Below are 42,400 nucleotides of genomic sequence, written 5' to 3' on the forward strand. Positions count from 1 at the left end.
AAAGCCCGCACTGAAGCGAGCAGAGTTGTACCCATGCCATACACAGCGAAAGATTAAGTATTGATGAAGAGGCTTCTATAAATCTCAATTCTATTTGTGAAAAAGTATCCAAATACCGGATGAACCAAAAACATAAAGGAACAACGAAAGCAGATATGAGAAATATCCAGTTCAATTGTGTATTGTATTTCGCGTTATTGATCTCCGCAGCAATCGCGGGTTATAACGTCCAGGCTCAACCCAGCGAAGCCACTGCGGTTGTCTCATCCACTCAAGTTTCAAGCGCAACCGTCGCCACAGAAATTGACCCGAAAGTAAAAATTGAACAACTTCAGGGCAAGCGCAAATCCCTGCAAGAACAGATCGCCGCGAAACAAGCCGCCGCGAAAGAGGTTGGCGACGCCACCGCCGCCGCGCCCATCGTCCGCCAGGTTGAAATGCTTCAAACCATCGACCTGATCCAAGGCCAGAGAATCTCAGCCTATGAACAATGGATATCCTTAAATGACCAGTTAAAGCAAGCAAAAGAAGAATTAGAAAAACTGAAAGAAACTCCCCAAGAAGGAGAATCTTCTTTTTTAGAATATAACCGCCTGCGAGAACAATTAACGGTTGAAGAAGGCCGTAAAGACACCATCACCAATCGTATCGAGTTAGCGCAAAACTCTTTAAAGCAAGCGCAAAGCCAGTTGGAACAACGCACAACGCAACTCGCGCAAATTCGGGCGAAATCAGAAAGCGCCGAAGAGGAAGCCGTCCGTATGCAACTGGCGTCGGACATGCTCGCATCCCAATACCAGATTCGCGCCGCCTCAGAAACGATCCAACTGCGAAAGATCGACCAGCACAATGAAGAATCCGGGCGCGAGGTCTATCAAGCCAAGTTGACGCTGCTGCAAGAGCGCGTGAAGCGCATTGAACAGAATGTCGTCTTTTCTCAGGAAGACCTACAAGACCAAAAAAACCGCTTGGCCAAAGAAGAATTCACTCTCGGCCAGGAACTCGACAAAGCACAAAAAGCCAAAACGAAAATCCAGGCGAAACTCGATAGCGCCAATCTGAGGCGAACCGCAGCGGCCGCTTCTACGCCCGCGCTGGATGAAGAAGTCAACGCCAAGCAATTCGAGATAGATACGGTCAATATCCGAATTGAGAGCATCAACTCAAACCTGAAATGGATCCCGGTTCGGACATCGCTTTGGCAAAAGCGTTTTGACGTGTTTAACGAGACGGTGGAAGAAACCACCATGCTCGAATGGAAGCAGGAAATCAGCACCAACATCGAGACCCTGAACCAAAGCAGCCGCAGCATTGGATTTTCGCTGGAAGAAAAACAGTCGCGCATCACCACCATTCGAAATAGCCTCAGCAATTTGTCCACCGAAGCCAGCGACGCCAAAAAATGGCTCGAAGAACAAATTACCTTTCTCGATCAGTCGATTTCGCTCTATCGCGAGCGCCAAAGCCAGTTAGAGTCGGTGCGTCGGCTGCATAATAAATTACTCGATGAAATCAACGAAAAAATTTCTCAGCAAACCTGGGATGAATACATCCACACGCTTCTTGAGAAGGAGTACTACCTAAATTCGGCCCGCGCATGGTTCTATGCGCTGACGGTTGGCTTCATCATTTTCATTATTTGCTACCTTATCCGTTGGGTCGTAACATGGCGGTTACGGCGATTGGCCAAAGACAGCAAAAGCGCGGTCACGCCCGTCGCCAGCGAAACCGTCAAGCGCATCAAACCGCTGTTCTTCCTAGTGCTCGCGGTGTATATCGCCTCCAAAATGCTGATCTTGTATGAGGGCTACCCCACCTACATGAACAGGCTGTTTATCATCGCGCTGATTATGCAATGCGCGATCATCACCAGTTATTACTTAAAGCAATGGATTCTCAAATATCTTCTGACGAAATCCAAACGCGACGAAACCAGCATGAGCGCTATGGCCATTTTCAATTTTATCGGCCAGCTATCGCTCTGGGCCATTACCCTCATTCTCGTTATACAAAACATGGGCTACGACGCCACCGGCCTGGTCACGGGTCTCGGCATTGGAGGTATTGCCATTGCGTTGGCGGTGCAGAAGGTGCTCGGAGATTTGTTCGCCTCGCTTTCCATCGTACTCGATAAGCCCTTCGTCCACGGCGACTTCGTTATCTTTGACACCTTTCTCGGAAACATTGAACATATCGGCATCAAATCGACCCGCATCCGCAGCCTGACCGGCGAGCAGATCGTCTGCTCCAACAGCGACCTGCTCAATGCCCGCATCCGTAACTTCAAACGCATGCACGAACGCCGAATCGTGTTTGCGCTGGGCGTGACTTATCAAACATCAGCGGAGCAACTGGAAAAGATTCCCGGGTACATCCGCGAGATTGTTGAGTCAAAAGACACAGTCCGCTTCGACCGCGCTCATTTTAAGGCGTACGGCGATTTTTCATTGAATTTTGAAACGGTCTATTATGTCCTTTCGCCCGACTACCCCGTTTATATGGATATTCAACAAGACATCAACCTGAGGTTGTATCGTAAATTTGAGCAGGAAGGCATTGAGTTCGCCTATCCGACCCAAACCGTTTTTGTCGAAAAAGGCGACGGCGGCCCTGACGCCAATTGGCAGCCCCCGTCAGAACCAAGCCAATAATTAAGGTTCATCCGGTAAGTGAGTACTTGCATTGATGGATGGCCATAATTTTGTTTAAGAAAACGTATTCGGGCATATTAAAAATTGACGAACCAATCAGGCATGGGTGCAACTCTGGGAGCGCCTGTGCATAAGGGCCTGAAAGCCCGCACTGAAGCGAGCAGAGTTGTACCCATGCCACACACAGCGAAAGATCAAGTATTGATGAAGAGGCTTCTATAAATCTCAATTCTATTTGTGAAAAAGCATCCAAATACCGGAAGGACCATAATTAACGCTTTACGCCAGGCAGTCGAACAGCCTGCCTGGCGTATTTGATAATAAATGCACTTCACGTCTTTTTCATTTTCAAACACCAAGTACAATTTACAAAGATTCGTGCCTTGTTTGGAATCGACTTTGACAGCGTTGAAAGAACAATGCGTTGCAAACGAAGACGGAAATTGCCTTCGAAATCCAACCGCAGCCCAATGACGTCACCTGCGGCCCGACCTGCCTCCAGGCGGTGTATCAATATTACGGCGACGACATACACCTCGACCAAGTGATTCGGGAAACGCCCAAGTGCGACGACGGCGGTACGCTAGCCGTCTTGCTGGCGCAACACGCCTTGATGCGCGGCTACAAAGCCACCATCTATTCATACAACCTGCAAGCCTTCGACCCCACATGGTTCAATTTGCCCGCCGAAGCAATCCAGCGGCAACTGGCCCGCCAATTAGCGTTCAAAACAGACCCAAAACTCCAATTTGTGATTTCGAGTTACATTGAATTTATTGAACGCGGCGGCGTGCTTCGCTTCGATGAGATCAAAGGCAGGCTGTTGCAAAAATACTTGACCCGCGAGCGGCCCATCCTCACCGGGTTGAGCGCAACCTACCTCTATCAGTGCGCGCGCGAACGCCAGTCGGAAACCGACCCTCACGCTTCGGAATACGATGACCTGCGCGGCGAGCCGACCGGGCATTTCGTCATCTTGCGGGGGTACGACAAAGAAAGCCGCAAAGTGTTGGTCGCCGATCCGCTCTATCCCAACCCAATTCAGCCCAGCCAGAATTACGAAGTCGGCTTCGACCGGCTTATTTGTTCGATTCTCTTAGGGACGATCACGTATGATTCGAACCTGTTAATCATCGAACCGCGAGGCGATAAACACTAACCCACATGGACACGATCCTAGTTGTAAACAATCCCAAAAAATGGCGCCTACCCATACAAAACATCGAAACCGTTTCCGCCCGCGACTATTTGACGGCGGCGCACTATTTTGAACGGCGCGGCCTACACGTCATCAACCTATGCCGTTCTTACCGCTATCAGAGCCTGGGCTATTACGTCTCGCTGCTGGCGATTGCGCGGGGGCATAAGCCGTTCCCCAGCATCGAAACCATCCAGGACATGAAATCGCTTTCTATCTTGCGGGTTATCTCCGACGACATCGCTGAGTTGATCCAGAAGAGCCTCAAACCGCTGGCGTCCGACCGCTTTCAACTCAGCATTTATTTTGGCAAGAACCTGGCCAAGCGCTACGACCAATTGAGCAAACAGTTGTTTCGCTTGTTCCCGGCGCCGATGCTGCGGGCCGAATTCAGAAAAATTGACGATGAATGGACGCTGCACAACATCCGCCCAGTATCGAGCAAAGACGTTCCAGAAGAGCATTACAGTTTCGTAACGGAACAAGCGCAACGGTATTTTTCGACGCGGCGCCGCATATCAAAAACCGCCCAACCGCGTTTTGATTTAGCCATTCTTCATGATCCCGAAGAAATCGATCCGCCTTCGAACGACAAAGCGCTGGAGATGTTTACGCGCGCGGCCCGAAAAGTTGGCTTTCGCGTGGAATATATCGAAAAAGACGACTACGAATTCATTCCCCAATTCGACGCGCTATTCATTCGCGAGACCACCAACGTCAACCACCACACCTACCGGTTTTCGCGACGCGCAGCGGCGGAAGGCCTGGTGGTGATGGACGACCCCGCGTCGATCCAAAAATGTTCAAACAAAGTGTTCCTCGCGGAACTGCTGACCCGCAACCGCATCCCCCACCCCAAGACGCTGATTCTACATAGCGACAATCGCGACTTGCTGGCGGAGACCATTGGCTTCCCGTGCATCATCAAAAAGCCGGACAGTTCGTTTTCGCAGGGCGTTTATAAAGCGAATTCGCAAGAAGAGCTCGACGCGCTTCTCGATACGCTGTTCGCTTCGTCCGATCTGCTCATCGCCCAGGAATTTCTGCCGACGCCTTTCGATTGGCGGGTGGGCGTTCTTGACCGCAAGGCGCTCTACGTCTGCAAGTATTACATGGCGGGCGGACATTGGCAGATTCAAAATAACAACCTGACCGGTGAAATGAAATACGGCGAAGTGGGCGCCTGTCCATTCGACTCTGTACCGCCAGCGGTCATCAAGTGCGCCTTACGCGCCGCTAACGCCATCGGCGACGGGCTATACGGCGTCGATCTGAAACAGATCGGCTCCAAAGTGCGCGTGATCGAAATCAACGACAACCCCAGCATCGAACACGGCTTTGAAGACCAGGTGCTCAAAGACCACATTTACTCCACCATCATGGCGTCGTTCTTACGCCGGGTGGAAGAACGAAAGTCACTTACATGACATGGCATTTATTTGAAGGCTACGGCGTCGAGTTGGAATACATGATAGTGGAGCAGACGAACGGACGCGTTGCGCCGATTTCCGACTGGCTGCTGCATTCATTTTCTGGAACCTACGAATCGGAAATCGAAGGCGACGGCTTAAACTGGTCGAACGAGTTGGTCTTGCATGTCATCGAACTCAAAACCCAAGGCCCCGAACCATCGCTGCAACCGCTCGCGCAAGCCTTTCAGAAAAACGTCGGCGCCATCAACCAACGGCTGCAAGAAAAAAGCGCGCGCCTGATGCCTACAGCGATGCACCCCGGCATGGTCCCCGAACGCGAAACCAAACTATGGCCGCACGAATACAACCAGGTCTATGAAGCCTACAACCGCATTTTCGATTGCCGGGGCCACGGCTGGTCGAACCTGCAAAGCGTCCACATCAACCTCCCGTTCGCCAACGATGACGAGTTTGGACGCCTGCACGCCGCCATCCGTTTGATTCTGCCCATCTTGCCCGCATTGGCCGCCAGCAGCCCATTGGTTGAATATCAAGCCAACGGCGTTCTCGACAATCGCATGAAGTATTACGCCGTCAATTCAGCGAAGGTGCCGTCCGTCACCGGCAAAGTGGTTCCTGAAGCGGTGTTTTCTAAAGCCGATTACGAAGCCCAAATTTTGCAGAAAATTTATCGGGACATCGCGCCGTTTGATCCAGAAGAAACCTTGCAGGATGAATGGTGTAACGCGCGCGGCGCCATTGCGCGCTTCGACCGCAACGCCATCGAAATTCGCGTACTCGACATTCAGGAATGCCCTTTGGCGGACATAGCAATCGCGTGGTTGATCGTTTCAAGTTTAAAAGCGCTATGCAATGAGATTGCTTGCTCATATCAAACGCAGCAATCATTTCACGAAGACGGGCTGGCTGCCATTCTCCAACATTGCGTAACGCGTGGCTTGAACGCCGACATTGAAGACGCCGCCTATTTGCAAGTATTCGGTTTAAACAATCAAAACAGCGCATCCGTTCGCGAATTGTGGCAACGCCTGTTTGACGCCGCCAAACAAAACGCCGCACCGGGAGACGAACCATTCTTCGCGCCCATTGAGATCATCTTAAAACAAGGCAACTTATCGACGCGCATTCTCAACGCCGTCGGCGACGCGCCACCGCCCTCTTCAATTGACGCCGTCTACGCGCAATTATGCGATTGCCTGTCAGAGGGGCGCCTGTTTGTTGGATAACCTTATCATCACCTGCGAACATGCGGGCAATCACATCCCCAAGCGCTATCAGCCTCTTTTCGCCGAATACGGCGAATTGTTAGGTTCGCATCGCGGCTATGATCCGGGAGCATTGATGGCGGCGAAAAAAATGGCGGAGCATTTCGAAGCGCCTTTATTCTCAACCTCCATTTCGCGCCTGCTCATTGACTGCAACCGCAGCCTGCGCCACCACCATTTGTTCAGCGATATTTCCAAAGCGCTGCCGGACAGCGAGCGCGAACAGATTATCAATGACGTCTATCTCCCCTATCGCAATCAAGTCATCCAGACAATACGCGCATTCAAAAACCAACGCCGCAAGGTCATCCACATCAGCGTCCATTCATTTACGCCGTCGCTAAATGGGGCCAACCGCAATGCCGATATTGGATTGCTGTACGACCCAAGCCGCGCGCCGGAGCACAAGTTCTGCACCCACTGGCGCAATGAACTTCGCAAACAGGCGCCGCGTTGGGCCGTGCGGATGAATTACCCCTATCGGGGCATCGCAGACGGCTTCGCCACCGCGCTGCGCAAGCAATTCACCAAAAACCAATACATCGGCGTCGAGTTAGAACTCAACCACGGCCTGTGGTTCGAAGACAAGCCGCAATGGAACGCGATGGTGAATGATTGCATCAACGCCCTCAGCGCCGACCTGCCTCAAGCCACCCCTTAGCCTCTCATCCGTTACCACGCCATTAGACGCGAACGCATAAAATGCGATACCCTATCGTAGGAATGTAAAAAAATAGGGGACGGATACGATGCGTTATCTAACCAGAAATTTTCGCAAAATTATCATCGCGAGCCTGCTGGTGAATTCACTCTTCGTCAGTTCGGATGAAGAACCATTTATCCTTCCGCCTTCGCAGCCAGAAGAATCCTACGTCTACAAACAAACCCCACAGGGCGAACTGAAAATCCATTTCAATTTTCCGTCAGACTGGAAACTCGAAGACAAACGCCCCGCTATTGTATTCTTTTTTGGCGGCGGTTGGGTTGGAGGTTCCATTGATCAATTCGCCTACCAAGCCGCCTATTTTGCACAACGCGGCCTAGTCGTAGCGCGGGCTGACTACCGGGTGCACTCTCGCCACGCGACCTCCGCCACCGAATGTGTTGAAGACGCCAAGAGCGCCGTCCGCTGGCTGCGCGAAAAAGCCTTCACCCTCGGCATCGACGAGAACCGCATCGTTGCGGCGGGCGGTTCAGCGGGAGCGCACATCGCCGCTTGCGCATACACCGTCGATGGTTATGACGCGCCGACAGAAAACGCCGCCGTCTCATCCAAGCCAAATTTGCTTGTATTGTTCAACCCTGTTTTGGATGTACTCGCCCCACGTTGGAGCAAGCGCGTCGATTCGCCCGAAACCGCCAAAGCGATCTCGCCTCTACATACATGGAGCGAAGAGACCCCGCCTGCGATTCTATTTTTCGGCAAAGACGATTCGCTGTTTGCGCCCGCCGTCGAATTAATGAAAACCGCCCGCGACTTGAAAGCGCCCGTCACGCTTTACACCGCCGATGGCGAACGCCACGGCTTCTTCAACAAACAGCCCTGGCTCGATAAAACATTATTTCTCGCCGACCAGTTTTTGATCGACAATGGCTACCTCGACGGTGAACCGCTGAATGCCCCCAGTCCATTAGCGGCAATGACAAAATATGACTCCGACGAATCCAACGCCGACGAATCAATCAAGACGGGGGTTTATCAAGCGCATTACAATGACCATCACCCTCTAGCCAACGTAGTAGAACTCAACAAACGCTTTCGACTGGGGATCAAACTACGCGCCATCGGCCCCAAGCCGCAACTCTACGCCTATGATATTGGAGATGAATCATTTGAGGTTTATGTCCCTGAAGATTACGATGCGAAAACGCCCTACGGCCTGCTAGTCAATATCTCGCCCAGCGAAAGCGGCAAGCCTCCGTGGGAAGAACTTCCCGAAGAATTAAAAGATCGCAAGATGATCTTCATCGGCGCTAACAACTCCGGCAACCGCCATGACGTATTCGTCCGGCGCGTCCCCCTCGCGCTCGACGCCGCCCACAACATTCAGAAGCGCTATAACATTGATGAAGACCGCGTTTTTGTATTTGGAATCTCCGGCGGCGGCCGTACATCCAGCATGACGGCGTTTCATCACCCCGACGTGTGGAAAGGCGCCGCGTTCATCATCGGCGTGAACTACTGGGACGACATGCGCAACCCCGAAGAGACCCGGGTAAAATGGAAGTCGAGTTTCAATAAGCCGGAACCGCAATACCTTCGTATGGCGGCGGAAAACGGGCGCTATGTATTTCTCACTGGCGACCATGACGGCAACCGCGCTCAGACTCGATACTATTACGAACGCGGCTATAGCAAATTACTCAACAACGCCATTTATCTTCAAGTTCCCGACATGGGCCACCAACGCCCGCCGTTTGAATGGATGCTCAAGACGCTTGATTACATCGACCCGCAAAAATAAATACTAAACCCCTTCGACAGTGTCATTGACTTTAGACTTTTAGCCCCCCTTTTTAAGGGGGGGGACGGCGCTGAAAGCGCCAGGGGGGATTTCAAAACAGCACAATTAAAGCGATACGTTCAAACTTAGTTTCAAGGGCTGGCTTCATTTTATTCAGCCTTGGCTCGCCACCCCTTACGTCAATGACATTGGAATTAGAGGGGGGGGGCGTCTCTGTGAGCGCCTGTGCAAAAGGGCTTGAAAGCCCGCACCGAAGCAAGCAGAGTTGTACCCATGCCAGCAATATTTTTGGTATTAAAGTGCAATGAATAATCCCGCCGCAAGCAGCAGGGTATCAAATCAAGTATTTAGAGTAGTTACCAGAAAACTATGCGGATTGAGTTTTCATAACTGTATCTATCGCTGAGCCCCTGCCTGCGCGCTTACCGCACAGTAAGGCATGGGTGCAACTCTGAGAGCGCCTGTGCATAAGGGCCTGAAAGCCCGCACCGAAGCAAGCAGAGTTGTACCCATGCCTTTCGCAACGAAAGTGCAAATTATTCTGAGATGGCTTCAAGTATTTAATGTGATGTGTTGAATAAACAAAAACGCCCGGAGAGTTGAATCCTCCGGGCGCGATATCCGCTATTGTTACATTTAACTTACGCCGAGGCGTAGGGGCATTGGAAGATGCCGTCCAGTTCAGGGTTCGCGACGGAGTATTGCTTCTGACGTTCTTCAAAGACCGAGAGGCTGCTCGAAGCGATTTCTTTCAGCGCCGTCAGTTCATCATCACTAACTGGCTGGTACGTTTTCGCCGCAATCAGCGCTTTCTCAAAGAGATCAAGAAACCCCGGCGGGAACCCGATCACGACGCCCGGCTGCGACAAGGTATAGCGAACCGCCATGTTGACCTTGTCCTGGTCCTCAATCGGGCGATACCACCACTTGCGCGTACGCTCGACGCCTTCAGGCCAGTTGCCGCCGCACATCGGCTTGATCGCCAACACCGCCGCGCCGATTTCATCCGCTTTGTCCATCACTTCGTCGCCAAAGCCGAACGCATAGTTTTCGATAAAGTTAATCGGGAACATCACCGTATCGAAATTATAATTTTCCATCGCGAGCAACGCGCTTTTGGTCGTGTGAGCCGAGAAGCCCAAGAAACGCACCTTGCCCTCTTCTTTGGCTTTGAAAAACGTCTCCATCGCGCCGTTGGGGCCAAACGCCTCTTTGACTTCATCGGTGGTACGCAAATGGTGCATCTGATATACGTCGAAGTGGTCGGTTTTGAGGCGCTCGAGCGAACGCTCGAGTTCTTCGCGGGCGCCGTCTTTTGTGCGCATTTTGGTCTTGCAGGCCAGCAGGTACTTGCTGCGGTCGACGCCGACCAGCGCCTTGCCGAGTTTGATTTCCGCATCGCCGTTGCCGTAGGCGGGCGCAGTGTCCAGATAATTCACGCCGCGCTCAATCGCGCTTTGTACGCTTTGGTTGCAGGCATCCTGTTCGCCGTGAATCAACGCCAGCGAGGAATAACCAATAATCGAAACCTTCTCGCCGGTACGCCCCAACATGCGATAAGGAACGCCGTGAACGCGGTCAACAATGCCGTCGCCAGCGCCCCAAACAGAGGAGGAGACCATCCCCATCGCGGCTCCGCCCGCCAATCCGCTCGATAATTTCAAAAAAGGCCGTCTTTTCATAGCACACCATCCAAATAAAGATATTTTATAGATACGTCTATTTTTAGCAATATTTTGTTCCCATATTCGCATAAACTATCCATTTTGAATAGCATTTACTACCAGATTGGCGTAAAAAATACCAATTTGTTGGAACCGGGAAATTCAACGGATGTAAAAAAAATAAAAAAACTGTTTCTTTTTTCCTAGAAATGAGTATACTACCGGAAATGCAACTCTTTCTGCCATACCGGAACACCCAAATGAACACCAGGTTTTACCAGTTGTTGTTTTGGCGTCCCTCCCAGTATCAAGAAAAGAGAAGCAACATACTAGTAGTAGGAGGCCATCAAAATGGCAACAGGTAAAGTGAAGTGGTTTAACGAGCAAAAAGGTTACGGTTTCATCGAACAAGAAGACGGTCAAGAATTCTTTGTCCATCACACAGGCATCGCTGGCGACGGTTTCAAGAACCTCTATGAAAACCAAGCCGTTGAGTTCGATACCGAACAAGGCGAAAAAGGCCCCAAGGCTGTTAACGTCAAAGCCGTCGGCTAATACGCACCCTCACCACGAACACAAAAGCCGCGATGAAAATTCATCGCGGCTTTTCTTTTGCTATTTTGTTATGAAATTCACATGCGCTTGACCCGCCCTGACGAACTGGTGTGGGCCTCAACCGAGGGATTGCCGCGATAATAGACGCCGCCGCTGCTCGAACAATCAGCCTTGAGCGACTCCGAAACATGGACCCAAGCGCCGCCGCTGCTGCTGCAATGAGCAACAACATCCTGGAACATCACATCCGCTGCTTTAAAATTACCGGAACTGCTGCATTTCACATCCAGGCGATCAACCCTTCCCTCTTCAATATGGATATCGCCCGAACTGCTGATATTCGTCTCGACTCTGTCTGCGTTTAATGAGCCGAGCAAAACTCCGCCCGAACTGCTTACTTTTATATACGCTTTTTGCGTCTTCAAACCGTCCATTTTGAGGCCGCCCGAAGAACTGACCTTGATCTCGAATGAATCGGTTTCAATGAAAGGCGCCACCGCTTTGCCGCTACTCGATAAAGCAATCGCCTCTAAATCGGGCGTGGTCACCGTATATCGCAGTTTAACGCTGGGGCGCAAATTAACGCCGCGTTCTTTATAGATTTGGAGTTCGCCGTTTTCGATTTCGGTGTGAATATAAGGCAGGATGTTATCGTCGCCTTCAACCACAACCTCCGTTCTGGGGCCGAGTTGAAGCGTCATTTCGCCAACCGTTCTCAAAGAAACGCGTTGGAAACTCCCTGAAACATCGCGCTCTTCAACCGCTGCGTCGCCAGAGCCGTAAATCCGTTTTTGACTTGAATAATCATCAATGTCACACGCGCCAATCATCCCAACAATAACTGCAATGGTTCCAATCAGTAAATTCCGGTTCATCATTTCCCCTCCTCTGTTGAGACGCACCGATACACCCGTCCCTATCAAGCAATACGCATGAGAAGCGCGTTTCATTCAATAAAAATGCACATCAAAGTATTTTTTGCCAAACGCTCTATCCATTGAGAAAACCGCGCTCAATCAAGGGCTGAACTCGCTTTGCTCATTCTTGCCCTTGCCACCCAACCGTATTTTTTCATCAATGAGTAAGCCTCTGAAGCGCGTGTGCAACTCTGGGAGCGCCTGTGCAATAGGGCCTGAAAGCCCGCACCGAAGCGAGCAGAGTTGTACCCATGCCGCATGTAACGAAAGACCAAGTATTTATGAGATGATTTCTATAGTGGTTGCCAGAAACATGTGCGGATTGAGTTTTCATTACTGTATCTATCGCTAAGCCCCTACGGGCGCGCTTAACGCACAGTAAGGCATGGGTGCGACTCTGGGAGCGCCTGTGCAAAAGAGCCTGAAAGCCCGCACTGAAGCGAGCAGAGTTGTACCCAGGCCGCAGCAACGAAAAACCAAGTATTTATGAGATGCCTTCTAGAAATCGCGATGCAATTGATGGAAAAGTAACCGGTTTTCGGAGCCCCCCCCCAAAAAAAAATTGCCCCTCCTTTCGGAGGGGCGTGGGAAAACTATATGGGATGGAAAGGAGAGGTTCGGGACAGGCCCGATACCCGCCTAGCGTTCTTTTTTCAAATTACTGAACAACGACTTAGACATCGGCGGCAATGACTTGCCTTTGTCTGAGCGGGAGCGTTCGGCAAACGCCGAAGTCGGTGCGCTGGCTTTTTCAGCAAAAACCAATTCACGCAAATCATCAGGATCGCCTTCAACGGTTTCGCTCAGGCCTTTTTTCTCGACGTAGGGCAGCGGCCCTTTGAGAGCGTGGCCGCGTTCCTGCATCACCGGACGTTCATCGCGCGCCGTCTTCTTATAATCGCGGCGTTCGATCTGGTTGGCGCCGGTTGCGAGAATGGTCACCTTCATTTCATCTTGCATGTCGTTGTCGATCACAACGCCGAAGATCACGTTGGCGTCTCCATCGGCGCGGTCGCGAATGTGTTTCGAGATGGCCTTGTCGATCTCAAGCAGTTTGATATCGGCGCCGCAAGTGATATTGATGAGGATGCCCTTGGCGCCTTCGATGACTTGCTCTTCCATCAATGGGCTGCTGGAGGCTTGCTTGAAGGCTTCTTCGGCGCGGTCGTTGCCATGACCGTAACCAACGCCCATCACCGTCGAACCGGCGGAATCCATGATGGATTTGATATCGGCGAAATCGAGGTTGATGAGACCAGGCCGCGTAATCAGGTCGGCGATTGACTGGACGCATTGCTTCAAGACGTTGTCCGCCACCTTGAACGCATCCAACAATGTGGTGCTTTCGTCAACGACATTAATCAAACGCTGGTTGGGAACGGTAATCAGCGTATCGACTTTTTTGCGTAGAATCTGTTGGCCTTTTTCGGCGTGGCTGCGACGAATCGAGCCTTCAAAGTCGAACGGCTTGGTGGTAATCGCCACCGACAACGCGCCCATTTCTTTGACAATGTCCGCCACCACTGACGACGCGCCAGTGCCCGTACCGCCGCCGAGGCAAGCGGTGATAAACACCAGGTCGGCGCCTTCGAGTTCGCGGCGAATCAATTCGCGGTCTTCGTTCGCGGCCTGTTCGCCAAGCACCGGATTGGCGCCCGTGCCCAAGCCTTTGGTGATGCTTTTTCCGATATGGATTTTACGGGGCGTTTTGGCGCGTTGAATGGCCTGCACGTCGGTGTTCAATACAATGAACTCAACACCGTCCAGGGCGCCGTCGCCCATTCCATCAACCGCGTTGCTGCCGCCGCCGCCAATGCCGACCACGGTAATTTTCGGCCCGCCGCGCAATTGTTGGACTTGTTCTTCGTCCGCCAGTTCAATCCGTCCGCGACGTCTTGCGTCGCCGTCGTCTTCGGGCTGGTTCCCGTAGTCGCTGCTATTTGCGAATTCAATATTCATCAGATCGTCCTCCTGGGGGCTCTATTTATAATTTGAAAAAATTCAATTTTTGCCGTCATCCATTTGGGGCTGCCGCGAACTTCGTTGCCCAAAGCGACGGCGATTAAAACGCCTCGTTTAACCATCGCGTCGCCTTTCGCCAAATTCGTTTGATTCCCGCGCCATAGAGCGCATCATTTTCATCGCGTTTTTCAAAACCAAAATGCAACAACCCGACCGCCGAGGCATAGCCCGGGCTGGTGATGAGTTCTTCAAAGCCGACCACCCCGTTGGGGTAGCCGATGTTGATTTCTTTCTTGATGATGGACTGCGTTTTTTCGCGCATCCCGTCGAGCAGCGAACAACCGCCGGTCAACACCACCCCGCCGTACAAGGCGCTGAGCAAATCACGCGCGCGCAGCGAGCGGGTCACTTCATCGAGAATCTGCTCGACCCGCGCTTCGATGACTTCGCAAAGGCGGCGGCGTTTGACCACGATGGTGCGCCGGTTTTTAAAGCGCACCACTTCCAGCCGTTCTTCTTCATCAATGGATTCAGAAAACGCCGAGCCGGAATACTTTTTCAAGTTCTCTGCGTTCTCAAACGGCGTCTGAAAATAGTGATTGATGTCGCGGGTGATATCGCGCCCGCCCACGTTCAACGTCTCGCTGTGTTCAATAAATCCCTCATAAAACACCAGCACCGAGGTGGTATCGCCGCCGATGTCAATCAGGGCGATGCCCGTCATCTTTTCTTCATCCGTCAGCACCGAATAACACGACGCGATCGGTTGAAACGCGAACCGTTCCACCTGAAAGCCCGCTTTGACGACGCAACGGCGTAAGTTCTTCAACACCGACTGCCGCCCGACGATGAGATGGATATCGGCTTGCAGTACGCTGCCTTCCATGCCCAGCGGCTCGCGGATATTTTGCGCTTCATCCAGGCGGTAGCCCCGGGGAATCGCATGAACCATGTCGTAATCTTTGGGCGTGGATTTTTGAATCGCCGCCTGCTTGCAGCGTTCAATGTCTTCATGAGTGACAGCGCGGCCATGCCGCGACAACACCACAGAGCCAGTGCAATTCTGGCTTTGCACAAACACGCCCGACACGCCGACCACCGCGCTGCGAATATCCAACCCGGAGGTTTGGCTCAGCGCCTTGGCGCCCGCATGAGAAATCGAAGACACGATCTCTTCTAAATTCACCACGCCGCTGGCCGCCATGCCTTCGCAGGGGTGAATGCCGACCCCGACCACTTCAATGGCGCCGCGTTCATTGCGCTGCGCTGCGACGGCGCATACTTTGGTCGCGCCAATGTCAATGGCTAATAAGCCGTCGCGTTGATAGGTTTGGTTCATAGTTCCATTGCCGCCGCTTGCGTCAACAAGCCCTGGTTTCCGTATAATTTTTTCCACGCCTGACCGTCGCGTTCGTCCCAACGCACGGCAAATCCATGTTCAGGAAAACGGGCGTCCACATAAATCGCCCGCAGATTTTCCGTTTCCAATACTTCCCAAAACGCTTTGAGTTGCGCCACGAGGTTGGGAGACTCCACATCACGCAACACAATCACGCCAGCGCGGCGCCGGGGATGAAGCGCCATGTTTCCATTGTCGCGAAATTCCAACTCTGTGATCTCCGCCGCCAGCGCCGGCGCTTCCTCGGCCAACCGTTGGGTAAGCGCCAAGCCCGCCAACACCCGCTCATCTTCAATCACGGCGCCGGGCGTTACGACAGAAACCACGCCGGACACGAGCGGCTTGGACTGAATCAACGCAGCCAATCCTTGACGTTCATCCAGGCTTCGCATTTGCATCGAACCGTCCAGGTACGGCGGCAGCACCACACCGTTTGCATCAATGCCGTACATCCGCCCTTCGTCTGCATTCAACACAAACACCGCCGGGACGCGCTCTTCAATCACAATATGAATGCGGTGCGGCGGGATGCGTTGCACCGCGACCCGATGTACAACCGGGTGTTCTTCAATGCGCCGCCCCAATTCTTCTAATTTCACCAGCCAAAGGTTGGCGCCGGGCGCCAGGCCCGACCGCGCCCGAATTTCGTCTTCCTGGATTCGGCTTGCGCCCTCGATGGTGATTTGCTGAATCGAAAAATCCGATGAATTAAACAAATACTTAAACAGGTCCACGCTGAGCAAAATGATGCCCGCCAAGGTGGCGCCCATCAAAAAGACCCGGCAAACATAGCGGAGGTTGGTCGCAAAACGCTGATACGTCTTGCTCATCCATTCATTCATCGGACCGCCTCCGCCTTGGCTTCACGCAAACGCTCCAATAATTGGTCGCCCAACTTCCACACGTCGCCCGCGCCCATAGTGACGACCACATCGCCGTCGTGGGTCTCGCTGCACAAAAAATTCACCGCTTCGTCATGCTGGGGGATATACAACGCAGGCGAGCCGTTGTTTCGCGTCGGCTGCAAGAGCGCCTCGCCGCTGACGCCCGCAACAGGTTGCTCGCGGGCGGCGTAGATGTCGGTCAACACCACCAGGTCCAATCCCGTAAACGAACGCCCGAAATCGTCCAGCAATTTCAGGGTTCTTGAATATAAATGCGGCTGAAACACGCCAATCAACCGGTTGCGATAGCGGTCGCGCAGTCCCTGAATGGTGGCGCGAATTTCATTGGGGTGATGGGCGTAATCGTCCACCACGGTCACGCCGCGTACGCAGCCTTTTTCTTCCATGCGGCGCTGTACGCCTTCAAACGTCTTCAATGACTCCATCGCTTTCTCAATCGACAGCCCCGCCGCTTCGACCGCCGCCAGAACGCCCAACGCATTGTGGGTGTGGCAGCGCCCGCTGATTTGCAAGCGCATCGGGCCGCGCATTTCGCCGCGCACTACCACGTCGCAGCCCCAGCCGCGCGCATTGGCGTAATAATTTGTCCCGCATATATCGGCGTCTTCGGCGAAGCCGTAAGTCAACCGTTTTGGCCCGTTGGGCAGATTCAACTTGCGCGTGTATTTACAATCAGCAGAAGTCAAAATCCAGCCGTCTTTATGAACGCCCGCGAGAAATAGTTCAAATTGTTCGATGATGTCGTTGATGCCTTCGTAGTGGTCGAGGTGGTCGGCGTCGATGTTGTTCACCAACGCGATTTCTGGTTTGAGATAGATGAATGAACCGTCGCTCTCGTCGCCTTCGGCGATGGCCCATTCGCCTTTGCCCAGCAGGCTGTTGCCGCCCAATTGGCGTACGTCGCCGCCGATGTAAGCGCTGGGGTCTTCGCCTAATCCGAGAAAGACATGAGTCAGCATGGCGGTGAGCGTGGTTTTGCCGTGTGCGCCGGACGCAACGATGCCGCGCTTTTCGTTGACCAATGCGCCCAACATGCGCGCGCGCGCCCACACCGGGACGCCCGCCGCCTCCGCCGCCTTGCGTTCGGGGTTGTCGGGCGGGGCCGCCGAGGTAGCCACAACGAGGTCCACGCCGTTGATGTGTTCAGCGGCGTGCTCGTGGTATATTGTCACGCCCATCTCTTTGAGCCGTTCGGTCACGGCGTTTGACGCCGGGTCCGAACCGCTGACAGTACAGCCGCGAGCGAGCAACGCAGGCGCCAGAGCGCTTACGCCGATCCCGCCCGCGCCAATAAGATGGACGCGGTCCACTCCCCGTAGGGAGTCGCGGTCGTTCATTCCCTCAACCTCTCAAAAAAGCAATTAAATCGCGCGCGATACGTTCCGCTGCGTCGGCTTTACATAAATCCGCCGCCCGCTGGCCCATACCGCGCCGTAGTTCTTCATCATTTAATAAAGTGTCGAGCTCATCCGCCAACTGTTTCGCGGTGAGGCCTTTTTCTTCAATCACCAAGGCCGCCCCGGCGTCGGCAAACACTTTCGCATTGACCGCCTGATGATTTTCCGCCGCATACGGATATGGAACCAGAACGGACGGCGTCGCCCACAACGCCAACTCCGAAAGAGAACCCGAACCTGCGCGGCTGACGGCAATGTCCGTCTTGGCATACGCCGTAGCCATATCATCGAGATACGGAGCAAGCGTCACGCCATCCACCGACGGCAGCGACTGCGCCCACTCATAATTTTTTTGTCCGGTTTGCAGGAGCGCGTTAAACGAACGCCCACGCTCGCGCAGCAATCGAAACGCTTCCAGGCTGGCCTCAACCAGGCGTCGCGCGCCCTGGCTTCCGCCCATACTCAAAATCGCTGGAACGGCTCCCTCGCGATTGCGTTCACTATTTTTGTGCGCATCCAACATGTCTTTGCGCAACGGAAAACCGGATACCTGACAATTCACGCCCGTCAAATACTGCTGGGTAATTTCATACGTTACATAAACGGCGTCGCAGCTTTTCGCGAGTATTCGGTTGACCAAACCCGGCACGGTATTCTGTTCATGCAAGGCGGTCTTCCAGCCCAGCAGGCGCCCCGCCGCTAACGCGGGAGCCGACGCATAGCCGCCGACGCCGAACACCACGCCGCGCGACATCGTCCGCATTCGCAGCAAACAACGAACCACGCCGCTGAACGCCAACCAAAGCGCCTTCAAATTGCTCACGGTAATCTTGCGGCGCAGGCCTTGCAGCGTCAGCCCCATAAAGGGGATGCCGCGCGATTCGACCTCGCGCCGGTCGCGTTCCGCCTCGCGCCCGATAAACAACAGGGGCGCATCGGGGGCCAACGCGCGCACCGCCTGCGCCACCGCCAATGCGGGGTACAGATGGCCGCCCGTGCCGCCTCCGGTAATCACGATGGAACCAACCTGCGTCGAATTCAACGCAATCTCCTTCACCCTGTGCGCCGACGACTGGCCGGCGTCGAAGGTTCAATGTCAAACGTCTCTCGCGCAACGCGGACCATCAGCCCGATCATAATCATGTTGATAATCAGCGCCGATCCGCCGTAAGAAATAAACGGCAGCGCGATCCCGGTGGTGGGGACGCTGCCCGTGACGACGGCAATATTTAACGCGGACTGAAATCCGATCGCGGTCGCGCAGCCGACGCACAATAACGACCCAAACGGGTTTTCGCAGCGAATCGCGATCCAGTAACCGATCAACACAATCAGCAAAAACGCCGCGATGAGGACCGCGCAATTGATAAACCCAAGTTCTTCGCCAATGATGGCGAAAATAAAATCGGTATGCGATTCGGGCATAAAACCCAGTTGCTGAACGCCGTTGCCGATTCCTTCTCCAGTCAAACCGCCGTGCGCAAAACCGATCTTGGCTTGCAGCACCTGATAGTATTTTGTGTTCGCGTATTTTTCGGGTTCCATAAAAGCGGTGATGCGCTGCCACAAATGCGGCTTGCTATATAACGCGGCGCCAATCGCCGCAACAAATGCGACCGCGCCGGGAACCATGTGCATCATTTTTCCGCCCGCGCAAAACCATAACGCAATCGCGACGATGCCGATAAAGAACGCCGTTCCGTGGTCAGGCTGCAAAAGAATGAGTCCCAACGTGAATCCAACCAATAGCATCGGAAAAAACACGCCGCGAAAAAATGAACCCATCTGTTCGCGCCGCTCGGCCCAAACCGCCGCGAGATAAAAAATCACCGCGATTTTCGTCACATCAGACGGTTGAAAACGAAAGCCCACGTTTAACCAGCGTTGCGCCCCCTTGGCGGAGTCGCCCATCGGGGTCAACACCAACGCCAGCAAAATCAGATTCACAATCATGATGGGACGCGCCCAGCGTTCCCACTGGTTATAATCCGCCGTAGCGAAATACGTAAAACACGCCAAGCCGATGCTGAAACGTATCAACTGCCGCCCCATAAATTGATAGACGTTGGTATCGGGGTTCCTCAACATCATAAATTGGCTGGAACTCAACACCATCACCAGCCCTAATAAAATCAGGCCAAGCATAAGCACCATCAGCGAGCCGTTTATCAGCGAGTCGGAGCGAATCATACCTGGCGCTCCTTCACGGCGCGTTTAAAACATTCGCCGCGCTCTTCATAATTGGCGAACATGTCCCAACTGGCGCAGGCCGGAGACAGCAACACCAAGTCGCCTGGCTTCGCATCGTTGGCGGCATGGGCCGCAGCGTCTTCTAACGAGCCTTCGCGATGGACTTCAATGATTGAACCCCACGCGTCTTCAAATTGCTGCGCGTCGCGTCCAATCAAATAGGCGCTGGCGACTTTCTCGCGCAGCAGCGGTTCGAGCGTCGTCAGATCATCGCCCTTCGCCATGCCCCCGGCGATTAAGCGCACCGGGCCTTGCAGCGAACGCAGCGCCGCTTCGAGCGCATGAACATTGGTCGCTTTTGAGTCGTTATAAAATTTCACGCCGTTGATTTCAGCGACGAATTCCAATCGGTGCGGCAGCGCCTGAAACGTCTTGACCGCCTGCGCAGCGTCTTCTAGCGAGGCGCCGTAAGATGTCGCCATTCCGATAGCGGCGAGCGCATTCAACACCATTTGTTGCGGCCATTCCTGCAAAAACTCGGCCTTGCATTCTTCTTCCTGCTGCGAGTCGCGGACCCGAAGGGTCCCGCCAAGGAAATATACGCCGTCAGGTCCCAAGTCATGTATTGCAAACGCGCGTTTCCTCGACGGAACCCACTCAGGACAAATACCCTCAACCCCGGGACCCATCCAAAGCGCCTCCGTTGACGCTTGATTGGCTGCGATTTTAAACTTCGACTGGTAATACGCTTCGACCGATTCGTAGCGGTCGAGATGGTCCGGCGCCAGATTGGTAATCACGGCGGCGCGCGGACGGAATTCTTCAAAGGTCTCGCATTGATAGCTGCTGACTTCCAACACCATCGGTTGGCGGCTGATGCGCCGTTCTTTGAGCGCGGCTTCGCACACCGCCACGCCGACGTTGCCCGCCGCCAGCGGTTCATAACCGCATTGCTTTAAGATGTGCGCGATCATTCGCGTCACGGTGGTTTTTCCGTTCGTACCCGTCACGGCGAGAATCGGGCGCTGGAAGAAGCGACAGCCGAGTTCCATCTCGCCGATGGTATAGATATCGTTGCGCCGCACTTGCTCCATCAGCGGATGCGTCGGCGAAAAGCCAGGGCTCAGCACGCAATAGTCGATGCCGTCCATCTGCGCTGGTTCGCGTTGCAGCACGGGCAATTTATAGGGCGCCCACTCACGGCGAAGCACCGAGGCGCGTTCGGGATCGCTTTCAAAGGCCACGCCGCGCCCGCCTTCCTGCATAATCAACTTCAGGGCGGCCTGCCCCGATAATCCCATGCCGGCGATGAGCGCACACATGCCCGCCGCTTGGGGCAACGGCCCCTGCAGCATTTCGCGCGCTTCTTGTTTTAACATTCCTGCCAACATGGCGTCCTCTTTTTAGCGCACCTTGAGCGTTGCGAGTCCTACAAACGCAAACACGGCGGCCAAGATCCAAAACCGGACCACGATGGTCGTCTCCGACCATCCCTTCATTTCAAAATGATGATGCAGCGGCGCCATCAAAAATACGCGCTTCTTATTACGGTATTTATATGACGTCACCTGGATAATCACCGACAGCGACTCCATCACAAACACGCCGCCGATGATGAAAAGTAAAAGTTCTTGTTTGATTAACACCGCCAAAGCGCCCAAGGCGCCGCCTAAGGCGAGAGAACCGGTATCGCCCATGAAGACCTTCGCGGGGTGCGCGTTAAACCATAAAAACGCCATGGTCGCGCCGACCAGCGACGTTGCGAACACGGTCAACTCTCCCGATTTGGGGACGTACAAAATCCCCAGATAGGCGCTGGTATCCACGCGCCCAACGCCATAAGCCAACATAGCGAAGGCAAGCCCGGCGATGATAAAACACCCGCTGGCGAGCCCATCCAGGCCGTCGGTGAGGTTGACGGAATTAGACGCGCCCGTCACCACGCAAGCAACGAATGGGATATACAAAATACCCAAGGGAATAAACACGCTCTTCAAAAACGGCAGCGGCAAACTGTAGGGCTGCTCGCTGACCAACGGGTGCAAGAAATACAACCCCGCGCCCAAGCCAAGCCCGACGCTAAGTTGTACGAACAATTTTTGTTTGGCGCGAACGCCTTTGTACATTTTCTCTTTGAGTTTGGTGTAATCGTCAATGAACCCTAACGCGCCCAACGCCATGGTTACCGTGAGCGCAGTGATGACTAACTCGTTGCGCCAGTTGCCCCACAACGCCATCGACAGAAAGGCCGCGGCGAGAATCAACACGCCGCCCATGGTGGGCGTACCGGATTTTTCTTTGTGCAAATCATAAAGCGCCTTCACGCCTTCGCCGCGAATGGTCTGGCCGATCTTCATCCGCTCCAGCCATGCAATCAAAATCGGCCCCAGGCACACGCCTACGATCATGGCGGTCACCGCCGCCATCGCCGCGCGGAACGAGATGTACTTGGTCACGTTCAAGAAGCCCAGCGCCTCATACATCTCAGAAAGCGGGTATAGAAATTCCAGCGCCATTACGCCGCCCCCTTTCCAAGATCATGCAAATGCTTTCGGGCGGTTTCGCGGTCGTCGAAGTGAATTTTTTCGCGCCCGAGAATTTGATAGGTTTCGTGGCCTTTGCCAGCGATTAACAAAATATCGCCTGGCTGTAACTCTTCCACCGCCGCGCGAATCGCCTGGTCGCGGTCAGCAATGACGATAGATTCGCCCTCGCCCGTCATGCCCGCGACGATGTCGTTTAGAATCGCTTGCGGATCTTCCGTGCGTGGATTATCAGACGTTACAAACGCCTTGTCGCTCATGCGCAACGCAGTCGCGCCCATCTGCGGACGCTTGGTTTTATCGCGGTCGCCGCCGCAGCCAAACACGGTGAGAATGCGCTGATGGGGCACGGCGTTGAGCGTCTCAAGGCATTTCTCTAGCGCATCCGGCGTATGGCTATAATCGACCACCACCAGAGCGCCGATTGCGCTTTCGACTTGCTCTAAGCGCCCCGGCGCCGCGCACAATTTTTCGACGCACTGCGCCAGATGAGCAGAACCAACGCCCTGGCTATAAGCCGCCGCAACAGCACATAAAATATTGTAAACATTGTGGCGCCCTTGCAGCGGCGTCAGCAAATCGAACGAGCCATCCGGGAACCGCAAAGTAAAGCGCGTTCCTTCGAGGCGGATTTCCAGATCAAGCGCCTGAATCTCAGCCGGGCGCTCTATGGCAATATTCAATTGTTTGATGGATTTCAATTCATCAGAAAAACGCCGCCCGGTTTCATCATCCAGATTCAAAACCGCCGTCCCGTCGCTAGCGAGAAATTCGCTGAACAAGCGTTTTTTGGTCTCGCGATAGTCATCCATCGTATGATGGAAATCGAGATGGTCCTGGCTGAGATTTGTGAAAACAGCGGTATGGAATTGCAATCCATCGACGCGGTGCAGCGCGAGGCCGTGCGACGAAACTTCCATCGCGGCGCGTGCGCATCCCCGGTCAGCGATCTCGCGCAAGACGCGTTGCATTTCATGCGGCAGCGGCGTGGTGGTTTGCGCGTCCTGGTGAAAATCTTGATAGCGGTATTCAATGGTGCCAATCACGGCGATGGGTTCGCCCATCGACTGATAGATTTGTTCGAGCAAATAGGTTGTCGTGGTTTTTCCGTTGGAACCAGTAACGCCAAAGAGGTTAAGTTGTTTTGCGGGGTGACGATAATAGTTTGCGGCGAGAACGGGCAGCGACGCCAGCGAGTCGGCCACGCGCACTTGGGGCATGACGGCGTCGCAATACTCCTCGACCACCGCGACCCCGGCGTTACGCCCGGCCACGTCAGCGAGAAAGCGGTGACCGTCAGACGCATCGCCCCGCAATGCGACAAATGCGTCGCCCGGTTTCACCAGGCGGCTGTCGCATACAAGGCCGTCTACCGTCATCGGCAGATCGCCGCGAACGTCTAATACCTCTACGCCCTGAAACAATTCGTTTCCCTCAATCATCATTTGCGTTTCGCAGCCGCTGCCCAAGCGGCGTCGAGCATACCATTCACTTCAACGCGAATTTCTATAATAAAAATTACAAATAAATCCAAATTTCGTTTTCGTCTTACTTATTAGCGTTGCGCCGCCAACATCGCGCCCTCGCGCAAGGTCGGGTCGGTCAACGCCGGTTCACAACGAATTTCCGCCGCAGTGCGCGCTGAAAGCGACGCCCCGACGGGCGGGTCTTGCCACATCACTTTGCCCACGCCGTCTATGTGGGCGTCTAAGCCGATAAGGCGCAATTGAACATACGCATCCCGCAGCGGCATCCCGACCAAATTCGGCATACTGCTTACTTGAGAATCAATCGAACTCGCAATCGGCGCGGGAAGTACGCGATTCACGCCGAAGGTTTCCGCCTTACCATCGCCATCTTCTTTTCTGGCGAGCGCTTTGTTCTGAGACTCTTCCAGCAATGGATCAAACTGATTGGTTGGCGAAATGCCCCAATAGGCGATGATCTCTTCTGCGATTTTTTTCCACACCGGCCCCGCAACCGCGCCGCCATATTTGGCCTTATGCGGGTCGTCGATCACAACAGCAATCACCACTTCGGGGTCTTCAGCGGGAAAGAAACCGCAGAACGACGCAATGTGCATTCCATAGCCATAGCCGCCGGTTTCGGGGTCATACTTTTGCGCGGTGCCCGTCTTGCCCGCGATATGAAAACCGGGGATGCGGACCTTGTCGCCAGTGCCTTCCGGGTCTTCGGTGACATCGACCAACATGCGAACAATTTGTTCCGCCGTGTTTTCAGACACCACGCGCCGAGGTTCTTCTGAGTCGCGCCCAATGAATAGCCCGTCTTGACCGCGATAACCGCGAATAAACTTCGCCGGGCGATAGAGCCCGCGATTGGCTAACGCGGTGTATGCAGTCGTGAGAACCAACGCGTTCGTTGAAAACTCTTGCCCATACGGAACAGCGCCAATCGAGGCTGGATGCCACTGGTTTGGAGAACGAAGTTGGCCTTTGCTTTCGCCGGGCAAGTCGTATGTGCTCTTTTCACCGAAACCGAATTTTGTTAAATAATGAAAAAGAACCTGCGCCTGACCGCGCCAATCTTCTGACATCAGCTGCGCGATTTTCACCGTTCCGATGTTGCTCGAACGCACCAACACGTCATGCACGGACATCAATCCAAAACGATGGATATCATCTCGAATCGGTTTGCGCCCCGGGAACGACATCGAACCGTTCTCACAAAAAATCATGGTGTCGGAGGTGACTTTGTTTTCTTCAATCGCGGCGGCGATCACAAACGGCTTCACCACCGACCCCGGTTCAAAAATATTAGCAATCGCCCGGTTTTTTCGCGTCAACTCTGAATAGTCGTCATAATGGTTGGGATCAAACTTCGGCGCATTGGCCAGCGCCAACACTTCGCCGCTCTTGGCGTGCATCACCACCACATATCCTTGTACCGCCTGGTATTTTTCAACGACGGCTTGCAATTCGCGTTCGACAACATACTGAATATAACCGTCAATGGTCAGGATCGCGTCGGCGCCCTGCGTAAAGTATTTGGTATAATCTTCTTCCGCTAACAACTTTCGGCGCGGGTCTTTTTTGCTTTCAATTTCTTTGCTGGAACCCTGAAGCCAGTCGTCGTTACTGAGTTCTAAGCCTTCAAGGCCGCTATTGTCTCGTCCGGTAAAACCAAGCAGTTGCCCCGCCAGCGCGCCTTCCGGGTAATAGCGGTAGTCCGTTTTTTCAAAATGGATGCCCGGCAGTTTCATGGCTTCCAATTGGTTTTTAGTGTCCTGAGTCGCGTCGAGTTGAATCTGGCGTCCTCGAAGCCCGACTTTTGCGTTCAAATGCGATTCAATTTGTTCAGTAGAAAGCCCCAGGGCATCGCCCGCTTGCGTCAGTGTTTCGCGCGGATCGTCCATGCGCGTCAAATCAGCGGTGACGGTATAACGCCAAACGCCCTGCGCGAGCGGGCGTTTATTGCGATCAACAATCCGCCCACGCGCAGGGGGCAACTCTTCGGTATAATTCCGCGCCCGCGCACTACGTTCTTTCGTCTCTTCGGCGCGAACAATCTGCAAGTAGTACAGACGTCCCATCAGACCGACGAACGCAACGCTCGCCGCCAACATGAGAATGAATACGCGCACAGCAGGAATCCGTTGTGACATGGTTTCGCCGCTACTCCAATGCTTGTTTGGCCCACTGCTTAATGCGTGAGCTGGTCGCCGTCCATCGATCTCGGACGTTCAAAATCCAACTGGTTTCTTCCGGCGACAATGTAACCGCCGTCGGAAGGCCGCGATGCATAATTAATCCGTTCACTGGAATGCTGATCGCAGGATGCCGGGGCGGCCCGAGTTGAGGCAAACTTTCCCGCACCTTCGCTTCAATGCGCTCATAACTTTCCAGTTCAAGTATCTTTTGGTCTAATCGCCGCAAGTCGTCCAACAGCGCAACTTTCTCGTTGTATTTGTCGGTCATGTGATAGTGCGTCCGCCTGACCTCAATCGCCGCCTGCACGATGAACAACACCGAACCAAACAGCGCAATCAACCAGATATACCCCAACACCATGCGAACCATGGGGACGGAAGATTCATAATCGGCTTTGCGTTTTTTTCGGCTCATGCTTCACGCTCCACCACCCGCAGTTGCGCGCTTCGGCATCGCGGGTTCCGGCTTTTTTCCGCCGCGCAGGGGGTAATCGCTTTTCGGACCAACACGCGCCCCGGCGCTTTTTTCGCTGGCGCCAGTTGCTCCGGCCCGGGCAACGGCCCCACCAATCCACAAAACCGGCGGAACCATTCTTTGACAATGCGATGTTCAAGGGAGTGATACGACAAGACGGCCAGGCGTCCGCCTCTGGCCAACCGCTTCAAACCGCCCTCTAACCCTTTACGCAATTGGTCCAATTCATCGTTCACCTCAATGCGCAGCGCCTGAAAGACGCGCGTCGCCGGGTGAATGCCTTCTTGATGCTGATAACGTTTAGGAATCGCGTTCAACACCACATCGGCCAGTTCCTGCGTTGTTTCAATCGGCTCTTCTTTACGCCGCCGCATAATCGCTTTTGAAATTTTGCGGGCGAAGCGTTCATCACCGTAGTTTTTAAACAACTCAGCCAAGGCGCGGTCGTCCCATGAAGCAAGAATGCTCGCTGCGGTGATTGGTTGCGTTCGGTCCATCCGCATATCCAGGGGCCCGTCCTTGATAAAACTAAATCCGCGTTCGGCGCGGTCGACTTGGGGCGACGAAAACCCAATGTCGAACAAGATGTAATGAGCGTGTTGTATTCCCTCCCGCTCCAGCATTTCATCTACATGGTCAAATCCGCTATGAATCAGCGTGACCTGAAAGGGCGCGTCGCCAAATCGCTTGCGGCAATGCGCCAGTGCGTCTTCATCTCGATCAAGCCCGACCAAGCGGTCTTCGGCCCGAAAGTGTTGCGTCATTGCCGCGCTATGCCCGCCAAACCCGATGGTGCAATCAACGACCACCAACGGTTCGTCTAAAACAGGCATAAACTCCACAATCTCCCGTTCCATCACAGGAAGGTGAAGCGCAGCAGGTTCGCTCATTCATTTCGATCAATTCTGGCGGATTTCCGCCTCAAAACTCTCTAACGTCTTCTGGCCTTTGGCCAGCTGCATCACCGCCGGAAAGCGCTCCGTCACAGTGACGTCGTCCGCCTCAACCTGATCGCGGTAGTAGGTATGGTTCCATACCGTAATTTTGTCCCAGTCGCCGAGCAGCATGATCTTTCCGTCCAGGCGCGCATATTCGACCATGTCGGTCGGGACAACGATGCGGCCTTCTTTGTCCATGCTGATCTCGCGGGCATGGGCGAACATTTGATGGCGCACCGTCAAACCAATCTCTGTATATAGGTCTAACCGGCTAATTGACTCCGCAAACGGAAGCCAGTTGCACTCCGGGAAAATCGCCAGGCTGCGTTTGAGCCAGCGCACCATGATTAACGGGTGCTCGCCCAACTTGTCGCGCAACTGGTTCGGAAGCCCGATGCGCGATTTCGAATCGAGCTTCTTGTCATAACTGCCGATCAGTTTGGTTACAGGCGGGCGAAACTCCGGCGTCATAGCCGGGGCCGTCACTTCTAGCGCCACATCGCCGCTGCCTTTACCGATCATCAGTCTCCCCAAATTGGATCAATACCGGGATTAATCGGGAATAAGAGGTATTATCCTGGGATATTTCTGGACTAACTGGGATACTAGCATGGGTAAAGAGGGCTTGCAAGTAAGAAATTTGAGTTTTTACGTATTACTAACCGTTCGATCCCCCAACGAATACTGAACTTGTGTTCAGTTCACTAAATTGAAAGCAACTCGATTATCACCTATGAATTACATTTTAAAGAATATAATTTATACTAACCCAAGTAGATAAAACAGAGCAACAGGATAACCGAATGAATTAAAAGTATGGAACCTGAATTGATAACACAGGTATACTCATATCAGTAAAAAACGAAAAAGAAAATCCAAATGAAAAAAATAAATAAAAAAATGTACATCTATCTCGCGATTTTTATTGTTGTCACGCCTCTTGTTCTTACTTTTGGCGCAATTCTATTAAACCAAGCCCACTTGTCAGGCCCTCCCGGCTTTGGTTCGCGCCTAAAAACCTACCTCACCACAAATGTCGCCAAGACCGGGCAGGCGCCCGTTTTCCCTGAGTTGCAAACGCCAGTCTTTGATCGTCCCGCAGATGCGCTTTATCAGGATGCGTTAGATGCGATTGAAAAAGAGGGCTGGACGCTTGAGGAAAGCAATCAGGAAGCGCTTCGCATCAAAGCAATCGTGGTCACGCCGCTTTGGCGATTTCGCGATGACGTCGAAATTCAAATCGAGCAAATAAAACCGGAACAATCGTCGCTTACGATAACCTCATCATCACGAATTGGCCGGGGAGACCTTGGCGCAAACGCTGGACATATATTATGTTTAGTCAAATTATTAAAGGAACAGAGTTAAAGCAAGTAAATCGAACAAGTTTTTTAGATTAAAAAAACTCAAAAAACCCCTTCACAAAGTTTAAAAAAATCATATAATAGAATTCGTAAGTTTGTAAAACGCCGTTTGGGCGCTTTCAAAATGATTCGATTTCGAGGTTGAGGCTTATGTTTGCATTCGCATTTGTTACACTTGGTTTCGCCTGCGGTATGGGCTTAATCGTATACGGAGTCATTAAGTAAGGTTCATCCGGCAAGTGAGTACCTACATTGATGGATGGACATGATTAGGTTAAAAAAACCTATTCCTGCATATCAAAAATTGATAAACCAAATATAGGCATGGGTGCAACTCTGGGAGCGCCTGTGCATAAGGGCCTGAAAGCCCGCACTGAAGCGAGCAGAGTTGTACCCATGCCATACACAGCGAAATCTCAATTCAATTTATTAAAATTAAGTGTCCAATTTACGGAAAAACCTTAAGTAACCCCTCCGATTCACCCCTTCTCGCTCAACGCACAGGGTGTCAATACTGTGCGTAGGCTTTCATTAAACTACTTGCATAACTATCGGCGTTTCCTGTCTGGTAATCCTTATGATGAGGCGATGCACGTTGGCAGCGTCTTGGTTTCGGTTTTGCGTACGGCACATTTGGCGCAATAGATAAAGAGACGAGAGACACCGTGTTTGCGTATGCGTCATTCGCCCCAAAAGCCGCAACGCCCGCGAGCGCCAAATTTGCGCTGCTCCTTTTTCTTGTTGCTGCAAGCAGTTCCAGGCAAGATGTACATATAGGCGTAAAACAAAAGAGGAACGCTGTTTTCTCAAATGGATCGCAGTTTTCAACGCCTCCAGCCAATAGAACTCAGCAGCGCCAAACTCTTTCTGATAGGCGGCCAGCCGTCCCAAACGCCAGTAGCCGCGAGCAACGCAAACGCTCTCCTCGCCGAACGCCAATGCCTCCGCCAACGCAGACTGATAGAGATGCTCAGCCTGCTTGAGTTGCCGGTTTTGCATCGCCAGCCGCGCACTGTGCGACAACACTTTCCAATGGACAAGAGAACCAAATCTTCGCGCATTCATTTGTTCAACACCAATTCCGCCAATATTTCCGAATAACGGCCTTACTATTTTCATCGGCCAGCCAGCCGAAATGCTTAGTTTTTTATAAAAAAGCGAACATATTATTCCGTGCAGCAATTCGTTCTCATGGCTCAAATGCACAGTCGATTCATGCTATGCTTTGCGCCATCCAGGAGGAGTTCCATGACCGATTTTATTATTCGTATTGCCACGCCGGACGATGTAGACGCCATCCATGACATGATTCTTGAATTGGCCGAGTATGAAAAATTACTCGACATCGTTGACGCCACGGCGGACGATTTGCGCAGCGCGTTGTTTGGAGACCGCCCCGTCATCGAGGCGTTCTATGCGGAATGCGAAGGCAAACCAGCGGGCTATGCAATTTTCTTTCACAACTATTCGACTTTTGTCGGTCGCCCTGGAATCTATTTGGAAGATTTATACGTTCGCCCTGAAAATCGCGGCATGGGAATCGGCACAAAATTCCTGGCCCGTCTCGCCCAACTGGCGCAAGAACGCAACTGCGGACGCGTCGAATGGTGCGTGCTCGATTGGAACACACCGTCGATTGAGTTCTATAAAAACCTGGGCGCGAAGATGATGGACGAGTGGAACATCTGCCGCCTCAATAAAGACGCCATCGCCAAAATCGCGAGCATGTGATCTCTATTACCACACCCAAATAAAGTTTGAAACAACTGTGTAATCGTCGGGTGGCAAGGGCAAGAATGAGCGAAGCGAATTCAGCCCTTGAATCTAATGATCAAAGGCTGAACCTGCCTACGGCAGGCAGGCTCGCTATGCTCGTTCTTGCCTTTGGCACTCAACACCTTACTCTTAATACTCCCCCGCCAGGCGTTGCAGAATTTCGATCCCCTTGTCGATGGTCGTGTCTTCGGCGGCGTACGAAATACGGAAGTGCGTCTTTCGCTCAGAGAACACGCTGCCAGGCACAATCAGCAAATTGTTCTCAATCGCTTTCTTGACAAAGGCGTCGCCGTCTCCGCCCGGCGCCTCAGGGAAAATATAAAACGCCCCGCCCGGCTTCACCACGTTGAAGTGGTCTTTGAGTCCGTTATAAATGCGTTCGCGCTTGCCCCGGTATTCATCGCAGCGCGGCGCCATATCGAGGTCGAAGGCTTTGAGGCAAGCGTGCTGTGCAATGCTGGGCGCGCACACGAACGAATACATCTGAATGTTGAGCATCGCGCCAATCAGGTCGCTCGGGCCGTACGCCCAACCCATGCGCCAGCCGGTCATCGCGGCGGATTTCGAAAAGCCGCCCAACACCAGCGTGTTTGGATATAACGCGCCCGGCGAAACCAAATCGCCGTCATAGAGAAACGATTCGTATATCTCATCCGAGATCAAAACCAGGTCCTGTTTTTGCGCGACGTCGATGATTCCCTTCACCACCTCTTCTGAATAAACAACGCCTGTCGGGTTGCCAGGGCTGTTGAGCAGAATCGCCTTGGTGCGCGGCGTAACCAGCGACGCGACTTTGTCGGGGTGCATCTGAAAATCAGGATAGGTATCGAGATACACCGGCTTGGCGCCGATGAAATTGACCAGGTGTTTGTACATCACAAAAAACGGGTCCGGCAAAATGATCTCGTCGCCTTCATCCAGCAGCGCCATCAGCGAGAGCAGAATGCCGCCCGAAACGCCAGAGGTAATCATCACGTCGCCCAGGTCGGGCCAGTTGCGCTCCGTATAAGATTGCTTGATTTTCTCTCGCAACGGGGGGATGCCCGCCGTCAGGGTGTAGCTGTTTTTGCCGTCGCGAATCGCGTCAATCGCGGCGTCTTTGACGATGTCTTCCACATCGAAATGCGGCTGCCCGATCGACAAGTTCACGGGGTCTTTCAGGTCCGCCGCCAGGGCGAAGACTTTACGAATGCCGGAAGAATCAATGCGGGTCGTGCGTTGCGCCAGTTTAACCATGATTTTCTCTCGTCGTTTTCCTTATCGGGTATTTGCAAGATTCTAGCGGCGGAGACGGCGCATCCGCAACCTTGGGGAAGCATACGCAAGATGTTTTTGATATAATACGCTCAGGTGAAAGTAGGACGATATTGTATGAATGAAAAACGCGAATGGATCAAATGTTCGGCGCTGTCTGTCGCCTTCTATTTGATTGTTTATGTGATCTTAGGCTCGACGATACTTGATTACTTCAACCCCTGGTTAATCGGCGTTGTCATCGTGATGACGATTGGCGACATCATCGGATTAAAATGGATGATTCACCACTTCGGCGATTCCAACAATGACGATGAGTATCCATAAATTTATTTGGGAGAATGAACATGGCAAGTAATATCAAAACCACCGTGGTCGGAAGTTATCCCGCGCCCAATTGGCTGTTGGGTCAGACCTCTAAACTCATTTTAAAAGACGCCATCATGGTCGTCTTCAAAACCCAGGAACTCGCAGGCGTCGACCTAATCGGCGACGGCGAACTCAACCGCTTCGACCCCAGCCACCCCGAAACCAACGGCATGATCGACTATTTCGTCCGCCCCATGAGCGGCGTTAAGACAAAGTACGCGCTGTCTGACATTGACCGCTTTCGCGCAGACGCCGGCATGGAATACCGTTCCGAACCCGCCGGCGTGGTCGAAAGCGCTATCGGCGAGGGCACGCTCAACCTGCGTTCTGATTATGAATTTATCCGCCCGCTGACCACGGCGCCGCTCAAGTTTACCTGCACCGGCCCGCACATGCTCGCCAAAGTGCTGGTTGACAACCACTACGGCGGCAAGCCTGCGCTCGCGCTCGAAATCGCCAAAATCCTCAAAGCCCAACTCGCCAGCATCAACGCCGACGTGATCCAAATTGACGAAGCCAACATTCCCGGCCACCCCGAAGACGCGCCCTGGGCGGCGGAAGCGCTCAACATCGTGTTTGAAGGAATCAAACAAACCAAGGCGCTGCATATTTGCTTTGGAAACTACGGCGGACAGACCATCCAGCGCGGGCAATGGAAAAACCTCACCGACTTCATTAACCTGCTGAACGTCGATTTTCTGGTGTTGGAATTTGCGCGGCGCGGTTATGACGAACTGGCGGCGCTGAATGACATTAAAGAGGAGATCGGCCTGGGCGTCGGCGTCATCGACATCAAAGACAACGAAGTCGAGTCGCCCGACCAGATCGCAAAACGCATCGAAACCATCGTCGACGCCTGCGGCGAGGGACGCTTAAAATACATCCATCCCGACTGCGGCTTCTGGATGCTGCAACGCAACGTCGCCGACCGCAAAATGCGCGCCCTGGTCGAAGGCCGCAACCTATACGAGGGATCGCATTAGCGCCGGATACTGATAAGCAGATCAAGATAGAGGTGGGCTCGCGCAGCAGCCCGCCATGCAAACTTCCGTGTCATTGCGAGGAGGCCGTAGGCCGACGCGGCAATCTCGTTTTTATGTTACCGAGATTGCTTCGCTTCGCTCGCAATGACACTGATGTTTTTAATCCTGAAATTTGGTGGGTTAAGCCAAGGTAGGGTGGGCTCGCGCAGCAGCCCACCGCGATGAATTGATTACTTTGCTTGGTAGGCTAACAAACCAATTCAGGCATGGGTGCAACTCGGGGAGCGCCTGTGCATAAGGGCCTGAAAGCCCGCACCGAAGCGAGCAGAGGTGTACCCATGCCACATGCAGCGAAATCTCAATTCAATATATAAAAAAAGTATCCAATTAACGGAAGAACCGAAATTATGCTAACTTGCCTTAATGCAGCGCCCACTCGTTTACATTGCTGTCGTCGTTGATGCGAAACACATAAAACCCGGCGTCCCCGCCAGGGACGTAAATGTAATCACCGAGTGCAGCAACGCCAAATGCAGTATGGGTCTCGATTCGCCCAAACGTATAACGAAACACTTGTTCTGGCGCCTCGCCTGGAGGCGCATGATAAATTACTACCTCCTGAAAAGGCAATCGCACAAAACTAGTCGAAGGGCCTAGCGCTAATATAAGATACTGCTGATGAAAAAACATTCTGCCGTATGAAGAATACGCACCATATATAAATTGGTGTTTTAATTCTAAATGCAACGGGTCGGTTATATCAAAAAAAACAATGGAATCTCCTAATATACTTACAAGCCAATCATTATTTGCGGTAACGCTCCCAAAAGAATAAATTGATATTCCTGATGGAATTGATCCAACTAACTCCGGCGCCAATGGATTAGCAATGGAAAAAATGCCTATCTCATTTTTTCCATCAGAATCAAGGTCCATCGGCGTGTAAATATATTCGCCTTGAACAGCCGCCCGCTGTAATAGATCATTTGTATTCTTATTGCTCCAACCCGTAACCGGCCGATAATATTCTTGCAACGAATTAACAATAAAAGTGCGGCTTGTTTGCAATTTTCGATATAAAATTCCATTCGACAGGAATGCGGCGCGATAAGATGAATCTTCAAAAATCCGGTAAATATTACCTGTCAGCGAAGTAACAATTCGAATTTCATCAGGACTGACAATGTCATACACTGTTAGGCCTTCACTCGACTGGACTACAAGCAAATTATTATCTAACAAAATCGCCCCATTTCGCTGGTCTGCTGGCGGGTAAACTAAGGGAGAATTAATTTGAAACTTTAACGCGGCGTTAAATTCTAATTCTGATTTTCTATTAAGAAGACTATACGTATCCTGATACTCGCCATTCGCAAAAACACTTTCATGCGCGACAAACACTTCGCCACTTGTTGCAACATTATGCGCCTTATATGAACCCTCAAACACTTTCGAAAAAGAACTTGCGTCATCACCGTAAGGCTGCATACAAAACATCCCATCCGTAACGCCATAGACAATCCCGTTAACGACTGATTGCGGCTCGAATAAAAATGCGCATTCATTGCTTTTCTCTAATGTATACTTATTTCCTTTTTCCAGATCATACTCAACCAGTTTCATGTCGCGCCAAATATATACACGGCCTCGATCAATTGACGGCTTCAAATCAATAGCGTCAATCCTTACGCTACCTAAACTTTTGGTTTCAGGTAAAAAATCTAAGTCATGAAAAGTGATTAAATTCTCAAAACACATAATCCCAACATTTTTTTCATGACTGTACGATATTAAATCACCCCGATTAAATGAATTATCATTACTTGTTTTGAAATAAGAAACCTTTTCTACTCCATCATAAATATCAATTTGATTATAATATGTAATAAAGGCATATTTTTTATCATTTTCTTCATCAAAGTACGAATCAAAAAAACCAAATATAAGATTCTGATTGCCCCATTTCGCCAGTTCGATGGGGCTATCATAATCACTCAAATCATAAATATAATTCGTAAAATACCCTCGCGCCGGGCTTGAATTAATTCGCGAGTTCGTCCAGTACAAAAAATCTTCACACATCACAATATCAGTAGCAGGAATATCAATGTGCGAGAGCAATGTAGGCAATTCAGGATTAGCAATGGAATAAATCCATATTCCCTTCAAACCATTGGCGACAATCAATCGGCCTTTATCAATAATGACTTCAAACGCCAAATCTGCATCGAGTTGGACGCGCTTTATTACGTGTGGATTGCGCCAGTCGCTGACGTCCACAATCGAGAACGCGCCGCCGTGGGCGACGTAGGCGTAGGTTTTGCCGTTTGGGGCGGGATAAATTTCAAAATCGAGCGGCGTGGTTCCCGTTGAACCAATGTATTCAATTTCACAGAACGCGCTGAGAGAAAACAAGAGGAAAATAAGACTTAAAACGGCGCTGGTTCGCATCGTTGAAATCCCCAATCAAAAATGAATCGACACAGAGAAATATATCACCGCGCCAACCAAGCGTCACCTTTTTATTTCCTCTTCCCCACCAACACGGTTGAGTTGCAGCCGACGGGCGATTCGGAGACGAGCGAGAATCCGGCTGTTACGAGCCAGGCGAGATACTCCGTACGGGTATAACAGTCGCCGCCGTCAGTATTGACCAGCATGTTGACCGCGAACTGCGTCATCCATTCCGGCCCGGTGCGGTCTTCATCTAGCAAGAAATCTTTGACGGCGACGTATCCGCCCGGGTTCAGCGCCGCTGCGCAACGTTGCAGGGTTTTCTGGTTTTGTTCGGGAGAAAAAATGTGGAGAAAATTTGAAATAAGAATCAGGTCATAGCCGCCGCCCAAGCCATCGTTCAGCGCATCGCCCGCTTGGGTTGAGACGCGATCTTCTAATCCAGCCTTGGTGATATTCTCCCGGGTGACGACCAGGGTTTCTTCGGTATCAAAGACGACGGCGTGTAATTCAGCATTCGCCCGGGCGCATTCGATGGCGTACAGCCCCGGCCCGCCGCCCAGGTCGAGTAAGCGCTTCACGTCATGCAACGGCAAGGCCACAGCGGTTTCCGCGGCGCTCATTCGCGCAATATCCGCCATGGCGCGCGCGAACGCGAGTTCGTTGCGCTTCAAGCGCGGGTCAATTTCATTTTCCGGCGCGGGCGTCCCGAGTTTGACGGCGTCATAGAGGCGCCCCCAGGTTTCATACAAGCGGGCGCCGTTGAGCATCATCGCCGCTTTGCTGTTAGGCGACCCAGTCAGCAAGACATCCAACGCGGCCTCGCTATTGCGATACCCCTTTGCGTTTTTTTCTAAAAGCCCGATGCCGCACAAGGCGTCGCATAAGATACGCAGCCCGCGCACATCGGTTTTCAGGCGCGGGTTTAATTCTTCGAGAGAACAAACGTCGCGCCCAATGGTTTCAAATAGCCTCAAACGCAAGGCGGTGAATAACACCTGAGCGTTTTTGTAGCCGTTAGCGAGTTCTTCAATTTTCTGTGGGTTCAGCGTCATTGGTGGTTTCCTCAGGAAGCGATTTATTGCTGTTTTCAATCACGTCTTCAACGCCGCTCTTGGTTTTATCGACGCTGGTTTTGACCCGCTCCATCAAATCGTCCATCCGGTTTGCCAGATCGCCTGAATCGACCTTAATCAGTTTGTTCATCGCGCCGCTGATGTCGCCTTTGATTTTCGCAAACGCCTCTGACGGGTCGGTATAATGCCCCGTGTTTGAGGTATCAATTTCCGGTTTATTTTTGCGTTCTTCTTCAAGGCGCTTTTGTTCTTCCCGCGTTAGTTGGGGCACGTCATCCAGCGCATAAAACCGGTCTTGGACATCTTTGATCAGGTCTTGCACATCCGAATTCATCGACGGTTGTTGTTGGTCAACCATCTGTTGAAGTTCAAGCAACGGCCCCATAATTTCATCGGGAACAATCGGCGCATCGGGGTTCTCTTGTTTTTGCGTATAAACGCCTGCGCCCACCAAGCCTGCAATAATGAGTAACAACAAAAATTGAACCTTGCGCTTCATGGTTTCTCCTGAATATTTGTTAACAAATACGCGGCAGTTGCTCGCCGCTGAGCCGATCTAGAATGCGCACCGCGCCCAACGCGCTTTTGACCAACACGGGAGCGCTTGCCGCCGCTTCGACGCAGCCGATCACAGCGGCGCCTTGTCCGTGTTCATGCCGGGCGATGATCTCGACCGCCCGCGCTGCGTCTTGCGGCGCAACGAAAGCGGCGAAGCGCCCTTCATTCGCAACGTACAACGGGTCGAACCCCAATAATTCGCAAACGCCTTGCACGTCGTCGCGCACTGGCGCCGCGCTTTCATCAACGCTGACTGTTACCTTGGCGATCTCTGCAATTTCATTGAGCGCCGACGCCAGCCCGCCGCGGGTCAGGTCGCGCAGGCAATGCACTTCGACGCCCGCCGCCAGCAAGGATGCAACCATATCATGCACCGGGGCGGAGTCGCTCTCAATCGGCGAAGAAAATTGCAGCCCCTCGCGTACGGTAAGAACTGCGATGCCGTGGCGCCCCAGGTCACCATTGACGATGACCGCATCGCCCTCGCGCACTTCAGTCGGCGCGATCACGCGGTCTTGTTCGATCACGCCAATTCCGGTGGTATTGATAAACACGCCGTCGCCTTTGCCTTTGTCGACTACCTTGGTGTCGCCCGTAACGATATCCACCCCGCAACGTCGCGCCGCGTCGCGCATCGAGTCAGCGATTTTGCGCAGGGTTTCAATCGGTAAGCCTTCTTCGAGAATGTAGCCCGCGCTCAACGCCACCGGACGCGCTCCACTCATGGCGAGATCGTTCACCGTGCCATGCACCGCCAACGAACCGATATCGCCGCCGGGAAAAAACAGCGGATGCACCACATACGAATCGGTGGTAAACGCGATGCGGGCGCCGCCCACATTTAACACGGCGCTATCGTGGCGCTGGTCGAGCGTCTCATTACGAAACGAGGCGCGAAAAACGGATTCAATCAGGCGGTCCATCAAGGCGCCGCCGCCGCCGTGCGCCATCACTACGCGCTCATATTCATTTTTAGGAACCGGACACACCGGAGCAAATTCGTCCATCATTTCTCCACGTTTGCTGCTTGGATCTCGCGGCGCCGATAACGATAATACGCTGCGCAGGCGCCTTCGTTCGACACCATCGGCGCACCCAAGGGGTGCTCCGGCGTACAACGCACGCCAAACGCCGCGCATTGATGCGGCTTTTGAACGCCCGTCAGAATTTTGCCGCTGATGCACTCCGCCGGTTCATGCGACGCCGCGTCGTTGGCGCATCCAAATCGCTGTTCCGCGTCATACCCCGCAAATTTTTCCCGCAAGCCAAAGCCGCTTTCTGGAATCACGCCCAATCCGCGCCATGCGCGATCAACCGGCTCGAACACTTCATGCAAAACCCGCAACGCCGCCGGGTTGCCCTCGCGCTTTACGATGCGGCGGTATTGGTTTTCGACTTCAGCGCGGCCTTGTTCCAATTGCTTCAAACAGGCGAGCACGCCCTGCAACAAATCAACCGGCTCGAAGCCCGTCACCACAATAGGAACACGAAATTGCTGCGCAATCGGCGGATATTCTTCATAGCCCATCACCGCGCAAACATGCCCGGCGGCGAGAAAGCCTTCGACCTGCACATCCGGCAACGACAACAGCGCCGTCATCGCGGGGGGGACGCGCATCTGTGATACCAACAGCGAAAAATTCTTGAGACCTTCGCGCTTGGCTTGCAGCGCCGCCATCGCGTTGGGCGGCGTCGTTGTTTCAAAACCAATCGCGAAAAACACCACCTCGCGTTCCGGGTTCTCCCGCGCCAGTTTCACCGCATCCAGCGGCGAATACACCACGCGAACATCGCCGCCGTTGGCTTTCACGCTGAACAAATCGCTGTTCGTCCCCGGCACGCGCAGCATATCGCCGAACGAGCAAAAAATCACTTCGGGGCGGGCGGCGATTTCAAAGGCTTTATCTAAAATCGCCGTCGGCGTCACGCACACCGGGCAGCCCGGCCCGTGAATCAGGTTCAGTGATTCGGGCAATAGTTGGTCAAGCCCGTTTTTGAGAATGGAGTGGGTCTGCCCGCCGCAGATTTCCATCATAGAACACGGGCGTGAAATGGTTTTGTGAATTTCACCCAGCAGGCGTTTCGCCGCTTCGGGGTCGCGATACTCGCGCAGGTGCTTCATGGCGCGTCTTCCTGCGCGGCGCACTCGCCCAACAGGCGAAGATCGTCTAACACCTGCTGCGCCTCTTCTTCATCAATCACGTTGAGCGCAAAGCCCGCATGAACGATCACGTAATCATTCAATTCGGCGTCGGGCGTATAGGCAAGCGAAATTTCTTTCACCGCGCCGCTAAAATCGACTTCGCCGCTGCGGTAGATGGGGTCGTCGTTGGTGATACGAATTATTTTGCCTGGAACACCTAAACACATGGTCTAACTCCTTCGAAGCGCAATCGCCAGCTGCCCATAAGACAAGCCGCCGTCATTGGGCGGCAATTGCAGATGGCGATACGCGGTGAACCCTTCTTGTTGCAGGCGCTTTAACGCCCGTTCGGTCAGGTAGGCGTTTTGAAAACATCCGCCCGTCAACGCGACGCGCTCAACGCCGGCCCGCTGCGCAACCGCAAGCGCCATTTCTATTATTGTATTATGAAAGCGCGCGGCGGTTTCGGCTACCGTCATGCCGTCTCTCAGCGACGAAATCGCCTCCTCAATCAACGGCCCCCAATCAACTCGATACGCAGGCGCTGCTTCCCTGCCCTGCATCACCGCCCCGTCCGGCGCCAGCCAGGCGCTTGGTTCTGTATTTTGAATTTCAAACGAAAACGCGGCGTCTGACTGATAATCGCCCATCGCCCATTCCAGTTCCATCGCGCCCTGGCCTTCGAATGAAACCGATTGCCGCAATCCCAGCAGAGAAGAAAACGCATCAAACAATCGCCCCATGCTGGAGGTGCGCGGGCAGTTCAAATTTTTGTTGAGCATCTGCCGCAACATTGCGATTTCATTTTCTTTGAAGGATTTTAGACAAGCGAGGTCGCGGCGTTCAAAGGCCGGGTCTCCCCACAATTCATAGAGCAGACCCAGCGCGGTGCGGCGCGGTTCTTTGACGGCGTTATCGCCTGACGGCAGCGGGAACGTCCGCAGATGCGCAGCGCGATGAAAGCCGCTCCAATCGCAGAGCAAAAATTCTCCGCCCCAGATGCTCCCGTCAGTCCCGAGACCGGTACCGTCCCATGACAAAGCCAATACGGGACCATCGAGATTGTGCTCCGCCATGCAGGCGGCGGCGTGGGCGTAGTGGTGTTGCACTTGCAGCACCGGCAGGTTTAAACCTTGCGCATAGCGCGATGAGAGATAATCGGGGTGCAGGTCGCAAACGGCTTCATCCGGCTGCAAGTCGTACGCCCGCTGAAACGTCTTTGCCATTTCATGGAACGCCTCATGGGCGGATAGGGTTTCCAGGTCGCCGATGTGTTGGCTGACAAACGCCAATCCATTTCGATTGATGGCGACGGTATTTTTGAAATGCGCACCCAGCGCCAGCACGGTCTTGCCTGACCCTGTACACGGCAGCGGCAGCGGCGCATAACCGCGCGCGCGGCGTAAAAACATCGTCTCTCCCGCGACCACGCGCACCACCGAGTCGTCCACATAGCGGGTAATGGGGCGGTTGTGGACGAGAAAGAAATCCGCAATGCCGCGCAGCCGTTCAACCGCTTCATATTCATTGGTGCAGATGGGTTCATCGGTAAGGTTGCCGCTGGTCGCGACCAACGGCGCGGCGAAATCATCCAGCAAGATGCAATGCAGCGGCGTGTAGGGCAGCATCACGCCCAAGCAGGGGTTGCCCGGCGCCAGCGAAGAGGCCAAGTTGGTATTTTCGCGCTGCTTCAACAAGACAATCGGCGCTTCGCATGAACACAACAGCGCCTCCTCTTCCACCGAAACAAAACAAAATTCTTGTATGGCTTCCATCGAAGGCGTCATCACTGCCAGCGGCTTTTGTTCGCGGCGTTTGCGTTGGCGCAGGCGTTGAACAGCATCGTCATTTTTTGCATCAACCATCAAATGAAAACCGCCCAGCCCCTTCACCGCGACGACGCCTCCCTCGCGCAATGCGTTGACGCATTGTTGAACAGCCTCTTCACGCTGCGCGGTCTCTCGCCCGGCTTCGTCCCAAAACGCAACTTGCGGCCCGCAGCTTGGGCAGGCGTTGGGCTGCGCATGAAAGCGGCGGTCAGCGGGGCCCTCATACTCCGCCCGGCAGGCGTCGCACATCTCGAACGGCTTCATGGTGGTGTTGGCGCGGTCATAGGGCAGGTCGTTGATGATCGAAAAGCGAGGCCCGCAGTTCGTACAATTAATAAATGGATAGCGGTAGCGTCGGTCGCCGGGATCAAGCAACTCGCGGCGGCAATCGTCGCAGATCGCCAAATCAGGCAGCATCAGCGCCGATTTTTCGCCCGCCCCATCGCTGGCTTTGATAATAAATTCACTCTCACCGCGAGACGCAATGTCTGAAATCTCTATTGAAAGAACCCGTGCATGCGGCGGCGCGTCCCGTTGTAAACGTACAACAAATTGTTCAAGGTTGGTTGCTGCGCCTTCGACTTCGATCAGGCATCCGCTCACATCATTCATCACCCAACCCGCCAGTTGTTCTTCTTTGGCGATGCGGAATACAAACGGGCGAAAGCCAACGCCCTGAACCGCGCCCTGGATTTGGACGCGCTTGCGTTGAACGAAAGATTGTGAGCCAGCGGCTGATTGTTTCAACATACCAATAGTCTATCTTTGAATGCTGTCTTCGGCTTGGAGCAAAGATACATTCTTAACCAAATTTATGGTTCATCCGGTAAGTGAGTACCTACCTTGATGAATGGCCATGATTTTTATTCAGAAACAGGCTCCGGCATTTCACAAATTGACAAACCAATCAGGCATGGGTGGAACTCTGGGAGCGCCTGTGCATAAGGGCCTGAAAGCCCGCACTGAA

At 53.1% G+C, this 42,400-nt stretch carries 35 protein-coding genes; 11 read left to right on the top strand and 24 right to left on the bottom strand.

What is annotated here, in order from left to right; genetic code table 11:
* The first annotated feature begins 155 nt into the window (after positions 1 to 155).
* From P9L94_11265 to P9L94_11290, 6 genes are all read left to right on the top strand, one after another.
* Positions 156 to 2,651: a mechanosensitive ion channel gene (locus P9L94_11265; protein ID MDP8244652.1), complete on the top strand. Its 2,496-nt coding sequence runs from the start codon at positions 156 to 158 to the stop codon at positions 2,649 to 2,651.
* A gap of 424 nt (positions 2,652 to 3,075) precedes the next feature.
* Positions 3,076 to 3,810, top strand: a complete 735-nt coding sequence (locus tag P9L94_11270) for a hypothetical protein (protein MDP8244653.1) — start codon at positions 3,076 to 3,078, stop codon at positions 3,808 to 3,810.
* Between the two features lie 5 nt (positions 3,811 to 3,815).
* Positions 3,816 to 5,276 (top strand): RimK family protein, encoded by a 1,461-nt coding sequence (locus P9L94_11275; protein MDP8244654.1) that lies wholly within the window; start codon positions 3,816 to 3,818, stop codon positions 5,274 to 5,276.
* On the top strand, positions 5,273 to 6,508 hold the full coding sequence (locus P9L94_11280) for a glutamate-cysteine ligase family protein (GenBank protein ID MDP8244655.1): 1,236 nt from the start codon (positions 5,273 to 5,275) through the stop codon (positions 6,506 to 6,508). Before P9L94_11275 ends, P9L94_11280 begins: the two co-directional genes overlap by 4 nt.
* Positions 6,498 to 7,208, top strand: a complete 711-nt coding sequence (locus P9L94_11285) for an N-formylglutamate amidohydrolase (GenBank protein ID MDP8244656.1) — start codon at positions 6,498 to 6,500, stop codon at positions 7,206 to 7,208. The genes P9L94_11280 and P9L94_11285 overlap by 11 nt, the downstream gene beginning before the upstream one ends.
* 88 nt (positions 7,209 to 7,296) lie before the next feature.
* Positions 7,297 to 9,012 (top strand): alpha/beta hydrolase fold domain-containing protein, encoded by a 1,716-nt coding sequence (locus P9L94_11290; GenBank protein MDP8244657.1) that lies wholly within the window; start codon positions 7,297 to 7,299, stop codon positions 9,010 to 9,012.
* 641 nt (positions 9,013 to 9,653) lie between these two features.
* Here P9L94_11290 and P9L94_11295 read toward each other — a convergent pair.
* Positions 9,654 to 10,694, bottom strand: coding sequence for an aldo/keto reductase (locus tag P9L94_11295; protein ID MDP8244658.1), 1,041 nt, complete (start codon positions 10,692 to 10,694; stop codon positions 9,654 to 9,656).
* 333 nt (positions 10,695 to 11,027) lie between these two features.
* Between P9L94_11295 and P9L94_11300 the strand changes: the two genes are divergently transcribed.
* Positions 11,028 to 11,231 carry a cold-shock protein gene (locus P9L94_11300; GenBank protein MDP8244659.1) on the top strand — a complete coding sequence of 68 codons (204 nt, stop codon included), beginning with the start codon at positions 11,028 to 11,030 and terminating at the stop codon, positions 11,229 to 11,231.
* 77 nt (positions 11,232 to 11,308) lie between these two features.
* Here the strand turns inward: P9L94_11300 and P9L94_11305 are convergent, their stop codons facing one another.
* From P9L94_11305 to P9L94_11370, 14 genes are all read right to left on the bottom strand, one after another.
* Positions 11,309 to 12,109 carry a head GIN domain-containing protein gene (locus P9L94_11305; GenBank protein ID MDP8244660.1) on the bottom strand — a complete coding sequence of 267 codons (801 nt, stop codon included), beginning with the start codon at positions 12,107 to 12,109 and terminating at the stop codon, positions 11,309 to 11,311.
* Between the two features lie 678 nt (positions 12,110 to 12,787).
* The gene (ftsZ, locus tag P9L94_11310) at positions 12,788 to 14,107 is read right to left on the bottom strand and encodes a cell division protein FtsZ (protein MDP8244661.1); all 1,320 of its coding nucleotides are present in this window, start codon (positions 14,105 to 14,107) and stop codon (positions 12,788 to 12,790) included.
* 103 nt (positions 14,108 to 14,210) lie between these two features.
* A complete protein-coding gene (ftsA, locus tag P9L94_11315) occupies positions 14,211 to 15,449 on the bottom strand; it encodes a cell division protein FtsA (protein ID MDP8244662.1) in 1,239 nt (412 codons plus the stop codon).
* The gene (locus P9L94_11320; protein ID MDP8244663.1) at positions 15,446 to 16,351 is read right to left on the bottom strand and encodes an FtsQ-type POTRA domain-containing protein; all 906 of its coding nucleotides are present in this window, start codon (positions 16,349 to 16,351) and stop codon (positions 15,446 to 15,448) included. Before P9L94_11320 ends, ftsA begins: the two co-directional genes overlap by 4 nt.
* Positions 16,348 to 17,751 carry a UDP-N-acetylmuramate--L-alanine ligase gene (gene murC / locus P9L94_11325; GenBank protein ID MDP8244664.1) on the bottom strand — a complete coding sequence of 468 codons (1,404 nt, stop codon included), beginning with the start codon at positions 17,749 to 17,751 and terminating at the stop codon, positions 16,348 to 16,350. Before murC ends, P9L94_11320 begins: the two co-directional genes overlap by 4 nt.
* Before the next feature lie 4 nt (positions 17,752 to 17,755).
* On the bottom strand, positions 17,756 to 18,853 hold the full coding sequence (gene murG / locus P9L94_11330) for an undecaprenyldiphospho-muramoylpentapeptide beta-N-acetylglucosaminyltransferase (protein MDP8244665.1): 1,098 nt from the start codon (positions 18,851 to 18,853) through the stop codon (positions 17,756 to 17,758).
* Between the two features lie 11 nt (positions 18,854 to 18,864).
* On the bottom strand, positions 18,865 to 20,001 hold the full coding sequence (ftsW, locus tag P9L94_11335; GenBank protein ID MDP8244666.1) for a putative lipid II flippase FtsW: 1,137 nt from the start codon (positions 19,999 to 20,001) through the stop codon (positions 18,865 to 18,867).
* On the bottom strand, positions 19,998 to 21,392 hold the full coding sequence (gene murD / locus P9L94_11340; GenBank protein ID MDP8244667.1) for a UDP-N-acetylmuramoyl-L-alanine--D-glutamate ligase: 1,395 nt from the start codon (positions 21,390 to 21,392) through the stop codon (positions 19,998 to 20,000). Before murD ends, ftsW begins: the two co-directional genes overlap by 4 nt.
* Positions 21,393 to 21,404: 12 nt before the next feature.
* A complete protein-coding gene (gene mraY / locus P9L94_11345; GenBank protein ID MDP8244668.1) occupies positions 21,405 to 22,517 on the bottom strand; it encodes a phospho-N-acetylmuramoyl-pentapeptide-transferase in 1,113 nt (370 codons plus the stop codon).
* Positions 22,517 to 23,989, bottom strand: a complete 1,473-nt coding sequence (locus P9L94_11350) for a UDP-N-acetylmuramoyl-L-alanyl-D-glutamate--2,6-diaminopimelate ligase (GenBank protein MDP8244669.1) — start codon at positions 23,987 to 23,989, stop codon at positions 22,517 to 22,519. The genes mraY and P9L94_11350 overlap by 1 nt, the downstream gene beginning before the upstream one ends.
* 110 nt (positions 23,990 to 24,099) lie before the next feature.
* A complete protein-coding gene (locus tag P9L94_11355; protein MDP8244670.1) occupies positions 24,100 to 26,169 on the bottom strand; it encodes a penicillin-binding transpeptidase domain-containing protein in 2,070 nt (689 codons plus the stop codon).
* A 10-nt stretch (positions 26,170 to 26,179) separates the two neighbouring features.
* Positions 26,180 to 26,629, bottom strand: coding sequence for a hypothetical protein (locus tag P9L94_11360; GenBank protein MDP8244671.1), 450 nt, complete (start codon positions 26,627 to 26,629; stop codon positions 26,180 to 26,182).
* Positions 26,626 to 27,579 carry a 16S rRNA (cytosine(1402)-N(4))-methyltransferase RsmH gene (rsmH, locus tag P9L94_11365; protein ID MDP8244672.1) on the bottom strand — a complete coding sequence of 318 codons (954 nt, stop codon included), beginning with the start codon at positions 27,577 to 27,579 and terminating at the stop codon, positions 26,626 to 26,628. The genes P9L94_11360 and rsmH overlap by 4 nt, the downstream gene beginning before the upstream one ends.
* A gap of 9 nt (positions 27,580 to 27,588) precedes the next feature.
* Entirely contained in the window at positions 27,589 to 28,149 is a 561-nt protein-coding gene (locus P9L94_11370; protein ID MDP8244673.1) for a hypothetical protein, read from the bottom strand.
* Between the two features lie 357 nt (positions 28,150 to 28,506).
* On the opposite strand from P9L94_11370, the gene P9L94_11375 reads away from it, so the two are divergent.
* Complete coding sequence (locus P9L94_11375; protein ID MDP8244674.1) at positions 28,507 to 28,995, top strand: DUF1499 domain-containing protein; 489 nt, start codon at positions 28,507 to 28,509, stop codon at positions 28,993 to 28,995.
* Positions 28,996 to 29,522: 527 nt separating this feature from the next.
* Here P9L94_11375 and P9L94_11380 read toward each other — a convergent pair.
* Positions 29,523 to 30,056 carry a hypothetical protein gene (locus tag P9L94_11380; GenBank protein MDP8244675.1) on the bottom strand — a complete coding sequence of 178 codons (534 nt, stop codon included), beginning with the start codon at positions 30,054 to 30,056 and terminating at the stop codon, positions 29,523 to 29,525.
* A gap of 183 nt (positions 30,057 to 30,239) precedes the next feature.
* On the opposite strand from P9L94_11380, the gene P9L94_11385 reads away from it, so the two are divergent.
* Positions 30,240 to 30,722, top strand: coding sequence for a GNAT family N-acetyltransferase (locus P9L94_11385; protein MDP8244676.1), 483 nt, complete (start codon positions 30,240 to 30,242; stop codon positions 30,720 to 30,722).
* Between the two features lie 174 nt (positions 30,723 to 30,896).
* Here P9L94_11385 and P9L94_11390 read toward each other — a convergent pair whose 3' ends face one another.
* Positions 30,897 to 32,003, bottom strand: a complete 1,107-nt coding sequence (locus tag P9L94_11390; protein ID MDP8244677.1) for an aminotransferase class I/II-fold pyridoxal phosphate-dependent enzyme — start codon at positions 32,001 to 32,003, stop codon at positions 30,897 to 30,899.
* Between the two features lie 135 nt (positions 32,004 to 32,138).
* Here P9L94_11390 and P9L94_11395 point away from each other — a divergent pair, with 135 nt between their 5' ends.
* Positions 32,139 to 32,348, top strand: a complete 210-nt coding sequence (locus tag P9L94_11395; GenBank protein MDP8244678.1) for a hypothetical protein — start codon at positions 32,139 to 32,141, stop codon at positions 32,346 to 32,348.
* Positions 32,349 to 32,368: 20 nt separating this feature from the next.
* A complete protein-coding gene (locus tag P9L94_11400) occupies positions 32,369 to 33,373 on the top strand; it encodes a cobalamin-independent methionine synthase II family protein (GenBank protein MDP8244679.1) in 1,005 nt (334 codons plus the stop codon).
* A 420-nt stretch (positions 33,374 to 33,793) separates the two neighbouring features.
* Here the strand turns inward: P9L94_11400 and P9L94_11405 are convergent, their stop codons facing one another.
* The 7 genes from P9L94_11405 to hypF all read right to left on the bottom strand — a co-directional run bounded on the left by P9L94_11405 (position 33,794) and on the right by hypF (position 42,183).
* Positions 33,794 to 35,824, bottom strand: a complete 2,031-nt coding sequence (locus P9L94_11405; GenBank protein MDP8244680.1) for a hypothetical protein — start codon at positions 35,822 to 35,824, stop codon at positions 33,794 to 33,796.
* Between the two features lie 71 nt (positions 35,825 to 35,895).
* Positions 35,896 to 36,882, bottom strand: a complete 987-nt coding sequence (locus tag P9L94_11410) for a methyltransferase (GenBank protein ID MDP8244681.1) — start codon at positions 36,880 to 36,882, stop codon at positions 35,896 to 35,898.
* Positions 36,857 to 37,402: a hypothetical protein gene (locus P9L94_11415; protein ID MDP8244682.1), complete on the bottom strand. Its 546-nt coding sequence runs from the start codon at positions 37,400 to 37,402 to the stop codon at positions 36,857 to 36,859. The genes P9L94_11410 and P9L94_11415 overlap by 26 nt, the downstream gene beginning before the upstream one ends.
* Before the next feature lie 19 nt (positions 37,403 to 37,421).
* A complete protein-coding gene (gene hypE / locus P9L94_11420; protein MDP8244683.1) occupies positions 37,422 to 38,471 on the bottom strand; it encodes a hydrogenase expression/formation protein HypE in 1,050 nt (349 codons plus the stop codon).
* Complete coding sequence (gene hypD, locus P9L94_11425) at positions 38,468 to 39,583, bottom strand: hydrogenase formation protein HypD (GenBank protein ID MDP8244684.1); 1,116 nt, start codon at positions 39,581 to 39,583, stop codon at positions 38,468 to 38,470. The genes hypE and hypD overlap by 4 nt, the downstream gene beginning before the upstream one ends.
* Positions 39,580 to 39,831, bottom strand: a complete 252-nt coding sequence (locus P9L94_11430) for a HypC/HybG/HupF family hydrogenase formation chaperone (protein ID MDP8244685.1) — start codon at positions 39,829 to 39,831, stop codon at positions 39,580 to 39,582. Before P9L94_11430 ends, hypD begins: the two co-directional genes overlap by 4 nt.
* Before the next feature lie 3 nt (positions 39,832 to 39,834).
* Positions 39,835 to 42,183: a carbamoyltransferase HypF gene (gene hypF / locus P9L94_11435; protein MDP8244686.1), complete on the bottom strand. Its 2,349-nt coding sequence runs from the start codon at positions 42,181 to 42,183 to the stop codon at positions 39,835 to 39,837.
* Positions 42,184 to 42,400: the final 217 nt, after the last annotated feature.

Source organism: Candidatus Hinthialibacter antarcticus, from assembly GCA_030765645.1.
Classification (GTDB): domain Bacteria; phylum Hinthialibacterota; class Hinthialibacteria; order Hinthialibacterales; family Hinthialibacteraceae; genus Hinthialibacter; species Hinthialibacter antarcticus.

Excerpts from the sequence above, each read along its gene's own strand:
- ftsA (MDP8244662.1), bottom strand. The coding sequence starts at position 15,449 with ATGAACCAAACCTATCAACGCGACGGCTTATTAGCCATTGACATTGGC.
- P9L94_11320 (MDP8244663.1), bottom strand. The coding sequence starts at position 16,351 with ATGAATGAATGGATGAGCAAGACGTATCAGCGTTTTGCGACCAACCTC.
- P9L94_11355 (MDP8244670.1), bottom strand. The coding sequence starts at position 26,169 with ATGTCACAACGGATTCCTGCTGTGCGCGTATTCATTCTCATGTTGGCG.
- P9L94_11410 (MDP8244681.1), bottom strand. The coding sequence starts at position 36,882 with ATGACGCTGAACCCACAGAAAATTGAAGAACTCGCTAACGGCTACAAA.
- rsmH (MDP8244672.1), bottom strand. The coding sequence starts at position 27,579 with ATGAGCGAACCTGCTGCGCTTCACCTTCCTGTGATGGAACGGGAGATT.
- P9L94_11295 (MDP8244658.1), bottom strand. The coding sequence starts at position 10,694 with ATGAAAAGACGGCCTTTTTTGAAATTATCGAGCGGATTGGCGGGCGGA.
- ftsW (MDP8244666.1), bottom strand. The coding sequence starts at position 20,001 with ATGATTCGCTCCGACTCGCTGATAAACGGCTCGCTGATGGTGCTTATG.
- murC (MDP8244664.1), bottom strand. The coding sequence starts at position 17,751 with ATGAACGACCGCGACTCCCTACGGGGAGTGGACCGCGTCCATCTTATT.
- mraY (MDP8244668.1), bottom strand. The coding sequence starts at position 22,517 with ATGGCGCTGGAATTTCTATACCCGCTTTCTGAGATGTATGAGGCGCTG.
- P9L94_11430 (MDP8244685.1), bottom strand. The coding sequence starts at position 39,831 with ATGTGTTTAGGTGTTCCAGGCAAAATAATTCGTATCACCAACGACGAC.
- P9L94_11400 (MDP8244679.1), top strand. The coding sequence starts at position 32,369 with ATGGCAAGTAATATCAAAACCACCGTGGTCGGAAGTTATCCCGCGCCC.
- murD (MDP8244667.1), bottom strand. The coding sequence starts at position 21,392 with ATGTTGGCAGGAATGTTAAAACAAGAAGCGCGCGAAATGCTGCAGGGG.
- hypF (MDP8244686.1), bottom strand. The coding sequence starts at position 42,183 with ATGTTGAAACAATCAGCCGCTGGCTCACAATCTTTCGTTCAACGCAAG.
- P9L94_11390 (MDP8244677.1), bottom strand. The coding sequence starts at position 32,003 with ATGGTTAAACTGGCGCAACGCACGACCCGCATTGATTCTTCCGGCATT.
- hypE (MDP8244683.1), bottom strand. The coding sequence starts at position 38,471 with ATGATGGACGAATTTGCTCCGGTGTGTCCGGTTCCTAAAAATGAATAT.
- P9L94_11385 (MDP8244676.1), top strand. The coding sequence starts at position 30,240 with ATGACCGATTTTATTATTCGTATTGCCACGCCGGACGATGTAGACGCC.
- ftsZ (MDP8244661.1), bottom strand. The coding sequence starts at position 14,107 with ATGAATATTGAATTCGCAAATAGCAGCGACTACGGGAACCAGCCCGAA.
- P9L94_11375 (MDP8244674.1), top strand. The coding sequence starts at position 28,507 with ATGAAAAAAATAAATAAAAAAATGTACATCTATCTCGCGATTTTTATT.
- P9L94_11380 (MDP8244675.1), bottom strand. The coding sequence starts at position 30,056 with ATGAATGCGCGAAGATTTGGTTCTCTTGTCCATTGGAAAGTGTTGTCG.
- P9L94_11370 (MDP8244673.1), bottom strand. The coding sequence starts at position 28,149 with ATGATCGGTAAAGGCAGCGGCGATGTGGCGCTAGAAGTGACGGCCCCG.
- P9L94_11360 (MDP8244671.1), bottom strand. The coding sequence starts at position 26,629 with ATGAGCCGAAAAAAACGCAAAGCCGATTATGAATCTTCCGTCCCCATG.
- hypD (MDP8244684.1), bottom strand. The coding sequence starts at position 39,583 with ATGAAGCACCTGCGCGAGTATCGCGACCCCGAAGCGGCGAAACGCCTG.
- P9L94_11415 (MDP8244682.1), bottom strand. The coding sequence starts at position 37,402 with ATGAAGCGCAAGGTTCAATTTTTGTTGTTACTCATTATTGCAGGCTTG.
- P9L94_11280 (MDP8244655.1), top strand. The coding sequence starts at position 5,273 with ATGACATGGCATTTATTTGAAGGCTACGGCGTCGAGTTGGAATACATG.
- P9L94_11350 (MDP8244669.1), bottom strand. The coding sequence starts at position 23,989 with ATGATGATTGAGGGAAACGAATTGTTTCAGGGCGTAGAGGTATTAGAC.
- P9L94_11265 (MDP8244652.1), top strand. The coding sequence starts at position 156 with ATGAGAAATATCCAGTTCAATTGTGTATTGTATTTCGCGTTATTGATC.
- P9L94_11395 (MDP8244678.1), top strand. The coding sequence starts at position 32,139 with ATGAATGAAAAACGCGAATGGATCAAATGTTCGGCGCTGTCTGTCGCC.
- P9L94_11275 (MDP8244654.1), top strand. The coding sequence starts at position 3,816 with ATGGACACGATCCTAGTTGTAAACAATCCCAAAAAATGGCGCCTACCC.
- P9L94_11290 (MDP8244657.1), top strand. The coding sequence starts at position 7,297 with ATGCGTTATCTAACCAGAAATTTTCGCAAAATTATCATCGCGAGCCTG.
- P9L94_11405 (MDP8244680.1), bottom strand. The coding sequence starts at position 35,824 with ATGCGAACCAGCGCCGTTTTAAGTCTTATTTTCCTCTTGTTTTCTCTC.
- P9L94_11305 (MDP8244660.1), bottom strand. The coding sequence starts at position 12,109 with ATGATGAACCGGAATTTACTGATTGGAACCATTGCAGTTATTGTTGGG.
- P9L94_11300 (MDP8244659.1), top strand. The coding sequence starts at position 11,028 with ATGGCAACAGGTAAAGTGAAGTGGTTTAACGAGCAAAAAGGTTACGGT.